The 48,166-nt window shown below is 40.8% G+C and carries 43 protein-coding genes and 1 tRNA gene (1 of these 44 running past the window's edge); 18 read left to right on the top strand and 26 right to left on the bottom strand.

Going from position 1 to position 48,166, the window contains the following annotated elements; genetic code table 11:
* Positions 1-90 precede the first annotated feature (90 nt).
* The gene (gene purN / locus FXV77_RS19040; RefSeq protein ID WP_148920828.1) at positions 91-666 is read left to right on the top strand and encodes a phosphoribosylglycinamide formyltransferase; all 576 of its coding nucleotides are present in this window, start codon (positions 91-93) and stop codon (positions 664-666) included.
* Between the two features lie 22 nt (positions 667-688).
* On the opposite strand, the gene FXV77_RS19035 is transcribed toward purN, so the two are convergent.
* A complete protein-coding gene (locus FXV77_RS19035) occupies positions 689-1,462 on the bottom strand; it encodes a 3-keto-disaccharide hydrolase (RefSeq protein ID WP_222867822.1) in 774 nt (257 codons plus the stop codon).
* A gap of 242 nt (positions 1,463-1,704) precedes the next feature.
* Here FXV77_RS19035 and purH point away from each other — a divergent pair, with 242 nt between their 5' ends.
* Positions 1,705-3,231 carry a bifunctional phosphoribosylaminoimidazolecarboxamide formyltransferase/IMP cyclohydrolase gene (gene purH, locus FXV77_RS19030; protein WP_148920827.1) on the top strand — a complete coding sequence of 509 codons (1,527 nt, stop codon included), beginning with the start codon at positions 1,705-1,707 and terminating at the stop codon, positions 3,229-3,231.
* A gap of 214 nt (positions 3,232-3,445) precedes the next feature.
* On the opposite strand, the gene FXV77_RS19025 is transcribed toward purH, so the two are convergent.
* The 7 genes from FXV77_RS19025 to FXV77_RS18995 form a co-directional block, all read right to left on the bottom strand.
* Positions 3,446-4,399 carry an MBL fold metallo-hydrolase gene (locus FXV77_RS19025; RefSeq protein ID WP_148920826.1) on the bottom strand — a complete coding sequence of 318 codons (954 nt, stop codon included), beginning with the start codon at positions 4,397-4,399 and terminating at the stop codon, positions 3,446-3,448.
* Entirely contained in the window at positions 4,396-4,992 is a 597-nt protein-coding gene (gene coaE, locus FXV77_RS19020; RefSeq protein WP_148920825.1) for a dephospho-CoA kinase, read from the bottom strand. The genes FXV77_RS19025 and coaE overlap by 4 nt, the downstream gene beginning before the upstream one ends.
* A gap of 3 nt (positions 4,993-4,995) precedes the next feature.
* A complete protein-coding gene (locus FXV77_RS19015; RefSeq protein WP_148920824.1) occupies positions 4,996-5,943 on the bottom strand; it encodes a CdaR family protein in 948 nt (315 codons plus the stop codon).
* A gap of 78 nt (positions 5,944-6,021) precedes the next feature.
* The gene (yajC, locus tag FXV77_RS19010; protein ID WP_148920823.1) at positions 6,022-6,342 is read right to left on the bottom strand and encodes a preprotein translocase subunit YajC; all 321 of its coding nucleotides are present in this window, start codon (positions 6,340-6,342) and stop codon (positions 6,022-6,024) included.
* Between the two features lie 57 nt (positions 6,343-6,399).
* A complete protein-coding gene (locus FXV77_RS19005; RefSeq protein WP_148920822.1) occupies positions 6,400-6,831 on the bottom strand; it encodes a DUF1573 domain-containing protein in 432 nt (143 codons plus the stop codon).
* A gap of 4 nt (positions 6,832-6,835) precedes the next feature.
* Positions 6,836-7,783: a transcription antitermination factor NusB gene (gene nusB, locus FXV77_RS19000; RefSeq protein WP_187444183.1), complete on the bottom strand. Its 948-nt coding sequence runs from the start codon at positions 7,781-7,783 to the stop codon at positions 6,836-6,838.
* Positions 7,784-7,844: 61 nt separating this feature from the next.
* Complete coding sequence (locus tag FXV77_RS18995; RefSeq protein ID WP_148920821.1) at positions 7,845-8,915, bottom strand: Leu/Phe/Val dehydrogenase; 1,071 nt, start codon at positions 8,913-8,915, stop codon at positions 7,845-7,847.
* Positions 8,916-9,003: 88 nt separating this feature from the next.
* Here FXV77_RS18995 and FXV77_RS18990 point away from each other — a divergent pair, with 88 nt between their 5' ends.
* The 3 genes from FXV77_RS18990 to FXV77_RS18980 are packed head-to-tail and all read left to right on the top strand — an operon-like array spanning position 9,004 to position 14,206.
* The gene (locus FXV77_RS18990; protein ID WP_148920820.1) at positions 9,004-10,779 is read left to right on the top strand and encodes an ABC transporter ATP-binding protein; all 1,776 of its coding nucleotides are present in this window, start codon (positions 9,004-9,006) and stop codon (positions 10,777-10,779) included.
* 26 nt (positions 10,780-10,805) lie between these two features.
* Complete coding sequence (locus tag FXV77_RS18985) at positions 10,806-12,101, top strand: BamA/TamA family outer membrane protein (protein WP_148920819.1); 1,296 nt, start codon at positions 10,806-10,808, stop codon at positions 12,099-12,101.
* A 20-nt stretch (positions 12,102-12,121) separates the two neighbouring features.
* Positions 12,122-14,206 (top strand): TonB-dependent receptor, encoded by a 2,085-nt coding sequence (locus FXV77_RS18980; RefSeq protein WP_148920818.1) that lies wholly within the window; start codon positions 12,122-12,124, stop codon positions 14,204-14,206.
* Positions 14,207-14,214: 8 nt separating this feature from the next.
* Here FXV77_RS18980 and FXV77_RS18975 read toward each other — a convergent pair whose 3' ends face one another.
* Positions 14,215-15,399 carry a class I SAM-dependent methyltransferase gene (locus FXV77_RS18975; protein WP_148920817.1) on the bottom strand — a complete coding sequence of 395 codons (1,185 nt, stop codon included), beginning with the start codon at positions 15,397-15,399 and terminating at the stop codon, positions 14,215-14,217.
* A 42-nt stretch (positions 15,400-15,441) separates the two neighbouring features.
* Between FXV77_RS18975 and FXV77_RS18970 the strand changes: the two genes are divergently transcribed.
* The gene (locus FXV77_RS18970; RefSeq protein WP_148920816.1) at positions 15,442-16,230 is read left to right on the top strand and encodes a Cof-type HAD-IIB family hydrolase; all 789 of its coding nucleotides are present in this window, start codon (positions 15,442-15,444) and stop codon (positions 16,228-16,230) included.
* A gap of 39 nt (positions 16,231-16,269) precedes the next feature.
* Here the strand turns inward: FXV77_RS18970 and trxB are convergent, their stop codons facing one another.
* The 4 genes from trxB to pyrE all read right to left on the bottom strand — a co-directional run bounded on the left by trxB (position 16,270) and on the right by pyrE (position 19,408).
* The gene (gene trxB, locus FXV77_RS18965) at positions 16,270-17,238 is read right to left on the bottom strand and encodes a thioredoxin-disulfide reductase (RefSeq protein WP_148920815.1); all 969 of its coding nucleotides are present in this window, start codon (positions 17,236-17,238) and stop codon (positions 16,270-16,272) included.
* Positions 17,239-17,260: 22 nt separating this feature from the next.
* Positions 17,261-18,190: a 3'-5' exonuclease gene (locus FXV77_RS18960; protein ID WP_148920814.1), complete on the bottom strand. Its 930-nt coding sequence runs from the start codon at positions 18,188-18,190 to the stop codon at positions 17,261-17,263.
* 155 nt (positions 18,191-18,345) lie between these two features.
* A complete protein-coding gene (locus tag FXV77_RS18955) occupies positions 18,346-18,744 on the bottom strand; it encodes an SRPBCC family protein (RefSeq protein ID WP_148920813.1) in 399 nt (132 codons plus the stop codon).
* Positions 18,745-18,763: 19 nt separating this feature from the next.
* The gene (gene pyrE / locus FXV77_RS18950) at positions 18,764-19,408 is read right to left on the bottom strand and encodes an orotate phosphoribosyltransferase (protein WP_148920812.1); all 645 of its coding nucleotides are present in this window, start codon (positions 19,406-19,408) and stop codon (positions 18,764-18,766) included.
* 22 nt (positions 19,409-19,430) lie between these two features.
* Between pyrE and FXV77_RS18945 the strand changes: the two genes are divergently transcribed.
* On the top strand, positions 19,431-20,015 hold the full coding sequence (locus FXV77_RS18945) for an NUDIX hydrolase (RefSeq protein WP_246162524.1): 585 nt from the start codon (positions 19,431-19,433) through the stop codon (positions 20,013-20,015).
* Between the two features lie 89 nt (positions 20,016-20,104).
* Here the strand turns inward: FXV77_RS18945 and FXV77_RS18940 are convergent, their stop codons facing one another.
* Positions 20,105-20,581 (bottom strand): hypothetical protein, encoded by a 477-nt coding sequence (locus tag FXV77_RS18940; protein ID WP_148920810.1) that lies wholly within the window; start codon positions 20,579-20,581, stop codon positions 20,105-20,107.
* A gap of 226 nt (positions 20,582-20,807) precedes the next feature.
* On the opposite strand from FXV77_RS18940, the gene FXV77_RS18935 reads away from it, so the two are divergent.
* From FXV77_RS18935 to FXV77_RS18920, 4 genes are all read left to right on the top strand, one after another.
* Positions 20,808-20,889: transfer RNA gene (locus FXV77_RS18935), tRNA-Leu, on the top strand.
* Between the two features lie 141 nt (positions 20,890-21,030).
* Entirely contained in the window at positions 21,031-21,654 is a 624-nt protein-coding gene (locus FXV77_RS18930; RefSeq protein ID WP_148920809.1) for an HD domain-containing protein, read from the top strand.
* 133 nt (positions 21,655-21,787) lie between these two features.
* Positions 21,788-24,010, top strand: coding sequence for a bifunctional alpha,alpha-trehalose-phosphate synthase (UDP-forming)/trehalose-phosphatase (locus FXV77_RS18925; protein ID WP_148920808.1), 2,223 nt, complete (start codon positions 21,788-21,790; stop codon positions 24,008-24,010).
* Positions 24,011-24,021: 11 nt separating this feature from the next.
* Entirely contained in the window at positions 24,022-25,830 is a 1,809-nt protein-coding gene (locus tag FXV77_RS18920) for a glycoside hydrolase family 15 protein (RefSeq protein WP_148920807.1), read from the top strand.
* A 7-nt stretch (positions 25,831-25,837) separates the two neighbouring features.
* Here FXV77_RS18920 and FXV77_RS18915 read toward each other — a convergent pair whose 3' ends face one another.
* The 3 genes from FXV77_RS18915 to alaS form a co-directional block, all read right to left on the bottom strand.
* The gene (locus FXV77_RS18915) at positions 25,838-26,527 is read right to left on the bottom strand and encodes a response regulator transcription factor (protein WP_148920806.1); all 690 of its coding nucleotides are present in this window, start codon (positions 26,525-26,527) and stop codon (positions 25,838-25,840) included.
* Positions 26,528-26,622: 95 nt separating this feature from the next.
* On the bottom strand, positions 26,623-27,717 hold the full coding sequence (locus FXV77_RS18910) for a TlpA disulfide reductase family protein (protein WP_148920805.1): 1,095 nt from the start codon (positions 27,715-27,717) through the stop codon (positions 26,623-26,625).
* A 5-nt stretch (positions 27,718-27,722) separates the two neighbouring features.
* Positions 27,723-30,335 (bottom strand): alanine--tRNA ligase, encoded by a 2,613-nt coding sequence (gene alaS, locus FXV77_RS18905; protein WP_148920804.1) that lies wholly within the window; start codon positions 30,333-30,335, stop codon positions 27,723-27,725.
* 245 nt (positions 30,336-30,580) lie between these two features.
* Here alaS and FXV77_RS18900 point away from each other — a divergent pair, with 245 nt between their 5' ends.
* From FXV77_RS18900 to FXV77_RS18885, 4 genes are all read left to right on the top strand, one after another.
* Positions 30,581-31,432, top strand: a complete 852-nt coding sequence (locus tag FXV77_RS18900) for a universal stress protein (protein ID WP_148920803.1) — start codon at positions 30,581-30,583, stop codon at positions 31,430-31,432.
* An 11-nt stretch (positions 31,433-31,443) separates the two neighbouring features.
* A complete protein-coding gene (locus FXV77_RS18895; protein WP_148920802.1) occupies positions 31,444-32,304 on the top strand; it encodes a universal stress protein in 861 nt (286 codons plus the stop codon).
* A 177-nt stretch (positions 32,305-32,481) separates the two neighbouring features.
* Positions 32,482-33,828 (top strand): OmpA family protein, encoded by a 1,347-nt coding sequence (locus FXV77_RS18890; RefSeq protein WP_148920801.1) that lies wholly within the window; start codon positions 32,482-32,484, stop codon positions 33,826-33,828.
* Positions 33,829-33,986: 158 nt separating this feature from the next.
* Complete coding sequence (locus FXV77_RS18885) at positions 33,987-35,795, top strand: DEAD/DEAH box helicase (RefSeq protein ID WP_148920800.1); 1,809 nt, start codon at positions 33,987-33,989, stop codon at positions 35,793-35,795.
* Positions 35,796-35,870: 75 nt separating this feature from the next.
* Here the strand turns inward: FXV77_RS18885 and FXV77_RS18880 are convergent, their stop codons facing one another.
* The 5 genes from FXV77_RS18880 to FXV77_RS18860 all read right to left on the bottom strand — a co-directional run bounded on the left by FXV77_RS18880 (position 35,871) and on the right by FXV77_RS18860 (position 41,189).
* Positions 35,871-36,479 carry an HPP family protein gene (locus FXV77_RS18880; protein ID WP_148920799.1) on the bottom strand — a complete coding sequence of 203 codons (609 nt, stop codon included), beginning with the start codon at positions 36,477-36,479 and terminating at the stop codon, positions 35,871-35,873.
* A 10-nt stretch (positions 36,480-36,489) separates the two neighbouring features.
* Positions 36,490-37,263, bottom strand: coding sequence for a 23S rRNA (guanosine(2251)-2'-O)-methyltransferase RlmB (gene rlmB / locus FXV77_RS18875; protein ID WP_148920798.1), 774 nt, complete (start codon positions 37,261-37,263; stop codon positions 36,490-36,492).
* A gap of 76 nt (positions 37,264-37,339) precedes the next feature.
* The gene (locus FXV77_RS18870) at positions 37,340-39,139 is read right to left on the bottom strand and encodes a DNA polymerase III subunit gamma/tau (RefSeq protein WP_148920797.1); all 1,800 of its coding nucleotides are present in this window, start codon (positions 39,137-39,139) and stop codon (positions 37,340-37,342) included.
* Positions 39,140-39,249: 110 nt separating this feature from the next.
* On the bottom strand, positions 39,250-39,978 hold the full coding sequence (locus FXV77_RS18865; RefSeq protein ID WP_148920796.1) for an MIP family channel protein: 729 nt from the start codon (positions 39,976-39,978) through the stop codon (positions 39,250-39,252).
* Between the two features lie 212 nt (positions 39,979-40,190).
* The gene (locus tag FXV77_RS18860) at positions 40,191-41,189 is read right to left on the bottom strand and encodes a 2-hydroxyacid dehydrogenase (protein WP_148920795.1); all 999 of its coding nucleotides are present in this window, start codon (positions 41,187-41,189) and stop codon (positions 40,191-40,193) included.
* 128 nt (positions 41,190-41,317) lie between these two features.
* On the opposite strand from FXV77_RS18860, the gene FXV77_RS18855 reads away from it, so the two are divergent.
* Genes FXV77_RS18855 through porN form a run of 3 tightly spaced genes read left to right on the top strand, consistent with a single transcriptional unit; the run spans position 41,318 to position 44,459 of the window.
* Positions 41,318-42,010, top strand: coding sequence for a hypothetical protein (locus tag FXV77_RS18855; protein ID WP_148920794.1), 693 nt, complete (start codon positions 41,318-41,320; stop codon positions 42,008-42,010).
* Between the two features lie 34 nt (positions 42,011-42,044).
* The gene (gene porK, locus FXV77_RS18850; protein ID WP_148920793.1) at positions 42,045-43,343 is read left to right on the top strand and encodes a T9SS ring complex lipoprotein PorK/GldK; all 1,299 of its coding nucleotides are present in this window, start codon (positions 42,045-42,047) and stop codon (positions 43,341-43,343) included.
* Between the two features lie 36 nt (positions 43,344-43,379).
* A complete protein-coding gene (porN, locus tag FXV77_RS18845) occupies positions 43,380-44,459 on the top strand; it encodes a type IX secretion system ring subunit PorN/GldN (RefSeq protein WP_187444182.1) in 1,080 nt (359 codons plus the stop codon).
* Positions 44,460-44,537: 78 nt separating this feature from the next.
* On the opposite strand, the gene porM is transcribed toward porN, so the two are convergent.
* The 4 genes from porM to tsaD form a co-directional block, all read right to left on the bottom strand.
* Positions 44,538-46,076, bottom strand: a complete 1,539-nt coding sequence (gene porM, locus FXV77_RS18840; protein ID WP_148920791.1) for a type IX secretion system motor protein PorM/GldM — start codon at positions 46,074-46,076, stop codon at positions 44,538-44,540.
* A 31-nt stretch (positions 46,077-46,107) separates the two neighbouring features.
* Complete coding sequence (porL, locus tag FXV77_RS18835; RefSeq protein WP_148920790.1) at positions 46,108-46,923, bottom strand: type IX secretion system motor protein PorL/GldL; 816 nt, start codon at positions 46,921-46,923, stop codon at positions 46,108-46,110.
* 166 nt (positions 46,924-47,089) lie between these two features.
* Complete coding sequence (locus tag FXV77_RS18830; protein WP_148920789.1) at positions 47,090-47,962, bottom strand: energy transducer TonB; 873 nt, start codon at positions 47,960-47,962, stop codon at positions 47,090-47,092.
* A 79-nt stretch (positions 47,963-48,041) separates the two neighbouring features.
* Positions 48,042-48,166 carry the final stretch of a tRNA (adenosine(37)-N6)-threonylcarbamoyltransferase complex transferase subunit TsaD gene (tsaD, locus tag FXV77_RS18825; protein WP_148920788.1) on the bottom strand. Its footprint extends 877 nt past the window's final position, so the window shows 125 of its 1,002 coding nt (coding positions 878-1,002); its start codon lies off the right edge, out of view; its stop codon occupies positions 48,042-48,044.

Genomic DNA, 48,166 nt, shown 5'->3' with positions numbered 1-48,166 from the left:
TTTATATTGTGCATAATTAAATTGCATATAAAAATGAATTTATTTAGGTTTGAGTAAAAATCAACTTTATAACATAAAAGATACATTATCGTGAAAAAACGCATTGCTATTTTTGCTTCCGGCTCAGGTTCAAATGCACAGAAAATTATGGAGCATTTTAAGTATTCCAATCTGGCCGAAGTAGCTTTGGTGTTGAGCAATAATCCTGAAGCCTATGTTCTACAACGCGCTGATAACTTCGAAATTCCATCTCATATTTTTGATAAGAAAACATTCTATGAAACAGACGAAATCATTGATATTTTAAGACGTTTGGAGATAGACCTCGTTGTTTTAGCTGGTTTTTTGTGGCTAGTTCCCGAAAATCTTTTGAAAGCATTTCCAAATAAAATCATCAATATCCATCCTGCTTTACTTCCTAAGTATGGCGGCAAGGGAATGTATGGTGATCGCGTACATAAGGCCGTTATTGAAGCCGGAGACGAAGAACACGGCATCACGATCCATTTTGTTAATGAAAACTTCGATGAAGGGGAGATTATTCATCAAGCAAAATTCAAGATGGAACCGGAAGATACGTTGGAAGTCATCAAATTTAAAGGACAACAACTGGAGCATCAATATTTCCCAAAAATTATTGAGAATTTGCTAAAGAAATATAATTAAATAATTAGTTGGTCCGCGTTACTTATAGTTGTCTTACCTTAATGTTCCGGAAAGACACTCCCCGCGACCAGTCCTGAAGAGCGATACGCCCTTTGCTGTGTTTTCCGAATTCAGGGTAATCTTTAAATGCACTCTTGGCTGCCAAATTCTCCCATGCTTTGGAGTTGAAATCCACTTCAGCCGTCATTTTACCATTAAGATAGAATTCCGCTTTTCCATTCTTCTGTACAATTCGGGAATGGTTCCACCGTCCTGCTGTTTTCGTGCTGACGAAGTTCTTCTGTGGAAAAAACGTATATAAACATCCGGATCGTTTCAGCGGTTTGTCATAATCAGCATGTGTATCTTCCAAAAGCTGATATTCTGGTCCGGAATGGTATGTCGCATCAATATCCGATCGCTCTTGAACATTGACAAAGACACCACTATTTCCCGCTTTCTCTAATTGCCAATCGAATGATAATTCATAGTTTTCAAATTCTTTATCTGTGACCAAATCTCCTTTTTTGGATTCGCTATCGGGATCGCAATAAAGAACACCTCCGTGTACTATCCAAGCAGACGATATATTACCTTGGTTATAAACATGCCAATTAGACAAAGACCTCCCATCGAAAAGCAACTCCCACCCTTCCTTCTTTTCATTTTCGCTGAGCGTATTCGGTGCTGTATCCACGACGTTATCACAGGCTGAGAAAAACAATAAAGTCAAAAAACAAATAGGCTTAATGACACTTATATTATGGATATACATACAGATAATATTATGACTACATCGAAGAATCTGATTTCTCATCGTTTAGATTCTTAACATCGATTCTTTATCGAACGAACGCTAAATGTAGAAAATATACTTGAAATTTAAAAGGCAATGTTTTTTCCAACGCTTAAATTCTTATCTTTGTCACTCCAAAAATAGAGCAATGAAATATCCATGTTTGCTATAACACAAATGCGAATGAGTATAACCGAGCCTAGCGAGCTCTCCGTAGGAAATCTAGATATTCCATATGGCCTTTAAAAAACAAGTTTATACATATGAATCATCCTGTTAAGATCAAAAATGCTTTGGTGTCTGTATATTACAAAGACAACTTAGCCCCCCTTATTAAACTACTACACAAATATGGAGTTACGTTCTACTCTACAGGTGGTACAGAAGCGTTTATCCGTGAGCAAGGAATCGATGTTGTCGCTGTAGAGGATTTGACCAGCTACCCTTCTATCTTAGGCGGTCGTGTAAAGACACTGCACCCGAAAGTCTTTGGAGGCATATTAGCACGTCGGCCATTGGCAGGCGACCAGCAACAATTAGCGCAATACGAAATTCCGGAAATTGACCTTGTTATTGTCGACCTCTACCCATTCGAAGAAACAGTAGCTTCTGGTGCTCCCGAGCAAGATATTATTGAAAAGATTGATATTGGTGGTATTTCCTTGATTCGTGCAGCTGCGAAGAACTTCAACGATGTCGTTATTATCTCGTCAAAAAGTGATTACCATGAGTTGGAAGGAATCTTGGCGGCGCAAGAAGGCCAAACGACATTAGAGCAACGTAAAGAATTTGCAAAACGTGCATTTAACACCTCCTCGCACTACGACACCGCAATTTTCAACTATTTCAATCAAGAAGGTCCACTTTCTGTTTTTAAACAATCGGTACAACAGGCGCAGGCATTACGGTACGGAGAAAATCCGCATCAAAAAGGCACTTTCTTTGGTGACTTAGATGCTATGTTCGACAAGTTGAATGGAAAAGAACTTTCTTATAATAATTTAGTAGATGTAGACGCAGCCGTTGCCATTATTGATGAGTTTAACGCCCCTACGTTTGCCATTCTAAAACATACAAACGCTTGTGGTGTCGCTTCACGTCCTACCATTAAACAGGCATGGATCGATGCATTAGCATGTGATCCTGTTTCAGCTTTTGGTGGCGTGTTGATTACCAACGGAGAAATTGATAAGGAAACAGCAGACGAAATCAATACTCTTTTCTTTGAAGTACTTATCGCCCCTTCTTATACGGAGGATGCCCTAAACGTATTAACGACAAAGAAAAACCGCATCATATTAAAACGCAAAGATGTTCAGCTACCTAAAGAACAGTTCAAAACGTTATTAAACGGCGTTATCGTACAGGACAAGGATCACACAATAGAGGGACCTGAAGCGATGACGACGGTCACCGAGGTTCAACCAACGACAGCACAATTAAATGACTTGTATTTTGCAAATAAGATTGTAAAGCATACCAAATCGAATACGATTGTTTTTGCCAAGAACAATACCTTGGTTGCTTCGGGTGTTGGGCAAACATCACGCGTAGATGCATTGAAACAAGCTATTGAAAAAGCGCAATCATTTGGTTTCGACATTAAAGGAAGTGCGATGGCATCTGACGCCTTTTTTCCTTTCCCCGACTGTGTAGAAATTGCTGGTGACGCAGGCGTAGCAGCCGTATTACAACCGGGCGGATCAATCAAGGATCAGCTATCTATTGATATGGCCAATGAAAAAGGCGTAGCCATGGTCATCACGGGGGTAAGACACTTTAAACACTAAAATTATAAAGAAAGGGCGGTGCCTCCGTTATGGCGCTGCCCTTTTATAAATATCCCAAAAGCCAATAAATAATAATAAAGGCTATAATGGTTCCAAAACAGCCAAGCCCCAATTTTTTAGCTCCCCATCCAGCAAGTATTGTCTTAAAAAACCGATTCATACGTTAATCCTTTTTTTCTTTCGTTCTAAACCTCTACAAGAAAAATGCCGGTTTTTAAATCGATAATATATCCCGTACAATAAGTTTCCCTTCAAAATGCTTTTTTAAATATCTTCCATCTCCATGGATTGTCCATATCTGTTGTGGTTCCACCTGCTCAACATAACGCAGGATATCCGCCCAATCAACATGGTCGGAAATATAGATTTCAATATCGTTTTGCCTTTGTAACCGTTCCCAACCCGAGGCAAATGCTTTCAACACATTTTTTGCCTTGAAATAACTGTTGAACGTAAGTGGAGGTACTAAGTAAATTTTATTGGTACTTCCATCTTTCATCGCTTTACGATTGTATAAGGTATAACGAAGTGGTTTACGCCCCAAGATATCATATAATTTATGAACAGCATACATTTTATGATGCACCAATACTTCCCGTTCCGGCAGTAAATCGTTTATCAATGCTGTCAGCCGTTGCGCTTTGCCTAGTGTATAACACCCCAGCATAATATTGCTTGGCCTATCCTTTAACTTTAAAATCTCTTTTTCAACATCCGGATGCGACACCGCCGGATTGGCAAAGGTAGATTCGGTGATCAACACATCAGCCTGCGTCAACACAATGCGTTCACAAGTTGCGTCTTCCTGTAATTTATAGTCTCCAGTATATAGATACCTTACTCCTTGATACTCCATCAACACCTGTGCAGAACCTAATATATGTCCCGCAGGGAAAAAAGTAACGCTTACACTCTCCAATGGAAAAGTACTCCCGAATGCTATCACTTCAAGATTATTTTCCACCATCTTCGGGAACTTATTTTTCATAAATGCAAATGTGGCGGCAGTGGCGTACATTTTTTGATGCCCATTGGTAGCATGGTCGCCATGCGCATGCGATATGATATTTTTTTCAGCGGGATACATCGCGTCTATATAAAAGTTACCATATCGACAATAATAGCCGATATCGTCTTTTACTAAAAAATCTTCCAGAATTTCCTTCATGCTTTTCGTCCTGCTAGAAATTGTTTGTGTAGGAGTAATATCTGGGGAAGTAAAGGGGTTAATCCATCATTTACAATAGTAAAATTAGCAAGTTTTTGCTTTTCTTCGTCAGACAGTTGCTTGTTTATACGGTCCAGCACTTCTTCTCTGCTTATGGCATCACGCTGCATTACGCGTGCTATACGCGTATCTATTGGTGCTGTCACCAGAATAGTATAATCCAGCTTTTTATATGAGCCGCTTTCAAAAAGCAGGGCTGCTTCTTTTAATGAATACGGAAAGTTCTGCGATACTGTCCATTCTTCTCCATGCTGAATTACAATAGGGTGTACAATAGCGTTCAGTTTATCCAATTTATCTTTATCTCGAAACACTTGTGAGGCCAGATAAGCACGATTCAGATGCTCTTCGATATCATAAACTTCTTTTCCAAATTCCAATATCAAGGCGCTCTTGATAGCTGGACTCGTATTCATTAATTCCTTCGCTTCTTTATCCGCATCATAAAACGGTACGCCTAACGCTTTGAAAACCTTTGCTATGTAGCTCTTTCCAGAACCTATGCCTCCCGTGACACCAATCTTCAATCCCATAAATTATCTTCTTACAAAAAAATCAACATTCTGTGGTTCTATATTGATAACATGGCAATGTTCAGGGATTTTCGTTAAGATTACAGGTAAATTTTGCACTTTATTCTTTTCCCAATTTTCCATATCCACAACAGCCTCAAAATCCCGTGACGACCACTTATTATAATCTTTCAACGATACCAGAAACGTGACTTTAATCTTGCTTGGTAAGGTTCGAACGGAAGTATATCTCGAAGCATTTTCGGTTTTTAGCGGTAGCTCGATTACTTTTTCTGTAATCTCCCCTACCGGAATTGTAATCTCCGAAAATGTAGGATAAATCGTTATATTGTTTTTTTGATGTTTATTTAAATATGCAATCGTGCGAACATCTGTTGCGACCTCTGTGCCTCGGATGGTATCGGTTTCCAAATAATCTATATTGGCAACATCTTCTAATGGTCCCGTTACAGTAACATACTCGGGATTTGCTCTCGTATTTCCTATAATGCCATATTGCTTCTTAAATTGTATGTCATATAATGCGCGGATAGGCACCTTTCGCTGTGTCTGTTTAGAAAAGTCAAAATATAAAGTGTCTGGCGTTACGCCAATCACTTGATTCTCTGCAGGAAACTGTCGATTGATGTATCCTAATTGATTCGTAAAAACGATATAATTCCTCGTTCTCAATCCATTTAGATCCACTTGGATGTGTGGCGTATCAGGTCGTAGTTTTTTTATAAACATCTTCCAACCACTCATTCTCATCCGGATACTGACCGTATCCGATTGTAATGGATGAAATGCCCTATTTTCTGGAATATTAACGTAGGAAATACCCGTATCGATACGATATATCTGCTCCGTAGACACGGCAAACAACAACCACGCTATAAAAGAAATACCCAAACAGCGCAAAAATATTGCAATTTTCCGTCGTTTTGTCTTCGTTATGCGAGGCTGTACCATAATCACAAAAATAACAAAAAGGAGATCATCCTATGAGACAATCTCCTTTTTTCAAAAAAATCAAGTCTATAAGTAAACCTATTTCTTTACTGTCTCACCGTTTGCTGCTCTTGAAGCATCTAATGCAACAGCAGATTTATCAAAACGGATTTTCACACCTGAACCTACATCCACGAGGAAAGTCGTTTCACTAACCTCTACAATACGGCCGTGGATTCCTGCGGTGGTAACAATTTTTGAGTTCACACCTAATTCCTCAATATATTTTTTATGGTCTTTTTGTTTCTTCATTTGCGGTCTGATCATGAAAAAATAAAATACCACAACAATCAGAATCATGGGTAGGAAGCTCATCAATCCACCGCCTCCGGGTGCAGCTTGTAATAACGTAGTTATCATTATATATAAAATTAAAAGTTACAATATTAAAATTATCTACTAAAGATAATTTCGCTCTTATTTTGGCAAAACCTCTCCTTTCAATTGGATGGTTGCCACACGATTATCCGCATTGGAGACAATAGTAACAATTTTTTGCTGTTTACCCACTTGCCCATTGCTATCAAAACTTACTTTTACTTCGCCAGATTTACCCGGTAGAACAGGGGTTTGTGTATATGATGGCGTAGTACAACCACACGATGCAGAAACCTGTGATAGGATTAAAGGCGCTGTGCCAATATTGGCGTATGTGTACACATGTTCTACCACTTCCCCCTCTTTCACCTGTCCAAAATCAAAAACAGATTCAGCAAATTCAATTTTACCTCCTTTAGCTGCTTCATTAGTCAGTGTATCTGTCGATTGCTCGTCTTTGGTGCCTGAATTTCCACAGGACACCAAGGTTGCTAATACAGCATAGACAAAAAATGATTTTAGTATATTCATATTATTAATCTTTTAGTCCTCTACCTGTTTTCTGAATACGTCCCTGCTGTGTCAACTCCGCAAGTATCTTATCCAAGATGCCATTGATAAATGTATTACTTTTAGCCGTGCTAAATGCTTTTGAAAGCTCTATGTATTCATTAATTGTAACTTTCACCGGAATCGTCGGAAAGTGAATTAATTCACAAATTGCCATACGCATCAATAGCGTATCAACCAATGCTATACGATCAGCTTCCCAGTTCTTCGTCTTAACAGAAATCAATTGTTGATATTCATTGCCGTAACGGATAGTGTACTTTAACAGTTCCACAATAAATTCCCGGTCCTCTTCCCAACTAGGTGTTAAATTCGCTAATTTATTTTGTGCCGGATTTTCACTACTGAAGTTTTTGAATGTTTTGGCTACCATAGCCTGCAATACCTCTTTGTCTACCGACCAATTGATAAATTTTGCTTCGAAAGCTTGCTCAATCTCTGGCGATTTCAATATTATCTTCTTAAAAATAAATTTGATAATATCTTTCTCCGCAGCAATGGATCTATCTTCTTGCTGAAGATAAACCATATATTCCGGCGAACCTTTCAATTGTGCAAAGATAGAACGCACTATCTCGGGATCGAACGTCCAGGAAACGCTATATTTCTTTACATTTTCCAAGTAGGTTCTATTTTGCCGTAGCGACTCTATAAAACTATTGCTATTCAATTTCGTCGTATAGATCTTGTCCGTCTCGGTTGGCAAAAATTTATTGGCTCTTCCTTCCGCATCGATTAGTACATATTCGGCAACTTCATCAAGTAGATTCAGTGTCCAAATGTACATTTGGTTAACTTCTTCAACACTAGTTAAGAGTGTCTTTTCGAAATCTTTCACTTGTTTATCCTGTGATAAACTAAACGCATACAGCGTCTGCATAACTTTCACCCTGAGGTGCCTTCTATTAAGCATAATTTAATTTAAAGAACGATTGTATATAAATAAGAACGTATTATACTTTCTACACATCCACCTATTTAATTTTCTTGATGTCAAATATACGCTTTTCTGCCAATTGTTTGGCAGCTTCGTATGTAGTAATATGGTCTTCGACAGATTTTTGTATGACATGACGGGTCGCACTATAGATATTTTTGATTAATGCTTCTGTACGATCATTGCCATATCCCTCTAACTCGGAATAACAACTAATTAATGCCCCTGCATTAATTAAAAAATCAGGGGTGTATAAGATATTCCGTTCTTTAAGCAGTCTATTCGTTTCTTCCTCTTCTTTCAATTGATTGTTGGCTGATCCTGCAATAATCCGGCAGCGCATACGTGGCACCGTTTCTGGGTTCACCGTTCCACCCAACGCGCACGGAGCATATACATCAGCGTCTAGTTCGAAGCTGGTTGAATAAGTAATCGGTTCTGCTTTATATTTCGCCGCTATTTTCATCTTACGTTCTTCGGTCATGTCTGACACGTACACCCGTGCATTTTCCGCGCGTAACATGGCCACCAATTGCTCTCCGACACCCCCAACACCTTGTACCGCAATCTTGCGCCCAGCCAATCCATCATCGCCATATAGTTCCTTGATGGCCGCTTTAATACCATAAAATACGCCTCTCGCCGCGAAAAGTGTCGTATCTCCCCCACCATTTAAGGACGCAGGTAAACCCGCAACATAGTCTGTCTCAGACAACATATATTCTAGGTCTTTCTGTGCTGTACCGATATCCGTCGAAGCGATAAAATTCCCATTAAGTCCTTCGATGAACTTCCCGAACCGACGCATTAAAGCTTCTGTTTTATCTGTTCGGTGGTTGCCTATAATAATCGCACTTCCTCCACCCAGATTGAGACCCGCAAGAGAAGCTTTATAGGTAATCGCTTCTGATAGTCGCAGCGCGTCATCAATGGCATCTGTTAGCGATTCGTACGGCAACATGCGAACACCTCCAATCGCAGGTCCTAACGTTGTATCGTGAATCGCTACAATCGCTTGCAATCCTACTACCATATCTTGGCAGAAAAATAGATTCTGATGGCCAGAAATAGCCATCTTATCGAAAACAGCAGAATTATTTACCTCCATAACATTGCTTAAATGCGCGTATATTCTTTTTGCTTCTGCAAAAGTAGGAAATATTTATTTTAAAATTTTAGCCTTACATTTGTTCTCGATGAAAGAGTTGGCATATCTCAATAAATACTTTTACAAATATCGTTGGAAACTCATACCGGGTGTTTTATTTGTCGTTATATCCAATTACTTTGGTATCCTCCCGGCCGTCGTTATACGCGAAGCATTTGATTTGGTAAAAGAAAATATAGACCTTTATAGGTTATATGACGGCTTTGACCGACAAGATTTGGTCTATCAGGTATTCGGCAGCAGTCTGCTGTTTTTCGGTTTTGTAGTCTTGGCACTTTCCCTCTTACGGGGTATCTTTTTATTTTTTATGCGCCAAACAATCATCCTCACATCACGCCATATCGAGTACGATCTCAAAAATGAGATTTACCATCATTATCAAGAACTGGATTTTTCCTTTTTTAGAAAAAACAATACCGGTGACATGATGAATCGTGCTACAGAAGATGTTAATCAGGTAAGAAACTATTTAGGACCGGCTATTATGTATGCCATCAACACTGTGGTACTTTCTATCATGATTATCTATGCGATGTATAATGTGAATCCGAGACTTGCTACGTATTCCTTGCTACCGATTCCTATCCTATCAGCGCTTATCCTATTTATTAACAAGGTCATTAATCAACGAAGTGAAAGGATACAGCGGCAATTATCTACGCTTTCTTCTTTTGTCCAAGAAACGTTTTCGGGAATACGCGTCATTAAAACTTACGGCCGTGAAAGACAGAAAATGGATGTGTTTAGGGGTGAAAGCAACCTATACAATAAAGTCTCGCTTGACCTCGTACGTGTACAAGCCATTTTCTTTCCGTTAATTATTTTCCTCATTGGTTTCTGTACTATTATCACGGTATATGTCGGCGGTATAGAAGTAAAGAATGGAACGATTACGCCCGGAAATATAGCTGAGTTCATCCTATATGTCAACCAGCTTACTTTCCCTGCCATGTCATTGGCGTGGGTAACCTCATTGTTCCAACGGGCTGCGGCGTCACAAAAACGAATCAATGAATTTCTGAAAACAAAATCCGACATACAAGACGGAAGTACGGAACCAATACTTCAAGGGAATATAACGGTAGAAAATCTGTCGTTCACTTATCCGGAAACAGGAATCAAAGCAATAGAGAACTTATCATTCACGATAAAGCGTGGGCAAACGCTTGCCATTATCGGAAAAACGGGTGCCGGAAAATCGACTTTAGCGAATCTATTGCTACGGATGTATGATGCTGATCAAGGCAACATCTATTATGACAGGATGCTCTTACAGCAAATAAAAACAAATGCTTTGCGTTCCCAGATTGGCTTTGTGCCGCAGCAGGTATTCCTCTTTTCAGATACTATAGCAAATAACATTGCGTTTGGCCTGGATACACTAGAAATAGATAAGATCGAGCAAGCGGCAAAAGATGCGGCAGTCTATGATAACATCATGAATTTTGACAATGGCTTTCAGACCTCTATCGGCGAACGTGGCCTTACGCTCTCTGGTGGTCAGAAGCAACGGGTGTCTATCGCACGGGCACTCGTTAAAGATCCACAAATACTTATTTTCGATGATTGTCTTTCGGCTGTCGATACTAAAACGGAAGAAGAGATACTCTACAACCTTAGTCGTGTTATGCGGAATAAAACGACTATTTTCATTGCCCATCGCATCTCTACCATAAAAAATGCAGACCATATCCTCGTATTGGATGAAGGTCGCATTGTCGAACAAGGTACGCATGAAGAATTAATTGCTTTGGAAGGGGAATATTTTGAACTACATGAAAAACAACTTCTAGAGACCGAATAAATAGCAAATATTTATATTTTTGTGAGATGTATAAAAAGTGGGGCTTCCTATTCTACCTTATTATTTGTTGTTCAGGGCTATTTGCACAGCAAATCGTATTGAAAGATACACTTAGCATACAAGAAACAAAAGACACCGTTACGCGAAATTTTGATCAGCTCTATGATATTAGTGATGGAATAAAGGATATAATCAGGTTCGTCCGTCATGATACAACTACCCGTATTTCGAAAAAACGCTCTGGAATTTCTATTCTTCCGAATATCAATTACAATCCCAGCATTGGCTTTCAAATTGGAGCAAAAGTTGTCGGTGGCGTTTATACCGGTGACCCGCAAAACACCACCATGTCTACTTTCGCCACGGCGTTAAGTTACACTACTCGAGGTATTATCTACGGTTACGTGATGCACGATATTTACACCCCCAGAAATAAATGGAATTTAAAGGGGGGAGTTATTATTGCTAAAAGCGTGGGGTTAGATTATGGTATGGGCATCGGGAATGTGGTACAAACCGATATCCCGGAAGAAAAAACGCTCAATAATCCAAACCGTACGCGCTTTGTAAACCAATTTATGGTGTATGGTCTTAATGAACGGATTTATAAAAAGTTGTCACCAAATATGTTTATCGGTGCAGGGGTGTTTTTTGAACTAAAACGTAATATATATACGCTAGGCGATCACGACGTTACTCCTTTAGAGGTATATAGCGACTTAACAGGGTATAATGTAGAGAAATATAACAACAACGGATTGATGTTCAATTGGCAATATATGACGCGTGATAATCCAAACAGCGCTTATAAAGGCATTTACGCCGATGTTGTTTTGCGAATGAGCCAGAAATGGATCGCAAGTGCCCAAAATGCTTACCAGCTGCAAACCGATTTCAGAAAATACTGGCAACTATCAAGCAGCCGTCCGAATCACGTATTGGCATTTTGGCATTGGGGATCATATAACGTCGGCGGCAGCCAAGCATATCTCGACCTTCCAGGCACGGGAAAAGATCCATTTGCACGTACTGGGCGTGGCTACACGAATGGCTATTTCAAAGGAAATTCTTTTTTTTATTCGGAAGTGGAATATCGATTCCCCATTCTGCGTAATCAGTTCTTGAGCGGCGTTGTCTTCGCCAATGTTCAAACGGCTAACGACCGTTTAGGCACGAAGCTTTTCCAACAATGGCAACCAGCAGGCGGGACAGGGCTACGGGTGTTGTTTAATAAAGCTACGCGGACAAACCTATGTATTGATTACGCTTTTGGTCGATTCGGACAGCGTGGTTTATTCTTAGGACTGAATGAGGCTTTTTAGTAATAAATCGTCAAACACATATGTTTTTTAAATTTAAGTTTTTTGTCTTTATCATCATATTGTGCATTCCCCATGCTGTTTGGAGTCAAACAACGGACAGCATATCAGCTCAGCAAGAAATTAACCCCGTTCGTATCAACGCTTATTTCAGCCAGCAACCTATTCTGGAGTTGACGTCAGCAGCACAAACGATTAGCCCGCGACTGATAGAAGCGCAACAAACCACTACCTTACTTCCTGCCATCAATACTGTAGCAGGCGTGCGTATGGAAGAACGTTCGCCCGGGAGCTATCGTCTGGCGATGCGTGGTAGCCTTATTCGATCTGCTTTCGGTATTCGAAACACGAAGATATATATAGACGATTTCCCGCTGACGGATGCGGGAGGCAATACCTATTTAAATCTTCTCGACCCTGCAGCCATACAGGCGATACATATCATTAAAGGACCCGATGGTTCTTTGTACGGTGCTAACTCTGGTGGCGTTATCAGTATCGATCCTAATGGTTTCGACGTACGCAAAAATCATAGCGCTCTCCTGTTAAGTGGTGGGTCATTTGGCTTGTTTCAAGAACAGCTTTCCATACAGCGGAAAGTGACAGATAACTACAGCTTCTCGTTCGATCAGTCATTTACAAGATCCGATGGATATCGTGATAATACAGCGTTGAATAAAAAAACATTTCAAACGGCGCATCGTTGGAAATATACACCCAAAAATGAACTTCGTTTTTTTGCCTTGTACAGTGATCTGGGCTATCATACGCCCGGCGGTCTAACACAAGCACAAATGGACGAAAACCCACGTATGTCACGACCGACGGCCGGTCAAAATCCGGGAGCCAAAGAACAGCAAGCCGGTATTTATAACAAAACATTTTATGGCGGTATTGCACATCGAGCACAACTTGATAATAAGTTATCCCACACCATCAGCATATTTGGCTCGAATACCGATTTCGAAAATCCATTTATTACCAATTACGAATATCGGAAAGAGAACAACTTGGGTCTCCGTACCTATTTTTCATACAGAAATATGGATAATCCAAAAGTTGAATGGCAGATGCAACTTGGCTTCGAAGGACAAAAGGGTTGGAATGAGATTGAAAACTACGGTAACGAGAGAGGTAAAGCAACCGACCTGCTGGATAACGACAACCTCTACAATACACGATATAGCGTCTTCTACCGGACCATGGCAAAAATATACCAACGCTGGACAATAGAAGGCTCGTTGGGGTTAAATCATTCGAAACTCAGCTACCGTCAACATTATCCTGAAATAGAAAATCCGAATGGCAAAATTACATTTGGAGGCATCTGGATGCCACGCATTGCAACTTCTTATTTAATAACAGATAGATTCGCTCTTCGAGGTTCTGTTTCCAAGGGCTATTCTCCTCCCACAAACGAGGAAATACGACCTTCCGATAGGATTATTAACAGTTCCTTACACCCGGAAACAGGCACAAATTATGAACTGGGGGGCCGTATAGAAACAAATAACAGACGGTTTATTGCGGATCTGAGCCTATACCACTATAAAATGAAAAATGGAATCGTCGAACAACGTAATGATAATGGAGAAGAATATTACCTCAATGCTGGAGAGATAAAACAGAATGGTATCGAAGCGTCTATTTGGGGGTATGTATTAGCTCCTAATCGTGAAAGATTTATCCAAGAGATGAACCTCCATTCTAGCGTTTCTTACAACCATTATCGCTTTGGAAAATATAGCGTAGATGACAGTGATTTTTCCCGTAATAAGGTGACAGCTGTTCCAGATTGGGTGTGGACAAATACATTTTTAATCAGCTTTCCAAAACAATTTGGGATGAATCTTTCGCATAATTTTACTTCCGCCATGCCCCTAAATGACGCGAACAGCGTATTTTCCGAAAAGTTTCACCTGTTACAAGCTAAAGGAACATGGATTTGGAGGCTGAAAAATGACCAACAGCTACAATTCTTTGTTGGCGTAGATAACCTATTGAACGAACATTATAGCTTAGGTAATGATATCAATGCTTTTGGTAATCGTTTTTTCAACCCCGCCCCTACCCGGAATTATTATGGGGGAATGAAGATTGTTTTATAAGGTCCATCTTATGCAATCCCCATTAATCGTTCCAGATGATGATAGCTGATGCCAAAATAAGCCTTCGTGGATTTTATTTTTGCTAAAATCTCTTCTTGTCGTTGTGTATTGACAGATTTCTTTTCTCCCACCACCAATACGTTCTTAGGTGTATGCGCATCTGCTATAAATTGAAAAACTTTGGTTTGGTACCCAAAATACTCCATAATCAACGCCCGTATACCATCGGTAACCATTTCAGCCTGACGTTCCATAAAAATCCCATGTTTAAGTAGAAAATCAAGCTCATTCTTCGTTTTACTCTTTTCCATTTCCCGACGGATTTGTTTATGACAACAAGGTGCTACCACGATAAGATCGGCACCATGCTTAATGCCTTTGGCAATAGCATCGTCAGTCGCTGTATCGCAGGCATGCAAGGCTATCAAAATATCTAAATCACTTTCTGGTTGGTAATCTTCTATTGCGCCTCGAATAAAAAGTAGGTCTTTGAAATTAGATTTGACGGCAATCTGATTACATAATTCTACCAAATCTTTACGGTACTCAACACCTACCAAGGAAGTCCGTTTTTGAAGCGTATGTACCAAATAATCATACAAAGCAAACGTCAAATAACCTTTTCCCGCTCCCATATCGACTACGTTTAATGTATCTTTTTGTGGTAGACGTTGTAATATGGAACTTAATATCTCTATATAGTGGTTAATTTGCCTCCATTTATCTTGCGCATTTTTATACACATTTCCTGCTGCATCCGTCAGTCTTAACTCTTGTAAATACACTTTGTCAGCGCTATCCAACTTCCGTTCTTTTTGTTTATCGTGCGTAAGAACAACGGGTTTCTTAGCGGTTGGATTCTCTTTTCTAATAGACCACAGTCCTTTTTTAGTAAATTGACAGACTAGATTTTCTGTCTCCGTAAACAAGGTCGCCATCCGAAAGCCCTCTACTTTCAGGAGTCCGTGTATCTCCATGATACCCGTACCTATTTCAAAGTTTTGGGTAATGTCTTGTGTTTTATAGCGAAAAACAAATGATAACTTCTTCTCTCGCTTTATGATAACTGGTTTGATATATACGTTCTTCAAATACAGTTCTGTTCCATTGTAATCTCCTAAAGAAATTTTAATAAATTCCTCTCGTTGAATTGATTCTCTAATTTTCTCAAAAAAAGTGGCATAATTATCCATAGCGCAAAGATAGAGAATATAAAGAAATAGTACCTTTGTAGTATGCAATATCCTAAAATCAAAGCCGTCTTTTTTGATATAGACGGCACGCTCTTAAGTTTCAAGACACACCAAGTTCCGGCCTCTACCCAAAAGGCAATTGAACAATTGCAAAGACAGGGGATTAAAGTCATTTTATCTACCGGCCGTTCCATTAATAGCATTGATCATGTTAATTTTTTGGATTTCGATGGATTCATTACCTTTAATGGTGGTTATTGTGTAACCCAAGAAAATGATGTGCTGTTTAAACAAGCTATACACCAGAACGACATAAAAGCGGTTTTGAACTATACCAAAGAATATCCGCTAAGTTTTTCCCTTATGTCCGAGAAAGAAATCACTATTTATGACGTGACACCGGAAATAGCAGGGATGTATGCGCACTTAAACCTCCCTGTACCTCCTTTAGTGGACATGAACAAAGTTGATCCGGCTAGTATTTTACAAACCAATATATTCTTGGGACCGGAAGAAGAGGACGTTTTTATGAAAAATGTCATGCCTAATTCGGTTGCGTCTAGATGGACACCTCTTTTCGCTGATGTGAATCCTAAAGGGCAGAGCAAAAGAGTAGGAATAGATATTTTCTGCAAGTATTTCGGCCTAGATATTAGCCAAACGATGGCGTTTGGAGATGGTGGAAATGATATAACCATGCTAAAGCATGTGGCTATTGGCATAGCTATGGGGAATGCCAATCCGGAAGTAAAGGAAATAGCCGACTACATTACAACAGATGTCGACGACGATGGTATTTGGAATGCCTTAAAATATTTTAAGGTGATATAGAAAAAGTAGTGGCGCAAGTGTCGCGCCATTACCTGTTCGTTATTCTTCTATAAAACTTTCTTTCGCTGCCATGTAGCGTTCAGCTTCTAATGCTGCCATGCAACCCGTACCTGCTGCCGTAATAGCTTGACGATAGACATGGTCTTGTACGTCGCCACAAGCGAATACTCCGGGTATATTGGTTGCGGTACTATCCGATTTTGTAATTAAATATCCAGTTTCATCCATATCCAAAATCCCTTTAAACAATTCTGTATTGGGTTTGTGTCCAATTGCCACAAAGAAACCCGTAACATCTAGATGCTCTGTCTCCTGCGTCTGATTGTCGATGATACGAACGCCCGTAACACCTGTTTCATTACCCACTATTTCTTTTGTTTCGGTATTGTACATGACTTCAATATTCGATGTGTTCATTACGCGGTGCACCATCGCCTTAGATGCTCTAAACTCATCGCGGCGTACCAACATATATACTTTTCTACACAACTTGGCTAGATATGTTGCCTCTTCCGCGGCTGTATCCCCCGCACCGACAATCGCCACATCTTGACCTTTGAAGAAGAAACCGTCACAAACTGCACAAGCAGATACACCGAATCCATTGTATTTTTCTTCCGAAGGCAATCCCAACCATTTTGCAGTAGCACCCGTCGCGATAATAACCGTTTCCGCAGACACCCAAGTTGAACCGTCAATCTCCACTTTGTGTACTCCTCCATCTTTCGAGAGCTCTACTTTCGTCGCATAACCAAAACGCACTTCTGTTCCGAAACGTTCCGCCTGTGCCTTTAGATCTTCCATTAAAACGGGTCCGGTAATACCTTGAGGATAGCCGGGAAAATTATCTACTTCGGTTGTTTGCGTTAATTGCCCTCCAGGAACAATACCTGTATACATCACGGGATTTAAATCGGCTCGAGCTGCATAGATAGCCGCTGTATAGCCCGCGGGCCCTGATCCAATAATTAAGCACTGTAGGTGCTCTATTTCTTCCGTATTTGCCATTATTATTTACCTATCTTCTATATTATTTACCAAATTTTCCTTGAAGCTGTTTGAGCATATCGTCCGTAATAGGTTTAGCAGGAATCTGTTCCTTTCGCGGACGGTCCTTATTTACTTCTACCCTGTTATTTTGTTGTTGCTCTTTCTTTTTATTGCGATGCGCATTCCATAACTTCTCTAACACTTTTTTGGTGTAGCGAGGAAAATCCCCCTGTTGCATCCAAGCGTAATAGCTGGGTTCTACATCAAACACATCGACTACTTTTCTACCTTTGTGTTTGCCAAAATTGATACATGGATCGCCTTCCTCATCGTACACTAAGCGACCGGCAAAATCAACCGGATTGCTCAGATTGGTAAAACGATGTAAAGCTTCCACGTCATTGACCACCGGGGTCGACACATTCCCGTGCTTATCTTCAAATGTGGCTCCTTCGTATTTTGATAGTTGAGCCTTCAACACTTCGTATGTAGCTCGTACATCGGCTTCCGCTGTATGTGCATTTTCCAACGATGCATCACAATAAAACTTGTAGGCCGCTTTCAAGGTACGTTGTTCCATTTGATGAAAAACATTCTGTACATCGACAAAAGCCCTTCCCTCTAAAGAAAAATCTACGCCAGCACGCAAAAACTCCTCCATCAACATCGGTACGTCGAATTTATTGGAATTATAACCTGCTAAATCAGCATCTCCCAGAAAGTTTTTGATTTCCTCGGCTCGTTCCTTAAACGGAGGAAGATCCTTCACATCTTCATCATAAATACCGTGGAACATAGAAGATTCAGTAGGTATAGGCATCTCGGGGTTAACCTTAATCGTCAATACGTCTTCTTTGCCTCCTGGCGATATTTTTAATATGGATAACTCAACGATGCGATCTACGGCAATATTTACCCCCGTAGTTTCCAAGTCAAAAAAAGCCAACGGGCGTTTTAATTGTAATTCCATCTAATAGCGATTGATTATAAACTCTCGTACAACAAATGTACAAAACTCTTTGGTTTTGTTAAACACATCACCGATTAATGACATAATTATCACCGTAAATAAAAAATCCCCGGCTTTCGGCGGGGATTCGCTTTTCGTATACTAATGAATATTTTTTATCCAAATATATTTTTCAACGTATTTACCTGATAGTCTGCTAGTTTTTGAAGAGGGCCGGAAGCCATCATCTTCATCATCATATTAAGCTCAGCCTCGATTACAAACGTTGCGTTTGTGGTGTCTATACCCTTATCTTCTAGTTTCCACCGTAAAGTAAGTGCAAAAGGTGCTTCTTCGATAGGAATGCAGACGATTTCCTTATTCACTATTCGCTGGCTGATTTTCAATGCTAACTTTGCCATATTCTTGATCGTAAAACGAGCTTCGTCCGCTGTCGACGACCAATTGTCGATATTATCGGGCATCAGCTGTTCATGATTGTTCATATCTGCCAAAAACGCATAAACAACTTCTATGGGTTTATGAATATCAACATTGTTTTGAATAATGGTCATATGTGTCGTTTTTAATACGTTATTGTCCTGTCCACGTTGACGGATCTTTACGCCATTGTTCCAACAGCGTCACATCAGATTCCAAAATATAGCCGTTGTTAACCGCTACGTTGACCAGAGCATCATAGTTGCACAAGCTAAAGAACGGACATTTAGCATCTGCGAAATTTTTCACCGCCTGATCAAATCCATACGTAAAGATGGAAACCAACCCTACCACATTACATCCCGCTTCGCGTAATGCTTCTACAGCCAGCAAACTGCTCTTACCGGTAGATATTAAATCTTCTACTACGACCACACGCTGTCCGCTAACAATTTCTCCTTCGATAAGATTTTGACGGCCATGGTCTTTTGCACTACTGCGAACATACGTAAAGGGTAAACCTAGGTCTTGAGCAACCAATACGCCTTGAGGTATCCCCGCTGTTGCCACACCTGATATCATTTCTACGGTTCCAAACTCCTCTTGAATCAACTGTGATAGCTGTTGGCGAATATAAGTTCGGATTGCCGGATGTGATAATGCAATACGATTATCACAATAAATTGGAGACTTCCAACCTGACGCCCAAACAAAAGGGTTTTTAGGTTGTAATTTTATTGCTTTAATTTGCAATAAGGATTCAGCAATTTTTTGTTCAACCTCATTTAACTTATTCATGGCGCAAATTTATAAAATTTATATGAACGAATGTCAGCTTATTTTAGCCGATTTTCTTCCAAAGAAATTACCGAATGTTCAAACAATTGGTTTACAAGACATTGATCTCGAAAAACTTTTTCAAGCATCTAAACATAAAACAACAAAAGGTATCACCTATCTATATATACACCGAGATATAAAGAAAGTTTTCAAATCCATCATACAAAACCTCGAAATTATCAAAGCAGCAGGGGGACTGGTCAAAAACGGAGATGGCGCGTACTTGTTTATACACCGACTGGGGAAATGGGATCTTCCTAAAGGGAAAGTGGAAGATAACGAAAAGATGCGGGAAGCGGCCGTTCGGGAAGTGGAAGAGGAATGTGGTATTCGTATAGACTATCTGGGACCAAAGCTCCAAACAACCTATCATACCTATATGATGCGCGGAAAATTTGTACTCAAACAAACCAATTGGTACGAAATGGGCGTGAATAAATCACCGAAGTTGATTCCCCAAACCGAGGAAGATATTACCGAGGCTCGCTGGATTGATAAAGATGATTTTGATATGGTACGTGAAAATACTTACCCGTTGATCGCACAGATTGTTAAGGGCGTGTGAAAAATGCGCTGAAATTAAAAAAACAAAGGGGACAATTGCCCCCTTTGTTCGCTAACACAAAACTAAACTACATAAAAACATCTACAATATTAGCCTTCCGTATTTTCTGTATCTGGTACTCGTTTTTCTATCATTCCTCTTTTTCTAAATTCTCCTCTTGATCCTTTAAATTTATCTTTACGACGTTGCGCATAGCTTTCTTTAAGTTGCTGTTGTTGCTCTGGCGTCAATATCTCACCCAGCTTTACCTGCGAACTTTTCATTTCTTCACGCCATTTGCTTTGCAATTTTTTCATTTCATTCCGATTGGTCGCCGCTTGTACTGCTTGTTCCAACTGTACAGCGTAAACTTCGGTGCGCTGCGCATCAGTAAATTTCAAACGTTTATCTAAATGTTCCGTTTTTACTTTTGCAATCTCTTCGGGAGTACGATCTGCTATTTTTTTCTCCGTGCGGGGATGTTTACGCTCTTTCTTAAAGGAACGTTCTGTATCTTTCTGCTCCTGAGCAAATGTCGCTAAACTAATTCCTGCTAGCAATACGGCTAATGATAATGCCTTTTTCATAATATTTCCTTTTTAGTTATCTAATGCTGTTTTTTGTTCCTTTATAGTAGTAGATTCCGAAATGAAAGAAACGTTTAATATGAAGCCGTTAAATAATGTTAACAGTAAAAACTGTTTCAGAAAAATAAACAAGTTAAAATCAGTCAGTTTGTAAAAACTGTAAAAATATTTTTTGGAAAACCTAAAACATGTCCTATATTTGCATCGTCAAACAAGGATACAGCAAGCCCAGCTGGCGGAATTGGTAGACGCGTTGGTCTCAAACACCAATATCTTCGGATGTGCCGGTTCGACTCCGGCGCTGGGTACTGAGAAACCCCTTCTATTAATGTTAGAAGGGTTTTTTTGTGTTAGCACATACCAGTCGGTCGCCACGTTAGCAAAACCAACGATAATCGCCATTATAGTCAGCATATTATTTCGTATTTTTAAAGCAAGGAGAAATACATATGCAGTTAAAGCAGGAATTTTACGGAATAGCATCTAAACATGTCGGTGACGACAATCGTGAACTAATCGAATGTTGTTGGGATGAGATTGAAAAAAGTTATACTACAAAGGATAGATACTATCACAATTTGAATCACCTGGAAGAGATGGTGGTCGAACTGAACCCTTTAAAACATAAAATTCAAAATAGAGATTCATTGCTTTTATCCATTTTCTACCACGACATCATATACAATCCTACATCGACAGACAACGAAGAGAAAAGTGCCAACAAAGCTAGAGAACAACTTGAAAAAATTCACATACCCGCTAACAGAATCCATACAATATATAAGCAAATCGCAGCAACAAAAACCCACGAGAGGTCTGATGATACGGATACCAATTTCCTACTTGATGTGGATTTATGCATACTGGGAAAACCTTGGGAAAAATATCTTCTCTATAGTAACCAAATACGAAAAGAATATGCTTTTTATCCCAACCCTATCTATAATCAGGGAAGAAAAAAGGTATTAGCACATTTACTAAATTTAAAAGAAGTATTTAAGACAGATTTCTTCCAAAACAAGTACGAGCATCAAGCAAGAGAAAATATGCTTAAGGAAATGGCAAGATTATAAGAAAATTGCTTTTTATCCAATAAGAATGAATAAAAATTTTTGAAAACAATTTCCCCTTATCACAGGTTATTATTTCGGCTTCTCATTAGCTTTTTAGAAGTTTTTTCCCTATATTATCAAGAAAAACATCTACATGTATAAAAAAAGAACAATAATTATATCAAATCGCTTACCTATACGCATTGAAAAACACAACAGCGAGCTTAAATTTATTCCGAGTGAGGGTGGTCTAGCGACAGGGCTAGGGTCCATTTACAAAAAAGACAACAATATATGGATCGGATGGCCAGGATACATACCCGATTCTGAAGAAGAAAAGGAAATTATTGAAGAAAGATTAAAGGAATTAAACCTTATTCCCGTTTTTCTGACAGCAGAACAAATAGAAGGATATTATGAAGGCTTTTCAAATGAAATATTATGGCCCATTTTCCACCATCGTTTGTCATACGCTGTCTATCGTCAGGAAAACTGGCAGTACTACCAAGAGGTAAATCAGGCATTTTGTAATACGATCTGGGCACAGCAACTGGATGCGAAAGATGAAATATGGATCCATGATTACCAATTGATGTTGCTTCCGAGATTAATCCGCCAAGACGACGAAAAAATATCCATCGGTTATTTTCAGCATATCCCCTTCCCCCCCGACGAAATCTTTCGATGTATTCCGTGGCGAGATGAATTACTAAAAGGGGTTTTGGGTGCTGACCTTATCGCTTTCCACACCTACAATGATACACAGCACTTCTTGAATGCCTGTACCCATATCATAGGGCTCACCATAAAAAACAATTCTTTACAAGTGGGCGACCGAAGTGTGTATGTTGAAGTTTACCCGATGGGTATAGACTACGACAAGTTTAGTTCCCTCGCGGAAAGTCCGGAAGTTCAGGTTCGGGTGAAATCGTTAAAAGAACAATATCAAAACCGCAAGATCATTCTCTCGATTGACCGACTGGATTATAGCAAAGGCATATTGGAACGGCTACATGCTTTTGAAAACTTCCTTATCAACTGGCCAGAATACCACAACCAGGTCGTTCTATATATGTTGGTCGTACCGTCTAGAGATACCGTACCGCAATATAAACGGCTTCGTGACGAAATCGACAGAATGGCTGGACATATCAATGCCGTATACGGCACAAATGAATGGACGCCCATCGCTTATTATTACAACACTTATCCCGTTGAAGAATTATCCGCTCTTTACACCGCTGCTGATATATGTTTAGTCACTTCGCTTCGGGATGGGATGAATCTGGTTTGTAAAGAATATATCGCCAGCAAAGAAAATAGTTTGGGCGTATTAATTTTAAGTGAATTGGCGGGAGCCTCCAAAGAGCTGCTTGATGCGATTCAAGTCAACCCAAACGCTATTGACGAAATCAGCAATGCGATTGCCCAAGCTTTGCAGATGCCCAAAGAAGAGCAACGAAAGCGCATGGACGATAGTATCGAAATCGTCCAGAAATTCAACATCAACCATTGGGTCAAATTATTCTTTAATCGATTACGCGAAATTAAAATCATTCAGAAAAATGAAATGTCGCGCAAAGTCCGCGAAGAAGTCAGAGAAGCGATTTTTAAAGCGTACCAAAACAGTGAAAAACGTTTATTCTTTTTGGACTATGATGGTACCTTAATAGGATTTCATAAAGATGTCGACGCAGCAGCGCCAACCACCGGACTTCACCGTATTTTAGAAAAACTACAATCGGATGAAGCAAATCAAATCGTTATCATTAGCGGGCGTCCACGAGAGACATTGGAGCGTTGGTTTGGAGACAAGGACTATTATTTGGTTGCTGAGCACGGCGCATGGACAAATTATCCATCACATGAGTGGATACCCCGTTCTCAGCTTTCAACACGATGGAAAATTCCCGTAAAACACATCATGTCGAAATTTGCCAACATTACTGCAGGTGCTTCCGTTGAAGAGAAAACATATTCTCTGGCGTGGCATTACAGAAAAGCTCAACAGGGACTGGGCCAATTGCGTTCACAAGAATTGATCGATTCATTACGTTATCTCATTCCGCATCACGGATTACAACTACTTCAAGGAGACAAAGTAATCGAAGTAAAAAATGGTGAAGTAAATAAAGGAATGGCCGCCCTTGACATCGTTAACGATTATAAACCAGATTTTATCTTCGCTATGGGCGACGATGTAACGGATGAAGACATGTTCATCGAACTTCCTGTCGGCGCCTTTACCGTGAAAGTCGGGAATAAAAAATCAGAAGCACAGTTTTATGTAGAAAGCCAGGCGGACGCCGTGAAACTCATTAATTATTTTGTAGAACAGATTGAATCACAGCCGCACAGCAGCAATACAAGTCATTAAACTATAAACATATGAACGAAACAGCGAGACACAAATATAATGCTGGTATTATAGGTAATTGCGCTTATATCGCACATATTGAAAACGACACCAATGTTAATTGGTTATGTTGGCCATCTTTTCAAGATTCCTTTGTGTTTGGTGGTTTATTGGATAAGAAACTTGGCGGAACATTCCGTATTTTACCTCATGAAGAAACCATTAATAGCAAACAGTTCTATCTGGAGAACACCAATATTTTATGCACCGAAATAGAAACGAAAGATGGTGTTTATCAAGTTACGGATTTTGCGCCTCGTTTTGAGCAATATGAACGTTATTACAAGCCTCTCACGCTTATCCGCAAAATTGAGCCGATGCGGGGAAACCCTAAAATCCGGGTAATATGTGAACCTACCTATGAATACGGTGGAAAGTTTTTCCATAAATACCGAGGTAGCAACCACGTTCAATTTGAGATGGAACACATCAAGATTCGTCTAGCGACCAATATGCCGATCAGTCATTTTTTTGACGACAATACCCATGTCCTCAGTCAGCCTATTTATTTGATACTAACTTACGGAAGTCCATTTGAAGCTCCTATCGCTCGCACAGCAGAGGATTTTCTCTTTCGAACAAAAGAATATTGGTATAAGTGGGTGAAGAATGCATCAATACCCGCGTTTTATCAAAAAGAAGTCATCCGATCTGCGTTAACGCTCAAAATGCACCAATACGAAGATACCGGTGCGATCATAGCAGCCAGTACGACAAGTTTACCCGAATACCCAGGGTCTGGAAGGAACTGGGATTATCGGTTTTGTTGGTTACGCGATAGCTATTATGTATTAACATCACTCAGCCACTTAGGGCAATTTGAAGAAATGGAAAAGTACGCCTCCTATATCGCGAATATTACACAAAATGATACAGGCAGGCTACAACCACTTTATGGTATCATGGGACAATCAGATTTGGAAGAATATACCATCCCGTATCTGGATGGCTATTTAGGAAATAAACCTATCCGAGTAGGCAATCAAGCTTCGGAACACATCCAGAATGACGTATATGGACAAGCGCTGATTGCGTTGCTTCCGCTGTTTTCTGACCACCGCTTTCGTCATCAGAATTTACACGCCGCAAAATCGTGGACGCATCTTATCCTTCAGAAAATGACGCAGACCATCGATGAGAAAGATGCCGGAATATGGGAGTTCAGGAATTTTCAGAACCGTCATTGCTATTCGAACTTGTTCCAATGGGCAGGAGCTACAGCAGCGCTTAAAATCGCTAAACAATACGGCTTCGAAGACATCGAGGAACAAGCCAATACGATTCGTGAACAAGCCGAAAAGCATATAGAGAGCTGTTATAATCCGGAAAAACAGGTATACACCAATGCTAGTGAAAGCCAAAGTCTTGATGCATCTACGCTACAGCTCATCATGATGGGGTATCTAGATCCCTCATCAGAAAAAGCGAAGAACCATCTTCAACAGCTGGAAAAGGAACTCAAAGGCAAACATGGCTTATTTTACCGCTATTTGCACAAGGACGATTTTGGGAAGCCAAAATCGACATTTCTAGTGTGTGCGTTTTGGTACGTAGAAGCTTTGGCTTGTGTTGGTCGACTAGAAGAGGCCCAAGATGTGTTTAAACAACTTTTGTCTTTTGCGAATCATCTTATGCTTTTTAGTGAGGACGTCCATGAAGATGATGGTTCACAATGGGGTAATTTTCCACAGGCCTATAGTCATGTGGGATTAATAAATGCCGCCTATCGTATTGCCGTAAAATTGGATAAGCCCACTTTTTTTGATAGTTTATATGAATAAGAGGTGGCTAGGCCACCTCAAACTTATATCCTACCCCTTTCACGGTGGAGACGTAATGGTCTCCGATTTTTTCCCGAAGTTTACGAATATGCACATCGATGGTTCGATTAGTAACCACAACGGAGTCTTCCCAAATGGCTTTCAGTATCTGTTCTCTGGTAAACACCTTATTCGGTTTGGAAGCCAGAAGATAGAGTAATTCAAATTCCTTCTTTGCTAAGACAATCTTATCGCCATCGCGATACACCAAAAAAGAATCCCTATCGATCACTAAATCCAAAATTTCCAGTTTATCGGCTTTATCAATGCTCGATTCCGAATTATTACGCCGCAATATAGCATTGATACGGCTCATTAAAGCACGTGGTTTAATCGGCTTTGCAATATAGTCATCAGCTCCCACGTTGAAACCAGCTATTTCAGAATATTCTTCGCTTCTGGCGGTAAGAAAAACCATAAAAGTCTGCTTAAACTCTGGCATAGAACGCATTAAACGACATGCTTCGATACCATCCATTTCTGGCATCATGACATCCAAAATGATTAAATCGGGATTAGCTTGTTTCGCCACTTCTATCCCCTCTTTGCCATTGTATGCTTGATAAACTTGATAACCTTCTTTCGTAAGACTGTAGGATATTAAATCAACGATATCTCGCTCATCATCTACCACTAGTATTTTTTGATTGGCATTCATTGTTGTTTTTTTGCTAAATTATGTACTAAATGGTAAGACAGAGTTAAGGCTTTGTTATCAAATTGTTAACTGCTTAACATTTGTTAAATATCTTCTTAATTTAACGTTTGACGCAAAAATTCCTCTAACGCCTTACCTCTCAAATTTTTTGCCAATATCTTTCCATCAGGATCCACTAAATAAGACGTAGGAATAGCTTTTATACGATAATTTATAATCAAATCAGAACTCCAGGCCTGTAAGTCCGAAACCTGTGTCCACACTAAATTATCAGCCTCTATGGCACGCATCCAACTTCCTGGATTATTATCCAACGACACACCCAACACCGTAAATCCTTTATCTTTAAATATATGGTATTGCTTTACAATATTGGGATTCTCCTGTCTACATGGTGCACACCATGAAGCCCAAAAATCCACCAATACATATTGTCCCCTAAAATCAGAAAGTTTCACCGTTTTGTTATTTGGTGTAAAGGATTTAATTTCCGGGGCAGGCTGTCCCACAGCCAATTGTTTCAGTTTCCTTGCTTCTTCTTTAAATTGAGAGACATACCGATTATCAGTAAAATTATTTTCAATTTCATCTGCATATGCAATAATCTCCGACTCAGCAACCTCCGGGTCCAATGTGCTCATAGCATAAAACCCCGCAAGATTTTTATGTTGCTCCGCAAATGTTACTGCTTGCTGCGTATACGCAGATAATTTCGACTTAAACTCCGTTAAATAATCAAAGCGTAAACTTTCGATCTCTTCGGCTGATTTATTTAAGGTCGCTTTCGCAAATGCACCTTGTAAAGAATCTTGTACAAATTCTTTACGACGTTGATAAGGAGCAAACTCCTTTAACGTAGCCGTTAATGCAGAGCCTTCTATTTGGTAATCCTCTGGATGATGCATATCGGCGACAAATTTCAAAGGTTCGCCGGGTGTTAAAATAACAGGATACTTATTGTTTCCTACCGCGATAGAAAGTAAGCGAGGCTGTGTAGCCGTCCGCTCAAATTTAAACCTATTCCCATCCGCGAGATAAACGGAATCCAGCTTCCTATCACCTTCATAAAACGCAATGACCCTTACATTTCCAGGGTTGTCGATGTGTCCTGATACATGAATCACTTCGTTATTCGAACATCCCCAACATAATGCGATCAACGCAACAAGTAAACCAATCGTTCTCTTCATTTCTATTATTTTACAAAATCTTTTGCCCGAGCAATTGCTTTCGGAAGCCCTTCAACCAGCTTTCCACCAGCCGTAGCAAAGAACGGCTGTCCACCTCCCCCACCTTGGATATCTTTCGCCAGATCCTTAACAATCATCCCCGCATTCCATCCACGTTCTTTTGCTAGGTTATCTGAAATCACAACTGTCAGGCTTGGTTTTCCGTCAATATTTGCTCCCAAAACGACAAATATGTCATCCATTGCTCCTTTTAAAGCATAAGCCAATGTTTTCACGGCGTCTGCACTCGGCAGGTCAACTATCAGTGACAGAAAATTTACACCATGTATCTGTTCCACTTTCGCTTCCAATTCCCTTTTCATTTGTAGAGATTTTTCACGGATATGGTTCTCGATCGCTTTTTTCAATTCATGATTTTCGTTCAAAACCTTCTCTACAGTCGAAACAAAATCTTTCGGATTGTTCATCAGCTCCCGCATCTTATCCACCAATTCGAATTGCTCCCGAATAACCGCAGCTGCTTTTGAACCCGTAATCGCTTCTATACGTCGTACACCGGCGGCTACCGCCGACTCGGAGATAATCTTGAAAAAACCAATCTGACCTGTGCCCTGCACGTGAGAACCACCACAAAGCTCTTTCGAGAAGGTATCGTCAAACGTAATGACACGTACATACTCCCCATATTTCTCACCAAATAACGCCCTGACCCCAGCATCTATCGCTTCTTGATAAGGAACTTGACGTTCTTCTTTCAGTTGAATATTCTCCCTTATTTTTGTATTGACAATATCCTCTACCTGTTTTTGTTCCTCCGGCGTAATCTTTGCAAAATGCGAAACGTCGAAACGCAATATGTCTGGCGAAACCAACGAACCTTTTTGGTCGACATGGTCACCCAATACCTGCCGTAAGGCCGCATGCAATAAGTGTGTAGCCGAGTGATTGCTTTCGGTATCAAGTCGTTTATCCTTGTCCACTATCGCTTTGAAATCACCTTCCAATACCGGTGGGAGTTCATTTACGAAATGTACGATCAGGCCATTTTCTTTTTTGGTATCCGTCACATAGATCTTTTCGTTTGCTTCCGAAATCAGCATACCCGAATCCCCTACTTGTCCTCCCCCTTCCGCATAAAATGGTGTAACGGAGAGGATAAGTTGGTACTGCTGTTTTCCTTTTGACGTCACCTTTCTATATTTTAAAATCTGCGTGGCTGCTTTTAGGTAATCGTATCCCACAAAATCCGTTTCATCTCCTTCCGATACCGTGACCCAGTCACCTGTATCAATGATTGTGGCAGCACGCGAACGTTCTTTCTGCTGTTGCAGGGCATGTTGAAAACCGTCCATATCCACGTCCAGCCCTTTTTCCCGTGCCAACAACCCAGTAAGGTCTATCGGGAAACCATAGGTATCAAACAGTTCGAAAGCAAAATCACCATCAATTGCGGTATGTTCTGCAATGTAGTTCTCAAAACGCTGTATTCCCGTGGTAAGTGTACGTAAAAAAGAAATCTCCTCTTCCAGCACCACTTTCTGCACAAAACTCTGTTGCTGTATAAGTTCGTTGAATACCCCTTCAAATTGTTTTGCCAAAAGCGGCACCAGTTCATTGATAAATGGGGTTTTAAATCCAAGAAAAGTATAAGCATAACGTACAGCTCGACGCAATATACGCCGAATAACATAACCTGCCTTATTATTAGAAGGTAATTGTCCGTCAGCAATGGTGAAGCTCACGGCACGTATATGGTCGGACAATACACGCATAGCGATGTCCGTCTTTTCGTCAGCGCCATAATTTATTCCTGCTCTCTCCGCAATAAATTGTATAATAGGATGAAAAACATCGGTGTCATAATTAGAAGTCTTACCCTGAATAGCGCGTACCAGACGTTCGAATCCCATACCCGTGTCCACATGTCTCGCAGGCAGCTGCTCCAGTTCCCCACTCTTCAAACGGTTGAATTGCATAAATACCAAGTTCCATATCTCGATAACCTGTGGATCATCGGCATTGACGAGGTCTTGTCCTCTGACGGCTTTACGTTCCTCATCCGGACGCATATCATAATGGATTTCTGAACATGGTCCGCATGGTCCTGTTTCGCCCATTTCCCAAAAATTATCTTTTTTATTACCCAACAAAATCCGGTCTTCTGCGACATGTGTTTTCCATAGGTCATATGCTTCGCTGTCCCTTTCCAGACCTTCTTTCTCATCACCCTCAAAAATTGTCACATACAAACGGTCTTTATCCAGCTTGTATACTTCTGTCAGCAATTCCCAGGCCCAGTCGATCGCTTCTTTCTTAAAATAGTCGCCAAAAGACCAGTTGCCCAACATTTCAAACAACGTATGGTGATAGGTATCGATACCTACTTCTTCCAGATCGTTGTGCTTCCCTGATACGCGTAAGCATCGCTGTGTATCCGTTACGCGGGAATATCTTGGCGGCGCCTCCCCCAAAAAAATCTCCTTAAACTGGTTCATCCCCGCATTGGTGAACATCAAGGTGGGATCGTTTTTGACAACAACCGGTGCCGATGGCACAACGTGATGGGATTTGTTCTTGAAAAAACTTAAAAAAGCTTCGCGTATTTCTTTACTGGTCATGGAATCCTATATATACTTATTTTCGAGGTACAAAAATAGCTAAAAATGCTTGCTCTCACAATGCATAGTATTTCAACCACAAAGCCACGAACTTTTAAATTCTTAAAACCACTTATTATTTGTACTTTTATACAGTAATCATCAACTTGTAATGAAGAAACCTGCATGAACTACCATTCAAAAAAAAGGACATAAATAAATCAGCTCATGCAAGCTTCATCGCCAATGAAAATAAATTTATTTGGATGAAAATTTTAGTACCAACTGACTTTTCGGAAAATGCATTCTTGGCCGCTCAATATGCCGCAGAAATCGCCAAAAAGCACCACTACAGTTTGCACATTGTTCATTTCTATACAGCGGTTTCATCGGGTTTCGACGAGAATGAATTGGAGGACCTACGTGAGCAATCTGATGTATTAAAAGCTGACCTCACTATTAAGGAATGGGTAAGCAGGCTTCAAGCACAATACCCCGACATATCCATATCCTATCATAATGACCGGGGCCTTTTGGATGAGGCGCTCCCTAAAGAGGCGAAAAGAGCGGATTATGTAGCCATTGCGATGGGTACCACAGGAGCATCGGCAAACAAAAATATCTTCTGGGGGAGCAATACGGCACTAATTGTGGCAAAATCACCTATTCCCGTTATTGTCATACCCAATATTCCACAAATCAGAACAGAGATAAAAAAAGTCGGTTTGCTAACCAACTTCAAACAGGAGGAGCTAACGACGCTGCAAGAGTTTGTTCATATCTTTAAACAGGAGATCGATGTCGCTCTTATACATGTATACAAAGAAAGTGAAAGTATGACCTCAGTGACCAACCGCTTAGATTCCTGGGGTTTTAATGTGGACGAGTTTTCCGCTGTACGGCAAACAAGTAAGCTAGTAGCCCCCACCGTGAAAGAAGACAAGGATCAAGATACGATACCGGAAGTTATCAGCAAATTGATTGACGATCATGATGTCGATATTATTTTAATTTCAAAAACTAGAAAAACCTTTTTTGAAAGATTGTTTACATCATCGGTATCCAAAGCCATGACATTGAAGCTGCAAAAACCCGCTTTTTTTGGGAAAACTATATAAACAATTATATCATGAACAAAATTTTAATACCTGTTGACTTTTCCGAGTACTCCCTAACCGCTATTCAATATGCTTGCCAGCTGATTTCGCAAAATGAGCGGAAACAAGACATAGACCTTATCCATGTTTTTACGCACCATTCCAATTCATATATCAACCGGCAGGGCTATGCCCTTGAAGATCCGCAAGTGAAAATTTCGGAAAAGGATATGGAAAGACTCTTAGCAAACCTTCAAAATGAGTATTCCAATATTAAATTCAACAGTATATTCAAAGAGGGCAATCTCTTTGAGGAAATCAGCAAAGTGACTGCCGGGTTTGCTTACGATGCCGTTATTATGGGAACGAAAGGTTCTTCCGGACTCGAGGCGATCTTTCTGGGCAGCAATACCTATGATGTTATACTCAATACCAAAACACCCGTACTTGGCGTTCCGCAAAATACAAAAGATGTCAAGAAAGACAGAATTGGCTTGCTCTGCAATTTTAAAGAAGGCGAAATAGAGGTAATTCAGCACGCCATTAAGCTTATAGACAGCAACTTTGAGCTAGTCTTGATTTACGTCAACAAAGACGACCGTCACATCAGCGATATAGATGCGCAATTCAAAGACTGGATTGAAGAAATTATCAACCGAACCGGCATCCAAAACATTTCTTATACGATAAAGCCACAAGTACTTTATAATCGGGCGGCAGAAAATGTATCACACGCTATTTCTAATGTTTTAATTGACGAGCAAATCGATTTCTTACTCATTACCCGGAGCCGCAAAAGTATTTTCCGACGGCTACTAGAGGAAAACATTGTACGTAAGATGGCTTATAACATGACTATTCCAACTTTATTTGCCCCAGTACGTACCAAATAAAACACAGCTTTTTTCTCCCTCTATCAAAACATTTTCCCTTCTCTTGTAGTGACTATGCTACAAGAGTTTTTTTTCTGTGTGTTTCTAGCGAAACAACCTTTTTTCACCTTACTTTTGGCAAAACAATTGCATGGCGATGCTTGTTGATATAATCAAATAACTATTAATAGCTCTTATATGAGGAATTTTAACTTAAAAAATGTAGCCATCGCAGGTATGGCCAGTTTATTGGGTAGCATCTCGGTTGCTCAAGCTCAAAAACAAGGAAGCATTGAAGGCACAACTCCCCTTGGCTCTGAGACCCAGTACAGAACATGGTCAGTAGGCTTGAATGCAGGCGTATTGAACCAGTCTAATATCTTCGGTTTCAATCGGGATGGTTTTGACAAATTGGAGCACAACCTTGGGTATAGTGCATATATTAAAAAACAAATTTCCCCATCTTTCGGCCTAAAAGCACAATATATGGGTGGAAAAGTTGCCGGTAAAAACGAAGATGCTACCGGAACAGGTATCGCAGCATTTGAAGCAAAAACACCTTGGTCTGCCGCGCTATCAGGAGAATGGACATTGGCCAATACCAATTGGCGGTTTTTCAATAGTTTTATCAAGCCTTATTTCGCAGTGGGTCTCGGTGCATTGAATTTCGAAACAACAGTAACAGATGCAGACGGCGCAGCAATGACAAACGATGCGGCAACCAAATTATATGTACCTGCAGATTTCGGATTCAAATTTGCTGTTGCCAGAGGCATCAACATTGACCTAGGTTATCAACTAAACTGGGCAAATCAACATTTTGATGGAAGAGCAGGCGGTACATTTAAAAACGACCTATTCTCTTATGCACATGCCGGACTTGAAATCGCATTGGGCAATAGTTTTAAACCCGCACTTAACAACTCCAACCCTGTTGCCACATTGGTGAACGACTACACCGTGAAGTATGACGACTTGAAAGCACAAAACGACGCTTTGAAACAGGAAAATCAAGTTCTATCCGCTCAGCTTGCTACACTGAACGATGATTTAAAAGACGATGATGGCGATGGTGTAGCAAATAAATTCGACAAATGTCCAAATACGCCTGCCGGTATTAAAGTAGATGGGTCTGGTTGTCCGCTTCCGGAAATGAAAAACGAAACAAAAGTAATCGAAAAGATTGTCGTGACGGAAGAAGACAGAAAAGTGGTAGATGAAGCAATTAAAAACCTGGAGTTTGACTTAGGAAAATCGACTATCCGTTCAAGCTCTTACCCTTCATTGAATAGTGTAGCCGCTCTACTTATCGAGAAAAACTTCAGCTTGAAACTAGCTGGACACACAGATAATACGGGTTCTATGCAAACAAATATGCGCTTATCGAAAGAGCGTGCCGAAGCTGTGAAATCCTATTTGGTTTCCAAAGGAGCTAATGCTTCCCGTATTGAAGCTACTGGTTATGGCCCAACACAGCCTATTGCCACAAATGCAACGGCGGAAGGCCGCCAACAAAACCGTCGCGTAGAATTCACATTGTATTAAGATTACCAAACAACAAAATAAAAATGGCTGCCTATACTATAGCGCAGCCATTTTTTATTATGATCTAGCTCAAAAAAAGAATATTATTTTTTATTTCCAAATGTTATTACTATCTTTGCACCGCCTTAGGCAATAGAGCCTATTGTATAATTTATTTCATGAACCCATTTTTAGACTTGGGGATCCGTCATGAAGTTGTTAATGCCATCACTGAGATGGGTTTCGAGAAACCATCTCCTATTCAGGAAAAAGCCATTCCTGTTTTATTGACTGGCAACGACGATTTTGTCGGATTAGCCCAAACCGGCACAGGAAAGACAGCGGCATTTGGTCTTCCACTTTTAGAGTTAATCGACTTTACTCAAAAGCATCCGCAAGCTTTAATATTATGTCCTACACGTGAGCTATGCTTACAAATCGCAAAAGATTTAGAGAAATTTGCTAAGTACATTGATGATGTACATGTTGTTGCCGTTTACGGTGGCGCAAATATTTCTGACCAATTACGCCAGATTCGTCGAGGCGTACAGATTGTGGTAGCCACTCCGGGACGTATGTTAGATATCATCGGCAGAAAGGCAATCGACTTCTCCAATGTGAAGTATGTCGTATTGGACGAAGCAGATGAGATGTTGAATATGGGATTCCAGGAGGATATCAACAACATCCTTTCGGAAACGCCCGACACGAAGAAAACATGGTTGTTTTCAGCAACTATGCCAAAAGAGGTACGTCGTATAGCACAAAACTACATGACCAACCCACAAGAACTTACCGTTGGCGCAAAAAACACCGGTAATGTGAACATTGAACACCATTATTATGTCATTAAGGCTAGAGACAAATATGCGGCGTTCAAGCGTATTGTAGACTATTCCACAGATATTTTCGGAATTGTATTCTGTCGTACAAAGATTGAAACACAGGAAATCGCAGAAGCCTTGGTACGGGATGGCTATAATGCAGACTCGTTGCATGGAGATTTATCTCAACAACAACGCGATAAAGTCATGAAACGCTACCGCGACCGTAGCTTACAATTGCTCATTGCAACAGATGTAGCGGCTCGTGGTATCGATGTAAACGATGTGACACACGTTATCAACTTCTCCTTACCGGATGAAGTGGAGAACTACACACACCGTTCAGGTCGTACAGCTCGCGCCGGTAAGACCGGTATCTCTCTTTCATTAGTAAACGTTAAAGAAATAGGGAAAATCCGTCGTATCGAAAAAATCATCGGCAAACAGTTTGAAAAGAAACAAATACCTCAAGCTACCGAAGTTATTGAAAAACAACTTCTTGCTATGATGAACAAAATACATAATGTTGAAATCAACGAGGAAAAAATAACACCATACCTTCCTAGTATTATGGAAAGTATGCAGGACTTATCAAAAGAAGACATCATCAAACGCTTCGCTTCACTAGAATTCAACCGTTTCTTGGATTATTACCAAAATGCGCCAGACTTGAATGCTGACGCCCGCGAAAGAGACGGCGACCGTGGAGAAAGAGGAGAGCGTGGAGAACGTAGAGAAAGATCTGTTTCCAAGGGATTCACACGTTTGTTCATAAACCTTGGTTCTGTAGATGAGTTTTCACGTGGTGATATGCTCGGTCTTATTTGCGACGCCGCAAATATTTCTGGTAAATCAGTCGGAAAAATCGATATGAAAGGTGTATTCACTTTCTTCGAGGTGCAAGATGCTGACGTGAAGAAAGTGTTTGACGGATTCCAGGGTACGGAGTACAATGGTCGTGCGGTTCGCGTCGAAGTATCCGGCGAAGAAACTCGTGGAGGTGGTCGTCGAGGCGGTGACAGCGGCGGAAGACGCAGAAGCGGAGGTGGAGATAGAGACAGAAAAGGAGGTTCTTTCAGAGGCGACAGACGTAGTTCTGGTGGCTTCGGTGGTGGAGAGCGCTCAGGAAGACGTCAATCTTCTTCTTCTCGCTCTAGATATTAATCATTACGATTTATCATTATTTAAAAGCCGGGTTTTCTGAATGGAAATCCGGCTTTTTCCGTTCTTCAGAAAACCTTAACGTCTTCCTCCAAGTCGTTTTGCTTTTAAATGTCTTCTTCGAGAACGGCGTAATCGCGAATATTTAACCGGATAATGACGTTTAGCTGTGATGTTATTGAACACAAGTGCTGTGAGTAATAAAATTAAGGCTCCAGATAACACCGGACTCAGCACGTATCCATATCCCAATGAGGCAACTTTAGTACCACCGGTCACCGCAATCAATGCCGTTGCTCCACCGGGAGGATGAAGGGTACGGGTCATCTGCATAAAAACAATAGAGGAGGCTACTGCTAGTGGGGCGGTAAGCCATATAATATCGGGTAATAAACGAGCAACCATTACACCCACAAGTGCAGATACGACATGCCCGCCAACAAGGCTTCGTGGTTGCGCTAACGGACTTTGTATCGCTCCATACACTAAAACCGAAGAGGCTCCGAACGAACCGATTAAAAATACATTCTCCAATACGGGCAAATGAAGAGATTGCGTAAAAGCAATAATAAAAATGGCGACAAAAGCACCGATAAAAGACCAGAAATGTTCACGAGGATCAACCAGTGTCTCCCGATAGAAGACATATCGATATACCCGCAACTGTCTATAAATCTGTTTTTTCAACTATTGCGAACTATTTATGACGTTGACGTATAGCTTCATAGATAACAATACCCGCCGAAACCGATACATTTAGGGATTTTATTTCACCAAACATAGGGATTTTCGCCAGTTTATCTGAAACACGAATTAAATCGTCTGATACGCCAACATCTTCGGCCCCTAAAACAATACAAGTAGGAACCGTGTAATCTACATCATACACGGAATCTTGTGTTTTTTCGGTACCCACGACCAGCTGTACGCCCGATTCGATAAGAAAACGCGCGGTACGTCCCAAAGCATCTTCACGACATACCGGAATCTTATATAATGCCCCTGCGGAGGTTTTAATCGCATCGGGGTTAATTTCTGCCGAACCCTTTTTTGGAACAATGATCGCATGGACTCCGGCACATTCCGCTGTACGCGCAATAGCTCCCATATTGCGAACATCGGTTACACCGTCTAACATCAACAAAAGCGGTGTTTCCCCTCTCTCGTAAATGACAGGCAATAAATCTTCGATATGCTGATAAGTAATAGGTGAGATTATCGCTATAACCCCTTGATGGTTTTTTCGAGTAATACGGTTTAACTTTTCAATGGGTACCTGCTGATACCCCATATTATGCTCTTTCAACAAAGATTTCAATTCTAAGAAGAGACTCCCACTCAAACCCCGTTGTACAAACAACGACTCTATCTCCTTGCCACTATCTATCGCTTCAATGACCGCACGGATACCAAACACCATCTGGTTTGATTCTCGCTTTTCTCCTCTTTCCCTATGTTGGAAGTTTCGCATGTTTTTAAAATTAGAGCGTAAAAAAGTTAGAGCCCATTAACATCTTTTGCGCAAAGATAATAAAAGAAAGGTGTATTTAACTCAGTCCGAGATTAAATGCTTTACGAAGTGTTTCCAACGCCGGGTTCTTGGAAACCATTGCCTGATATTTTTCCACCGAGGTATAAGGTTTTCGGACTTTGGTAACCTCCACCTGCACACCCGTTATGTCAAGCGAAAAATTTTGGAGTGCTACCCGCAGATAATTTAAAATATCTATTTTACCCAGTTTAAGCTCATCCATTTGCACGCCATTCTCCACATCCACCTCGATCATCGTATCTTTTAAACGAGGAGGGTTGGCAGTCATAATCGTATATAAGGTAATACGATTCGTTTTCCTCAAACCATCTGCAAATGTATTCCATTGGGCGATAAATGTATTGAAAGTAACCTCTTGAAATTCATCACCTTGAACCAGATCTGGTTCATCCGTATCTGCTTTAGCTTTATCCTCAAATATCGTATTTAAGTTGGGTACATTCGCAGAAGTAGAAATTTTACCCCATCCTTTTTTAACAGCGGTACTTTCAACTGTTATAGCTGATTTTTCCACTGCTGGCATCGAAACAGCGGTTGGCGCCTGTACAGGTGCAGATGCTGTGGGCATTGACGGCACAGGTTTTGACGCAGGAACACTATTTGCTACAGCTGTTGGACGACTTACGGCTGGGTCAGGGAGTTTTTTTTTTACCTCTGTGGAAGCAGAGGATACAAAACTTCCCTGCTTACTCAGTAAAATAGCCGATGTTATATGACACATCTTTAATAAAGCCAACTCCACTTGTAAGCGTTGGTTTTTACTGCCTTTGTAACTAATTTCACACTGATTGGTGATGTTCAATGCAGACAGCAAAAGCCCAGAACTAAGTGCCTGCGATTGATCAAGATACTTACGTTTAATATTTTCACTAACTTCAAGCAACTTCAATGTTGCGGGTTCTTTAGACACCAGTAAATTACGGATATGTGTCGCCAGACCACTAATAAAATGCCCCCCGTCGAAGCCGTTATTTAATACTTTATCAAAAATTAGCAATGTCTGCGCAGCGTCCTCTGTCGCCACACTGTCCATCAGCTGGAAATAGTAATCGTAATCCAGAATATTGAGATTATCGATAACGGTTTGGTAAGTAATATTTTTATTAGAAAAACTGACAATCTGGTCAAACATAGACAGTGCATCCCGAAGTCCACCATCAGCTTTTTGTGCAATAATATGCAATCCATCCGGTTCAAAAGCGATATCCTCCTTTTGTGCAATGGAAGCCAGGTGACTCGCCATATCGTCTACTTTGATACGGTTGAAATCAAATATCTGACAACGGGAAAGGATAGTAGGAAGAATCTTGTGTTTTTCTGTCGTCGCAAGAATAAAAATAGCGTATGAAGGAGGTTCTTCCAACGTTTTCAAAAATGCATTGAAAGCTGCCTGTGAAAGCATATGAACCTCATCAATAATATAAATCTTGTATTTACCGGCTTGTGGTGGGATGCGTACTTGCTCAATCAGACTACGGATATCATCCACTGAGTTATTAGACGCCGCATCCAATTCGTGGATACTGAAAGAATTTCCCTGTTGAAAAGATTTACAGCTTTCACAAGTACCACAGGCTTCCACCTGTTCGCTGATATGTTCACAATTTATTGTTTTTGCCAAAATACGGGCACAGGTCGTTTTCCCGACGCCGCGCGGTCCACAAAACAAAAAGGCTTGCGCCAATTGATTGTTGTGAATGGCATTTTTGAGCGTGCTGGTAATATGCTGCTGACCAACGACAGAGTCGAAGGTAACTGGGCGATATTTCCGTGCTGAAACAATAAAATTATCCATTGCACGAAGATAAGGATTTTAAGAAGTAAAATCTAAATATTAACGGGTAAAAAAACCGCTCCCGAAATCAGATTTTCTAGGGAGCGGTTTTAAATATTAAAATTTCCGGACTATGCGATCGTGTCACCTTTCGGTTCCATTACTTTCCATACTACAGCGGCTATAGCAGCACCTAGAATAGGTGCGACAATAAACAACCATAATTGAGATAATGCCTGTCCTCCAGCCAGCAAGGCAGTCCCGAAAGAGCGTGCAGGATTGACAGAAGTTCCCGTGATAGGGATAGCAACCATATGAATTAACAATAGTGTAAAACCTATTGCCAAACCAGCCATCGTGCTGTTACCAACTTTGGACGTAGTGGCCAAAATGACAAATAAAAAAACAAAAGTCAAGACTGTCTCTGTAACGAAAGCTGCTGTTGTTCCATACTCACTCTGGTATTTTGATCCCCAACCGTTTGCACCGTAAGCCCATTCTCCGGCTGTAAAGCCCGCCAATTGTCCACCCAATATTTGTTGTAAGACAAATGCTCCGAGAAGTGCACCAAGGCACTGTGCAATGATATAAACGATAGCCTCTTTAACTGGCATCCTACCCGCTAACAGCACACCAATTGTAACTGCGGGATTGATATGGCAACCAGAAATACCACCAATGGCGTAAGCAAAAACGACCACAGAAAGTCCAAACGCCATAGATATGCCCAACAACCCTAGTCCAGATAGACCCGCCATGGTATCCACTCCTGCAATGGCTGCCGCACCACAACCAAAAAGTACCAAACCAAAAGTACCGATCAACTCGGCAATAAATTTCGAAGATATTTTAACTTCCATAATCGTTAAACTTTAAATTAGTAAAATTCTAAAATAATACTTCGAACGAATTGAGATACTATGGGATAAAAATCTTGTAGCATCTATATGACACCACGTAAATACGCTATAGAGCAAGAAGTTGACATATTATGGGTTTAAATAGCTTTAGGCATGTTCGTTTTTGTAGCTCAATTGCTATAGCCGTTGTCCTCAAAAATGTAGTATTTTCTTTACACCACTAGCGCCTGTTGATTAGATAACACTTGATTAGAAAGCAATTCCTCAATATTCCTTACCGTTGTAGAAGCTATCTGTGTCAAAGCCTCTTTCGTAAAGAATGCCTGATGGGCCGTAATCAACACATTCGGAAAGCTCATCAATCGTTGAATCGTATCATCTTCGATGATGGCACCACTCAAATCTTTGAAAAACAACTTCTCTTCCTGTTCATACACATCAAGAGCAAGTCCACCAATTTTGCGCTTCTTCAAACCATCGATAACCGCATCCGTATGGATTAAAGCTCCACGACTCGTGTTCAATAAGACCACCCCGTCTTTCATTTGTTGTATCGTTTCCCGATTCACCATATGTTTATTCTCAGGCACCAATGGACAATGAAGAGAAATAATATCGGAAGCCTTGTACAGTTCCTCCATACCAACATACGATACCCCCATTTCTTTCAGTTGGGGATCTTCATAAATATCAAAAGCAAGTAATTCACATCCAAACCCCTTCGCTATACGACAAAAAGCTTTACCTATCTTTCCTGTGCCCACTACGCCAATAGTTTTTCCGTAAAGGTTAAAGCCCAACAGCCCATTTAATGAGAAATTCTGTTCACGCACACGGTTATACGCTTTATGCGTCTTACGATTTAATGTCAGCAACATTGCCATAGCATGTTCGGCCACCGCTTCGGGAGAATAAGCCGGAACACGGCATACCGATATGCCATACGCCCGTGCGGCATCTAAATCTACGTTATTGAAACCTGCACAACGTAAAGCCACGATCTTTACCCCACGAGAAGCCAGCACTTCCATCACTTCACGATTTACGCGATCATTGACGAAAACGCATACTGCGTCCACATCGTTCACGGCTTCCACAATATGAGGGCCTAAATGCGTTTCATAAAACTGATATGCAAAACGTTCATCCTGGTTTGCTTGATTAAAAAACTCGCGGTCATATGGTTGGGTAGAAAAGAAAGCTATTTTCATAAGGTTAAATATAGGAAAAAGAACAAAAAATATACAATATGATAATTAAGGCAAGATAATTGCTTTCATTGTATCGATTTTTATGTGGTGAACAAACTACAGGACATTTAATAATTCAATACACAAACATGAAAAAAGGTATATTTTCCGCTTTTGTTTTATTCGTTTTTTTCTCAACACAATCTGTTTTTGCTCAATTTTCCCGTCCTATAAGTGTCGGTGCAGGTGCAGGTGGTACCATGGTTTGGGCCGATTTAGGGAATACCGACACGCGATTTGCGGGATACATCGAAGCAGAAGGATTAGTAACTCCTTTTATCTCCGTCGGAGTTAAAGGAGAAAAAGGGATGTTGAGCGCATACGGATGGAACAGTGATTTCGAGAACCGCTATCACGCTATCAATGCCAACGCGAAAATCAGACTTGGTCAGTTTCTATCTCTTCCGCCGAACTACAGCTATTATACCCTGGGAGCGAGCACATTTAGCAAAATACTGGCTAACATATATATCGGAGCCGGCGTGGGGATAATGAAAAATAATATAAACCACCGTATAGACCCTAGCTACGGGACATCTATTGAAAATGCAGGCGGAGAAATTTCTGAAGATTTAAATTCCCATCAATTGGCTATCCCTTTAAACATTGGGTTGGATATACCTATCGGACGTACACTCTACGGTCCGCGTTGGGCAATCAATATCAATTATCAGCAATCCTTTCTTCCCAAAGACAATGTTGATGGTGTTATTAATAGTAAGATGGATCAGTATTCCTATCTTTCTTTGGGCGTAAAATTAGCATTGTTTAACCGTAATTAACATCGAGCATCCATAGCTTATAAATTATAATATAATGAATAAGAAGAATTTGAGACACAGATTATCCCAACCTCGAACTATTGTTATCGCGTTATTGACATCATTAATAGTCGTCGCGGCTTGTAAATCAAACAATTTTTATAGCGCTCCAAAAGTATCCGCTTTTAAAGGCGGTAAACTTCCCGCTCCTCCGGGCATGGTATACGTTCCATCAGGAACCATTCTCTACAAAAGCTCTTTGGACAGTGGGAATGTGGGAAAAAACATCAGTCTGAGTGCATTCTTCATTGATGAAACAGAAGTAACCAACAAACAGTACCGTCAATTTGTAAACTGGGTAGCTGATTCGGTCGCCGTAACAGATTACCTAAACGATGACCAGTACTTTTTGGATATTGTCGGTGAAGACGGTCAACGCCGAATCAATTGGAAACGTGTAAAGCGCGTTTCTCCCTTATGGCGTAGTAATGATCCTTCCATTCAAGAACGCTTGGCCCCCATGGTGGTTATGAAAGGAGCTCGCAGGGCGTTAAATGAAGAAATTGTTAAATATCGGTTCTCGTATTTGAAATCAAATGGGCGCCAGGAAACAGCATATGTTACGGATACCGTTCCGGTAATGCCTATAGAGGATATCTGGTCAAAAGATTTTCCAAATGCACAACTATCCTCTATGGACGCAAATTACTTCACGCATGAATCGTTTGATTACTATCCTGTCGTAGGTGTCTCCTGGAAACAGGCACGTGCCTTTACGGATTGGCGAGGAAAAGAGTTAATGGCAAATATTATGAAAAACTCCTATTTGAGTGGCTACCACCTCACCTTTAGTTTACCGACAGAAGCGCAATGGCAATATGCCGCAGAAGGCAAACTAGATCCTCGTGATACCGTATCAGGAACTCGTCTGACGATTGATGGCAGAGAGGGTAAAAAGAAATTGGCCGTTAATTACAAGCAGGGAGAAGGCACCTATTCGCAAGATGGAGCGACCTTTACCGTACCGGCAAAATCATATACACCGAATGCTTTCGGCATTTACAATATGGCAGGAAACGTAGCTGAGTGGACGCTCGATGCATATAGCCCTTCTGCTATTGCTTTCGTCAATGACTTGAATCCAGTCCTGCTATATGATGCGAATGAAAGTGACAGTGACGCCCTCAAAAGAAAGGTCGTGCGAGGTGGCTCATGGAAAGATAATGGGGAACAGTTAAATAGTGAAACACGTAATTATGTAGTGGAGTATGAACCGCACTCCTATATTGGTTTCCGCTGCGTAATGTCCGCTTTTGAAATGCCAACAGATCAAAGTAAAACAAGGAGATATTAGAAGATGAAGTGTAGAATTATAAGAAATTTAGCAGAGATGAAAGCACTAGTCATAATCGCTTTAACATGCGGGGTCAACCATGCTATAGCACAACAGGAAGTCGATATTCCGCCGCAACGGGATACGACCACATTAGATACCCTCACACAGGACGTTTTTTTGGGCAATCAGCAACAGACTCCTTTATACGACACGAGCAATCAGGATATATTGATGGATACCATCCCAACAACGGACGGCTTCTATCAAGCGAATAACTTGGAAGATGCCGTTCCATTTGCCTATCCTAAGGTCAATATTAAAAATATCCGCTTTTACAAACGGGTATGGAGAGATATCGATTTATCCAACGAGGAAAATTATATTTATGCTATTCCAGGTGCATCCTTAATTGAAGCCATCATGAAGGGAATAAACGAAGGAAAACTAACGCCTTACAGTCCGGAAGACGATTCATTCAAAACAAAGATGACGGCGAGTCAAGGTGTTGCACAGTTCGCTGATAGTGTTTTAGTACCGATTTTTGATGAGGAAGGAAATCAGATCGATGCACAAATGACCTTAAATGAGTTTAATCCCGAACGCGTTACAAAATTTAGAATCAAAGAAGATATTTTCTTTGACAAACAGCGCGGTCGCTTAGAGACACGCATTATAGGTGTAGCACCTTTGATGGATATTTCTTCGTCTGCAGAGCTTGCAGAAGCAGTAGGTTCAACACCGGCGTTCTGGCTATATTTCCCTCAATTGCGTTATACGCTTGTTAAGGTTGATGTTTCCGACCCCGATAGAGGTCTTTATGACATGAGTATGGATGATCTATTCGTTCAACGAAAATTTGCCAGCACCATTATCCGGGAATCCTCCCCTAGCGCGATGCGCCAAGAAGCACAATACGCGGAGAACGCTTTACAGCAACTGCAAGAAGCGCAACAAATCGAGGACAAGCTGGAAACATATAAAGAAAAACTTTGGTCGACTCCAAAAGGTGTAAATCAAGAAGAACTTGAAAATTACCAACCACCGGTGCAACGACAAAACAATACACCATCGACTAGCAATCCATCAAATACAACGACAACAACTGCTGAAGAAGAAACAGAAACATTGGAATAGCCGTTGATATTATATACAATAAAACAAAAAATGCCACTCGTTTCCGAGTGGCATTTTTTGTTACTTGCAACTTTTCTACTAGTTCGCTGTTAAGGCAACAGCGTTCAATTGTCTTGGCGATCCATCCGGACCTACCGCGATAATATTATCGAATATCACTCTAGTACCTGGAACGATTCCGTTCAACGCCGTTTTCATACTGGAGCTTAACGTTCCTCCATTGGTCGAAAGTACGATAGCATCTGCCCTTGGTTTTGCGATAATCAGACTGAATTTGGTGACTTTAAATTTGGCATCAAAGTCAAAGTTATCCAATGTCGCAAATACCGCATTTTGGGCTTTGATCGCGACCGTTGCCATATTACCTCCCGTTTTTCCGCCGAACTTAGCAATCGGATCTGGAATTCTCTTTACTCTAAATTCCGTTGTACTCAACGTTTGCACTTTACCCGGTGCCACCTCAGCCGAAACAGAAACTGTTGCCGTACCTGGCGAGCTCACGGTAGCATTATATTTACCACCGGAACCGGAAAGTTTTCCACCGCCACCATTTAGGCTCACCCGTATCTTATCCGTCGGTGTACCTGGAGCAGAAACGGACAGAGGGTTGCTGACACCGATATAAAGCACATTCATTTTATCTGGTGATACAACCGCAGATGGTCTGGCAACCTGATAGATCTGTTCTGGTGTACGATATTCCTTAACAGTACCATCCGTCTGTTTAACATTAATCACCCCGGACCATTTAAAAACGCCCTCTTGGTTGGTCGGAGCTGTGTATACTCCTTTTCCATCCACGACATTTAACGGTGTTCCGTTGACCGTAATAGCTGGTTGTGATTTTGAGTCGGACGCCGTTAAAAAAACCTCCGCTGTGTAAGGTTGTCCTTGAATCAAGTACGAAGTAGGCGCTACTGCTACTGCTGCAAACTTGTCTAAATTTACAACCGCTTGGTCCATTTTACCTAAAATAAGCTTCACCACATCTGATTCTGCATTTTGCGCATCCACTTGAATTTTGGTCAGCGTGGTCATCGCAGCCGTCAAAGGCGTTCCACTTCCAAAGTTGACTTCTTCCCATTTCCTTTTGCCGTTTGTGGATCTTTCCGGATCTTGTGCTTCCAGTGAAAACGAAACGGATTTTCGGTCAGCTTCACTCAATAGTGACAATAGTTTTTCTCGGGTGCTATTTATTTTTTCCTTTAATTCCGTCCCTCTTTTACCATTTATCATAAGATGAGGTGCAATATCTGCATTTTCACGTCGTACCAAATCACCTGTGTCTTCATCGTATCCGCCGCCCTGTTTCTCAAACTCCTGTTTCAATGCATTAATATATTGATCAAGTTCATCTACAACAGCACGAGCTTGTTTAGCTTGTTCATAAATAGGCTTCGCCCGTTCTGGTTCTTCTTTCAGTTTTGTACTCTCAAATGCGGCAAACAACTGTTCGACAGAATTGTCGACATTCGTTTTAGAAGCTTCAAGACTATCATTAATATTCTTAAAAGCATCTAATATGGAGTTTGGTACATTCAATGCGAGTAAGGCCAACAAAACCAAATATAAAATATTGATCATGCGCTGCCTTGGAGTCTCTCTTCCGTAAGCCATTCTTTTCTTTTTTTGTTATAAAATGATTTTCCTACACACGTGGCTGATTCATCGCCGTTAACATACCGCCATACACGGTATTCAAAGCAGCCAGGTTCTTAGCCAACTTGTTCACTTCTTCTTTGAATACCTTAGAGTCGTCTAAAGATTCATTGAAGTTTTTCATCGTATAACTTAAACTTTCATAGAATTGATTCATGGATTGTAGGTGGGATGCTGAATCACGTAACTCCCGTTCGTACATCTCGTTCAATGATTTCAAATTGTTGGTGAGACTTTGTACTTGTTGGTGGTAACCGGCAGTATCCATGTTCGTATTGGACATCGCAACAAGATTTGCAGATGCTTTTTCGAAAGCCAAGCTTAGGTTATCAAATTTCGAGCTCGCATGCTTCAATTTCTCCGTAAATTCATTTGCGGCGAACGACACATCCGATATCTGATTGATAGCAGAGACCTTATCACTAAAATCACGTAAGCCTCTTCCCAGACTTTCAATCATAACAGGTTCTATTTTTGCATCGGCAAACATCTGGTCCAGCTTCGCTGTAGCCGATGGTCCCGCAGCCTGGTTTCTTTCCGCAAAAGAACGTTGTGGTAATTCCCCGGCATAATTCTCGTCCAATTCAGGATATACCCTCTCCCACGCGGGTTCTTTTGGAGGCGGATTGAATCCCATCAAAAAAAACAGGAAAGCTTCCACCGCTAAACCAATACCGATCATATAGTTGGCAAACGAGCCTCCTATATAAAGTATTTTAAACAGAACACCAACAATAACGATACTAGCTCCCCATGAGATAGCAACGTGTAACCATCTTGAATTGTCTTTTTTCTTTACGTTCATATTTTATTAATTAAAACCCGACTTGATTGATAAATATTTCATAGCTCGTATATTGAAACGATCCCAAAGTACTAGCAATAAAAATACCACAAATTGCGAGCGACGAGATTTAAGATTCTTCACTGCGTTCAGAATGACAGACAAAACGGTATTTTGATCTTTATCGCTAAAACGTACTCAATTTAATCGGTAATGTATATTTTACCCGAACATGGCGTCCATTTTGAACGCCGGGTTTCCATTTTGCAGCCTTTTTTAACACGCGGATAGCCTCATCACCTGTGCCGAATCCAATATCCCGCAATACCGTAATATCTGTTAAAGCACCGTCGGTTTCTACGACAAAGGAGACAATCACAGCTCCCTTAATCCCTTGTTCCAAAGCCCTGTCCGGATAGGCATAGTTTTTTCCTACCCAATTAACAAATGCAGCCATACCGCCCATTGGTTCTGGCATCACCTGTACCGACACAAACGGTTCCCCATTATTTAATGTGCCCCCGTCGGGATCACCTGTGGCTGTTCCGGTGATATTTCCCAGTTCCTTCGTAGGCCCAAATTCTCCCTTGGCAACAAAGGAACCGCCATCCACCTTTTTAAGCGTAACCCTGGCGGTCATCTTATCTTTTAGATCATCTTGCGAGGCAACATCCTCGACTGCTCTATTGCGATCGGTTACCACGGGCTCTACAAAACGAATCAGATCCTGTGCAGGCGGATCCTGTGCGATCTTTTGGACGGGTTGTTCTGCGGGAAGGATCACTTCCTCTTCTTTTGGCGGTTCGGGAATAGCCAATTGTTCAATTGTGACGGGCGTATGGTTTTCAATCATTGGCACTGAGGTTGTACCCGGCATACGGTCGTAGGCATATTTTCCACCTACTAGCAAAGCCACAGCAAACACGACGGTAAGCAAAGCTTTATTCGTGGCCGAGGCAGACTGACGCCGTAAATCATACGCACCATAGGTTTGGTTGCGGGAAGAAAAAACAACATCCAGCCATTCTTTCTCATAAATATCTAATTTGTTGTTCCACATAACGAAAAGTGTTAAGGTTTACATCTTTTCTTTCATGATGACAACGGAGTAAAAATTCCATAATTTATTTTGTGTACGGTTATACGTGCATCCTCGCTAAAGGTGCAATATCTTGACCGACAAATTCTTTCCGTAGATATTTATGGTACCCCGCAATAGCAATCATAGCGGCGTTGTCGGTACAGTATTCAAATTTGGGAATGA

The sequence above is a fragment of the Sphingobacterium phlebotomi genome (assembly GCF_008180195.1).
Lineage (GTDB): Bacteria > Bacteroidota > Bacteroidia > Sphingobacteriales > Sphingobacteriaceae > Sphingobacterium > Sphingobacterium phlebotomi.
This window is presented reverse-complemented; position numbering and strand designations above follow the sequence as displayed.

Coding starts and splice junctions, on each gene's coding strand:
- FXV77_RS19035 (WP_222867822.1), bottom strand. CDS start 1,462: ATGAGAAATCAGATTCTTCGATGTAGTCATAATATTATCTGTATGTAT.
- purH (WP_148920827.1), top strand. CDS start 1,705: ATGAATCATCCTGTTAAGATCAAAAATGCTTTGGTGTCTGTATATTAC.
- FXV77_RS19025 (WP_148920826.1), bottom strand. CDS start 4,399: ATGAAGGAAATTCTGGAAGATTTTTTAGTAAAAGACGATATCGGCTAT.
- coaE (WP_148920825.1), bottom strand. CDS start 4,992: ATGGGATTGAAGATTGGTGTCACGGGAGGCATAGGTTCTGGAAAGAGC.
- FXV77_RS19015 (WP_148920824.1), bottom strand. CDS start 5,943: ATGGTACAGCCTCGCATAACGAAGACAAAACGACGGAAAATTGCAATA.
- yajC (WP_148920823.1), bottom strand. CDS start 6,342: ATGATAACTACGTTATTACAAGCTGCACCCGGAGGCGGTGGATTGATG.
- FXV77_RS19005 (WP_148920822.1), bottom strand. CDS start 6,831: ATGAATATACTAAAATCATTTTTTGTCTATGCTGTATTAGCAACCTTG.
- nusB (WP_187444183.1), bottom strand. CDS start 7,783: ATGCTTAATAGAAGGCACCTCAGGGTGAAAGTTATGCAGACGCTGTAT.
- FXV77_RS18995 (WP_148920821.1), bottom strand. CDS start 8,915: ATGGAGGTAAATAATTCTGCTGTTTTCGATAAGATGGCTATTTCTGGC.
- FXV77_RS18990 (WP_148920820.1), top strand. CDS start 9,004: ATGAAAGAGTTGGCATATCTCAATAAATACTTTTACAAATATCGTTGG.
- FXV77_RS18985 (WP_148920819.1), top strand. CDS start 10,806: ATGTATAAAAAGTGGGGCTTCCTATTCTACCTTATTATTTGTTGTTCA.
- FXV77_RS18980 (WP_148920818.1), top strand. CDS start 12,122: ATGTTTTTTAAATTTAAGTTTTTTGTCTTTATCATCATATTGTGCATT.
- FXV77_RS18975 (WP_148920817.1), bottom strand. CDS start 15,399: ATGGATAATTATGCCACTTTTTTTGAGAAAATTAGAGAATCAATTCAA.
- FXV77_RS18970 (WP_148920816.1), top strand. CDS start 15,442: ATGCAATATCCTAAAATCAAAGCCGTCTTTTTTGATATAGACGGCACG.
- trxB (WP_148920815.1), bottom strand. CDS start 17,238: ATGGCAAATACGGAAGAAATAGAGCACCTACAGTGCTTAATTATTGGA.
- FXV77_RS18960 (WP_148920814.1), bottom strand. CDS start 18,190: ATGGAATTACAATTAAAACGCCCGTTGGCTTTTTTTGACTTGGAAACT.
- FXV77_RS18955 (WP_148920813.1), bottom strand. CDS start 18,744: ATGACCATTATTCAAAACAATGTTGATATTCATAAACCCATAGAAGTT.
- pyrE (WP_148920812.1), bottom strand. CDS start 19,408: ATGAATAAGTTAAATGAGGTTGAACAAAAAATTGCTGAATCCTTATTG.
- FXV77_RS18945 (WP_246162524.1), top strand. CDS start 19,431: ATGAACGAATGTCAGCTTATTTTAGCCGATTTTCTTCCAAAGAAATTA.
- FXV77_RS18940 (WP_148920810.1), bottom strand. CDS start 20,581: ATGAAAAAGGCATTATCATTAGCCGTATTGCTAGCAGGAATTAGTTTA.
- FXV77_RS18930 (WP_148920809.1), top strand. CDS start 21,031: ATGCAGTTAAAGCAGGAATTTTACGGAATAGCATCTAAACATGTCGGT.
- FXV77_RS18925 (WP_148920808.1), top strand. CDS start 21,788: ATGTATAAAAAAAGAACAATAATTATATCAAATCGCTTACCTATACGC.
- FXV77_RS18920 (WP_148920807.1), top strand. CDS start 24,022: ATGAACGAAACAGCGAGACACAAATATAATGCTGGTATTATAGGTAAT.
- FXV77_RS18915 (WP_148920806.1), bottom strand. CDS start 26,527: ATGAATGCCAATCAAAAAATACTAGTGGTAGATGATGAGCGAGATATC.
- FXV77_RS18910 (WP_148920805.1), bottom strand. CDS start 27,717: ATGAAGAGAACGATTGGTTTACTTGTTGCGTTGATCGCATTATGTTGG.
- alaS (WP_148920804.1), bottom strand. CDS start 30,335: ATGACCAGTAAAGAAATACGCGAAGCTTTTTTAAGTTTTTTCAAGAAC.
- FXV77_RS18900 (WP_148920803.1), top strand. CDS start 30,581: ATGAAAATTTTAGTACCAACTGACTTTTCGGAAAATGCATTCTTGGCC.
- FXV77_RS18895 (WP_148920802.1), top strand. CDS start 31,444: ATGAACAAAATTTTAATACCTGTTGACTTTTCCGAGTACTCCCTAACC.
- FXV77_RS18890 (WP_148920801.1), top strand. CDS start 32,482: ATGAGGAATTTTAACTTAAAAAATGTAGCCATCGCAGGTATGGCCAGT.
- FXV77_RS18885 (WP_148920800.1), top strand. CDS start 33,987: ATGAACCCATTTTTAGACTTGGGGATCCGTCATGAAGTTGTTAATGCC.
- rlmB (WP_148920798.1), bottom strand. CDS start 37,263: ATGCGAAACTTCCAACATAGGGAAAGAGGAGAAAAGCGAGAATCAAAC.
- FXV77_RS18870 (WP_148920797.1), bottom strand. CDS start 39,139: ATGGATAATTTTATTGTTTCAGCACGGAAATATCGCCCAGTTACCTTC.
- FXV77_RS18865 (WP_148920796.1), bottom strand. CDS start 39,978: ATGGAAGTTAAAATATCTTCGAAATTTATTGCCGAGTTGATCGGTACT.
- FXV77_RS18860 (WP_148920795.1), bottom strand. CDS start 41,189: ATGAAAATAGCTTTCTTTTCTACCCAACCATATGACCGCGAGTTTTTT.
- FXV77_RS18855 (WP_148920794.1), top strand. CDS start 41,318: ATGAAAAAAGGTATATTTTCCGCTTTTGTTTTATTCGTTTTTTTCTCA.
- porK (WP_148920793.1), top strand. CDS start 42,045: ATGAATAAGAAGAATTTGAGACACAGATTATCCCAACCTCGAACTATT.
- porN (WP_187444182.1), top strand. CDS start 43,380: ATGAAAGCACTAGTCATAATCGCTTTAACATGCGGGGTCAACCATGCT.
- porM (WP_148920791.1), bottom strand. CDS start 46,076: ATGGCTTACGGAAGAGAGACTCCAAGGCAGCGCATGATCAATATTTTA.
- porL (WP_148920790.1), bottom strand. CDS start 46,923: ATGAACGTAAAGAAAAAAGACAATTCAAGATGGTTACACGTTGCTATC.
- FXV77_RS18830 (WP_148920789.1), bottom strand. CDS start 47,962: ATGTGGAACAACAAATTAGATATTTATGAGAAAGAATGGCTGGATGTT.